This window comes from Streptomyces sp. WG5 (assembly GCF_049974565.1).
GTDB lineage: Bacteria > Actinomycetota > Actinomycetes > Streptomycetales > Streptomycetaceae > Streptomyces.
The window spans coordinates 1-56,790 of the sequence record NZ_JBNGGC010000013.1 but is presented as its reverse complement, the minus strand read 5'-3'; the positions used below and the strand labels follow the sequence as shown (position 1 = coordinate 56,790).

General features: G+C 74.1%; 48 protein-coding genes (1 of these 48 only partly in view). 28 read left to right on the top strand and 20 right to left on the bottom strand.

All coding sequences use genetic code 11. The annotated features are described in order from the left end of the window. Positions 1–630: the end of a radical SAM protein gene (locus ACP4IX_RS15950; protein ID WP_426555894.1), read on the top strand. Its footprint begins 690 nt before the window's first position; the window shows 630 of its 1,320 coding nt (coding positions 691–1,320); its start codon lies beyond the left edge, outside the window; the stop codon is at positions 628–630. A 128-nt stretch (positions 631–758) separates the two neighbouring features. Here ACP4IX_RS15950 and ACP4IX_RS15945 read toward each other — a convergent pair whose 3' ends face one another. The 4 genes from ACP4IX_RS15945 to ACP4IX_RS15930 are packed head-to-tail and all read right to left on the bottom strand — an operon-like array spanning position 759 to position 7,308. Continuing rightward, entirely contained in the window at positions 759–1,355 is a 597-nt protein-coding gene (locus tag ACP4IX_RS15945; RefSeq protein WP_426555893.1) for an FHA domain-containing protein, read from the bottom strand. Then, the gene (locus ACP4IX_RS15940; protein ID WP_426555892.1) at positions 1,352–3,355 is read right to left on the bottom strand and encodes an AAA family ATPase; all 2,004 of its coding nucleotides are present in this window, start codon (positions 3,353–3,355) and stop codon (positions 1,352–1,354) included. Before ACP4IX_RS15940 ends, ACP4IX_RS15945 begins: the two co-directional genes overlap by 4 nt. A 32-nt stretch (positions 3,356–3,387) precedes the next feature. Then, complete coding sequence (locus ACP4IX_RS15935) at positions 3,388–5,034, bottom strand: hypothetical protein (RefSeq protein ID WP_426555891.1); 1,647 nt, start codon at positions 5,032–5,034, stop codon at positions 3,388–3,390. Positions 5,035–5,091: 57 nt separating this feature from the next. Next, positions 5,092–7,308, bottom strand: a complete 2,217-nt coding sequence (locus tag ACP4IX_RS15930) for a serine/threonine protein kinase (protein WP_426555890.1) — start codon at positions 7,306–7,308, stop codon at positions 5,092–5,094. A 254-nt stretch (positions 7,309–7,562) separates the two neighbouring features. Here ACP4IX_RS15930 and ACP4IX_RS15925 point away from each other — a divergent pair, with 254 nt between their 5' ends. Further along, the gene (locus tag ACP4IX_RS15925) at positions 7,563–8,720 is read left to right on the top strand and encodes a macro domain-containing protein (protein WP_426555889.1); all 1,158 of its coding nucleotides are present in this window, start codon (positions 7,563–7,565) and stop codon (positions 8,718–8,720) included. Here ACP4IX_RS15925 and ACP4IX_RS15920 read toward each other — a convergent pair. Then, positions 8,695–9,396, bottom strand: a complete 702-nt coding sequence (locus ACP4IX_RS15920; protein ID WP_426555888.1) for a 4Fe-4S single cluster domain-containing protein — start codon at positions 9,394–9,396, stop codon at positions 8,695–8,697. The genes ACP4IX_RS15925 and ACP4IX_RS15920 overlap by 26 nt on opposite strands. A 238-nt stretch (positions 9,397–9,634) precedes the next feature. On the opposite strand from ACP4IX_RS15920, the gene ACP4IX_RS15915 reads away from it, so the two are divergent. From ACP4IX_RS15915 to ACP4IX_RS15905, 3 genes are read left to right on the top strand one after another with little or no spacing between them, the layout of a single operon-like run. Beyond that, a complete protein-coding gene (locus ACP4IX_RS15915) occupies positions 9,635–10,318 on the top strand; it encodes a hypothetical protein (RefSeq protein WP_426523407.1) in 684 nt (227 codons plus the stop codon). A 26-nt stretch (positions 10,319–10,344) separates the two neighbouring features. After that, positions 10,345–11,103: a hypothetical protein gene (locus ACP4IX_RS15910; protein ID WP_426555887.1), complete on the top strand. Its 759-nt coding sequence runs from the start codon at positions 10,345–10,347 to the stop codon at positions 11,101–11,103. Continuing rightward, entirely contained in the window at positions 11,081–12,715 is a 1,635-nt protein-coding gene (locus ACP4IX_RS15905; RefSeq protein ID WP_426555886.1) for a hypothetical protein, read from the top strand. Before ACP4IX_RS15910 ends, ACP4IX_RS15905 begins: the two co-directional genes overlap by 23 nt. Before the next feature lie 181 nt (positions 12,716–12,896). Here the strand turns inward: ACP4IX_RS15905 and ACP4IX_RS15900 are convergent, their stop codons facing one another. Genes ACP4IX_RS15900 through ACP4IX_RS15890 form a run of 3 tightly spaced genes read right to left on the bottom strand, consistent with a single transcriptional unit; the run spans position 12,897 to position 18,006 of the window. Continuing rightward, positions 12,897–13,550: an RES family NAD+ phosphorylase gene (locus ACP4IX_RS15900; RefSeq protein WP_426555885.1), complete on the bottom strand. Its 654-nt coding sequence runs from the start codon at positions 13,548–13,550 to the stop codon at positions 12,897–12,899. Further along, on the bottom strand, positions 13,550–14,227 hold the full coding sequence (locus ACP4IX_RS15895; RefSeq protein WP_426523411.1) for a hypothetical protein: 678 nt from the start codon (positions 14,225–14,227) through the stop codon (positions 13,550–13,552). The genes ACP4IX_RS15900 and ACP4IX_RS15895 overlap by 1 nt, the downstream gene beginning before the upstream one ends. After that, on the bottom strand, positions 14,224–18,006 hold the full coding sequence (locus tag ACP4IX_RS15890) for a CHAT domain-containing protein (RefSeq protein ID WP_426555884.1): 3,783 nt from the start codon (positions 18,004–18,006) through the stop codon (positions 14,224–14,226). The genes ACP4IX_RS15895 and ACP4IX_RS15890 overlap by 4 nt, the downstream gene beginning before the upstream one ends. Positions 18,007–18,243: 237 nt before the next feature. Between ACP4IX_RS15890 and ACP4IX_RS15885 the strand changes: the two genes are divergently transcribed. Further along, positions 18,244–18,648: a hypothetical protein gene (locus ACP4IX_RS15885; protein ID WP_426555883.1), complete on the top strand. Its 405-nt coding sequence runs from the start codon at positions 18,244–18,246 to the stop codon at positions 18,646–18,648. After that, entirely contained in the window at positions 18,645–19,301 is a 657-nt protein-coding gene (locus tag ACP4IX_RS15880; protein WP_426555882.1) for a hypothetical protein, read from the top strand. The genes ACP4IX_RS15885 and ACP4IX_RS15880 overlap by 4 nt, the downstream gene beginning before the upstream one ends. A 94-nt stretch (positions 19,302–19,395) precedes the next feature. On the opposite strand, the gene ACP4IX_RS15875 is transcribed toward ACP4IX_RS15880, so the two are convergent. Continuing rightward, positions 19,396–20,436 (bottom strand): GlxA family transcriptional regulator, encoded by a 1,041-nt coding sequence (locus ACP4IX_RS15875; protein ID WP_426555965.1) that lies wholly within the window; start codon positions 20,434–20,436, stop codon positions 19,396–19,398. A 186-nt stretch (positions 20,437–20,622) separates the two neighbouring features. On the opposite strand from ACP4IX_RS15875, the gene ACP4IX_RS15870 reads away from it, so the two are divergent. From ACP4IX_RS15870 to ACP4IX_RS15855, 4 genes are all read left to right on the top strand, one after another. Continuing rightward, positions 20,623–21,513, top strand: a complete 891-nt coding sequence (locus ACP4IX_RS15870; protein WP_426555881.1) for an NAD(P)-dependent oxidoreductase — start codon at positions 20,623–20,625, stop codon at positions 21,511–21,513. A gap of 457 nt (positions 21,514–21,970) precedes the next feature. Then, complete coding sequence (gene rsgA, locus ACP4IX_RS15865; RefSeq protein ID WP_426523416.1) at positions 21,971–23,086, top strand: ribosome small subunit-dependent GTPase A; 1,116 nt, start codon at positions 21,971–21,973, stop codon at positions 23,084–23,086. A gap of 77 nt (positions 23,087–23,163) precedes the next feature. Then, positions 23,164–24,687 carry a DNA-3-methyladenine glycosylase 2 family protein gene (locus ACP4IX_RS15860; protein WP_426555964.1) on the top strand — a complete coding sequence of 508 codons (1,524 nt, stop codon included), beginning with the start codon at positions 23,164–23,166 and terminating at the stop codon, positions 24,685–24,687. After that, positions 24,684–25,196 carry a methylated-DNA--[protein]-cysteine S-methyltransferase gene (locus ACP4IX_RS15855; RefSeq protein WP_426555880.1) on the top strand — a complete coding sequence of 171 codons (513 nt, stop codon included), beginning with the start codon at positions 24,684–24,686 and terminating at the stop codon, positions 25,194–25,196. The genes ACP4IX_RS15860 and ACP4IX_RS15855 overlap by 4 nt, the downstream gene beginning before the upstream one ends. Here ACP4IX_RS15855 and ACP4IX_RS15850 read toward each other — a convergent pair. Both ACP4IX_RS15850 and ACP4IX_RS15845 read right to left on the bottom strand, forming a co-directional pair. Beyond that, complete coding sequence (locus tag ACP4IX_RS15850; protein ID WP_426523418.1) at positions 25,185–25,667, bottom strand: DUF456 domain-containing protein; 483 nt, start codon at positions 25,665–25,667, stop codon at positions 25,185–25,187. The two genes, ACP4IX_RS15855 and ACP4IX_RS15850, sit on opposite strands and share 12 nt — an antisense overlap. Positions 25,668–25,757: 90 nt before the next feature. Beyond that, entirely contained in the window at positions 25,758–26,741 is a 984-nt protein-coding gene (locus ACP4IX_RS15845; protein ID WP_426523419.1) for a helix-turn-helix domain-containing protein, read from the bottom strand. A 1,067-nt stretch (positions 26,742–27,808) separates the two neighbouring features. Between ACP4IX_RS15845 and ACP4IX_RS15840 the strand changes: the two genes are divergently transcribed. From ACP4IX_RS15840 to ACP4IX_RS15830, 3 genes are all read left to right on the top strand, one after another. Then, positions 27,809–28,936: a protein phosphatase 2C domain-containing protein gene (locus ACP4IX_RS15840; RefSeq protein ID WP_426555879.1), complete on the top strand. Its 1,128-nt coding sequence runs from the start codon at positions 27,809–27,811 to the stop codon at positions 28,934–28,936. A gap of 28 nt (positions 28,937–28,964) precedes the next feature. Further along, positions 28,965–30,707 carry a pyruvate dehydrogenase gene (locus tag ACP4IX_RS15835; protein ID WP_426523421.1) on the top strand — a complete coding sequence of 581 codons (1,743 nt, stop codon included), beginning with the start codon at positions 28,965–28,967 and terminating at the stop codon, positions 30,705–30,707. A 225-nt stretch (positions 30,708–30,932) separates the two neighbouring features. Then, positions 30,933–31,316, top strand: a complete 384-nt coding sequence (locus tag ACP4IX_RS15830) for an ATP-binding protein (RefSeq protein WP_426523422.1) — start codon at positions 30,933–30,935, stop codon at positions 31,314–31,316. 146 nt (positions 31,317–31,462) lie between these two features. Here ACP4IX_RS15830 and ACP4IX_RS15825 read toward each other — a convergent pair whose 3' ends face one another. Together ACP4IX_RS15825 and ACP4IX_RS15820 are read right to left on the bottom strand one after the other, a co-directional pair. Beyond that, positions 31,463–32,506 (bottom strand): DUF2637 domain-containing protein, encoded by a 1,044-nt coding sequence (locus tag ACP4IX_RS15825; protein WP_426522772.1) that lies wholly within the window; start codon positions 32,504–32,506, stop codon positions 31,463–31,465. Positions 32,507–32,796: 290 nt separating this feature from the next. Beyond that, entirely contained in the window at positions 32,797–33,642 is an 846-nt protein-coding gene (locus ACP4IX_RS15820) for a (2Fe-2S)-binding protein (RefSeq protein WP_426555878.1), read from the bottom strand. A gap of 167 nt (positions 33,643–33,809) precedes the next feature. Between ACP4IX_RS15820 and ACP4IX_RS15815 the strand changes: the two genes are divergently transcribed. Further along, positions 33,810–34,637, top strand: a complete 828-nt coding sequence (locus ACP4IX_RS15815) for a GntR family transcriptional regulator (RefSeq protein WP_426522774.1) — start codon at positions 33,810–33,812, stop codon at positions 34,635–34,637. 154 nt (positions 34,638–34,791) lie between these two features. Here the strand turns inward: ACP4IX_RS15815 and secD are convergent, their stop codons facing one another. The 4 genes from secD to ACP4IX_RS15795 form a co-directional block, all read right to left on the bottom strand. Further along, positions 34,792–37,251, bottom strand: a complete 2,460-nt coding sequence (gene secD / locus ACP4IX_RS15810; protein WP_426555877.1) for a protein translocase subunit SecD — start codon at positions 37,249–37,251, stop codon at positions 34,792–34,794. Between the two features lie 95 nt (positions 37,252–37,346). Further along, complete coding sequence (locus ACP4IX_RS15805; protein WP_426522776.1) at positions 37,347–37,796, bottom strand: hypothetical protein; 450 nt, start codon at positions 37,794–37,796, stop codon at positions 37,347–37,349. Positions 37,797–37,992: 196 nt separating this feature from the next. Beyond that, a complete protein-coding gene (locus ACP4IX_RS15800) occupies positions 37,993–38,721 on the bottom strand; it encodes a response regulator (RefSeq protein WP_426522777.1) in 729 nt (242 codons plus the stop codon). A gap of 2 nt (positions 38,722–38,723) precedes the next feature. Beyond that, positions 38,724–39,677, bottom strand: coding sequence for a HAMP domain-containing sensor histidine kinase (locus ACP4IX_RS15795; protein ID WP_426522865.1), 954 nt, complete (start codon positions 39,675–39,677; stop codon positions 38,724–38,726). A 357-nt stretch (positions 39,678–40,034) separates the two neighbouring features. Between ACP4IX_RS15795 and ACP4IX_RS15790 the strand changes: the two genes are divergently transcribed. The 4 genes from ACP4IX_RS15790 (at position 40,035) to ACP4IX_RS15775 (ending at position 42,827) form a co-directional block, all read left to right on the top strand. Continuing rightward, positions 40,035–40,361, top strand: a complete 327-nt coding sequence (locus tag ACP4IX_RS15790; protein WP_426522778.1) for a TraR/DksA C4-type zinc finger protein — start codon at positions 40,035–40,037, stop codon at positions 40,359–40,361. Positions 40,362–40,416: 55 nt separating this feature from the next. Next, entirely contained in the window at positions 40,417–40,797 is a 381-nt protein-coding gene (locus ACP4IX_RS15785) for a TraR/DksA family transcriptional regulator (protein WP_426555963.1), read from the top strand. Next, positions 40,794–41,618, top strand: coding sequence for a rod shape-determining protein (locus tag ACP4IX_RS15780; protein ID WP_426555876.1), 825 nt, complete (start codon positions 40,794–40,796; stop codon positions 41,616–41,618). The genes ACP4IX_RS15785 and ACP4IX_RS15780 overlap by 4 nt, the downstream gene beginning before the upstream one ends. Positions 41,619–42,188: 570 nt before the next feature. Beyond that, positions 42,189–42,827 (top strand): Rv1733c family protein, encoded by a 639-nt coding sequence (locus tag ACP4IX_RS15775; protein WP_426555875.1) that lies wholly within the window; start codon positions 42,189–42,191, stop codon positions 42,825–42,827. Positions 42,828–42,965: 138 nt separating this feature from the next. Here ACP4IX_RS15775 and ACP4IX_RS15770 read toward each other — a convergent pair whose 3' ends face one another. After that, positions 42,966–43,754, bottom strand: a complete 789-nt coding sequence (locus ACP4IX_RS15770; protein WP_426522781.1) for a hypothetical protein — start codon at positions 43,752–43,754, stop codon at positions 42,966–42,968. 162 nt (positions 43,755–43,916) lie between these two features. Continuing rightward, positions 43,917–45,626, bottom strand: coding sequence for a PucR family transcriptional regulator (locus ACP4IX_RS15765; RefSeq protein WP_426522782.1), 1,710 nt, complete (start codon positions 45,624–45,626; stop codon positions 43,917–43,919). A 284-nt stretch (positions 45,627–45,910) separates the two neighbouring features. On the opposite strand from ACP4IX_RS15765, the gene ACP4IX_RS15760 reads away from it, so the two are divergent. From ACP4IX_RS15760 to ACP4IX_RS15740, 5 genes are all read left to right on the top strand, one after another. Next, entirely contained in the window at positions 45,911–46,801 is an 891-nt protein-coding gene (locus tag ACP4IX_RS15760; RefSeq protein ID WP_426522783.1) for an FAD binding domain-containing protein, read from the top strand. After that, positions 46,801–47,415, top strand: coding sequence for a (2Fe-2S)-binding protein (locus tag ACP4IX_RS15755; RefSeq protein ID WP_426522784.1), 615 nt, complete (start codon positions 46,801–46,803; stop codon positions 47,413–47,415). The genes ACP4IX_RS15760 and ACP4IX_RS15755 overlap by 1 nt, the downstream gene beginning before the upstream one ends. 2 nt (positions 47,416–47,417) lie before the next feature. Beyond that, positions 47,418–49,802 carry a xanthine dehydrogenase family protein molybdopterin-binding subunit gene (locus ACP4IX_RS15750; RefSeq protein ID WP_426555874.1) on the top strand — a complete coding sequence of 795 codons (2,385 nt, stop codon included), beginning with the start codon at positions 47,418–47,420 and terminating at the stop codon, positions 49,800–49,802. A gap of 313 nt (positions 49,803–50,115) precedes the next feature. Next, on the top strand, positions 50,116–51,573 hold the full coding sequence (locus tag ACP4IX_RS15745; RefSeq protein ID WP_426555873.1) for an NCS2 family permease: 1,458 nt from the start codon (positions 50,116–50,118) through the stop codon (positions 51,571–51,573). Positions 51,574–51,622: 49 nt separating this feature from the next. Then, positions 51,623–52,774: an XdhC family protein gene (locus ACP4IX_RS15740; RefSeq protein ID WP_426555872.1), complete on the top strand. Its 1,152-nt coding sequence runs from the start codon at positions 51,623–51,625 to the stop codon at positions 52,772–52,774. A gap of 62 nt (positions 52,775–52,836) precedes the next feature. Here the strand turns inward: ACP4IX_RS15740 and ACP4IX_RS15735 are convergent, their stop codons facing one another. Continuing rightward, complete coding sequence (locus tag ACP4IX_RS15735; protein WP_426522788.1) at positions 52,837–53,751, bottom strand: MBL fold metallo-hydrolase; 915 nt, start codon at positions 53,749–53,751, stop codon at positions 52,837–52,839. A gap of 209 nt (positions 53,752–53,960) precedes the next feature. Between ACP4IX_RS15735 and ACP4IX_RS15730 the strand changes: the two genes are divergently transcribed. The 4 genes from ACP4IX_RS15730 to ACP4IX_RS15715 all read left to right on the top strand — a co-directional run bounded on the left by ACP4IX_RS15730 (position 53,961) and on the right by ACP4IX_RS15715 (position 56,674). Then, a complete protein-coding gene (locus ACP4IX_RS15730; protein ID WP_426522789.1) occupies positions 53,961–54,170 on the top strand; it encodes a hypothetical protein in 210 nt (69 codons plus the stop codon). Then, a complete protein-coding gene (locus ACP4IX_RS15725) occupies positions 54,157–55,548 on the top strand; it encodes an amidase (RefSeq protein ID WP_426555871.1) in 1,392 nt (463 codons plus the stop codon). Before ACP4IX_RS15730 ends, ACP4IX_RS15725 begins: the two co-directional genes overlap by 14 nt. Before the next feature lie 156 nt (positions 55,549–55,704). Continuing rightward, complete coding sequence (locus ACP4IX_RS15720) at positions 55,705–56,268, top strand: TetR/AcrR family transcriptional regulator (RefSeq protein ID WP_426522791.1); 564 nt, start codon at positions 55,705–55,707, stop codon at positions 56,266–56,268. Between the two features lie 4 nt (positions 56,269–56,272). After that, positions 56,273–56,674: a hypothetical protein gene (locus tag ACP4IX_RS15715; protein ID WP_426555870.1), complete on the top strand. Its 402-nt coding sequence runs from the start codon at positions 56,273–56,275 to the stop codon at positions 56,672–56,674. Positions 56,675–56,790 lie beyond the last annotated feature (116 nt).

Below are 56,790 nucleotides of genomic sequence, written 5' to 3'. Positions count from 1 at the left end.
GTCCAGGGCCTGGACGAGGCGGACTTCTACGGGCGCTACGCCAAGGCCATCGAGGAGCACTTCCCCGGCCGCTGGATCGGCAAGGTCGTCGCCCAGGCGCTGCCCAAGGACGACGTGCAGCGCTTCAAGGACTACGGCGTCCAGATCTACCACCCCAACTTCGAGGTGTGGGACGAGTACCTGTTCAAGATGTACTGCCCCGGCAAGGAGCGCTACGTCGGCCGCGACGAGTGGCACAAGCGCATCCTGGACTCGGCGGAGATCTTCGGCGCCCGCAACGTCATCCCGAACTTCGTCGCGGGCGTGGAGATGGCGGAGCCCTTCGGCTTCAAGACGGTCGACGAGGCCATCGACTCCACCACCGAGGGCCTGCGCTTCTTCATGTCGCACGGCATCACGCCCCGCTTCACCACCTGGTGCCCCGAGCCCACCACCCCCCTGGGCAAGGCCAACCCGCAGGGCGCGCCGCTGGAGTACCACATCCGTCTGCTCCAGGCCTACCGGCAGACCATGGAGGACTTCGGTCTCTCCTCGCCCCCCGGCTACGGCCCGCCCGGCGCCGGCAACGCGGTCTTCTCCGTCAGCTCCTTCATGGACAGCCTGCCGGAGGACGAACCCGTCGAGGTGTGAGCCGCCGTACGCGCGGACCTGGAGGAACGGGCACCGCCCCGGGGCTCCACGCCGGACGGCGGTGACCCGGCGAAGGCCCGGCCCGGGGAGGGGGAGGCCGACCGCCCGCCCCGGGCCCGCGGGAGGGGTCAGCAGGACGGCTGCCCCGGGATCCGCACCGTGAAGCTGACCACCGGTCCGAGCCACACCCGGTCGCCGTCCGCGAGGCGCTCCGGCCGGCCGGGGGCCAGGACCCGGTCGTTGACCCGCACCCCGTTGGTGGAGCCCTGCGGCACCTCCGTCAGCGAGACCGTGCCGTCCGCGCCGTGGGTGACGTCGGCGTGCTGGTCCGAAACCGTCGATTCCCCGGCGAGGAGGACGGCCGCCTCCGGGGCCCAGGCAGGGTCCCGTCCGAGGCGCAGTTTCCCGCCGGGCGGCACTTCGAGGTGGTTCCCGGCGCCGCGGAACACCAGCCGCAGCGCCGTGGTCCGGGACGGCCCCCGCGCGGTGCCCGCCGGCGCCGGGCCGCTCCGGAGCGGCGACAGACACGCCGGGCAGGAGGCCGTGCCGGCCGGGAGCCGGGCACCGCAGTGCGGACACGGGGCGAGGCGTGGTGCGGCGGCGGGCGGAGCCACGGGTGACGCGGCGCCGCGCCCGAGCGGACGCTCACCGGACAGCGGGACCAGGTCCAGGCCGTCGTCCTCGGGCCCGCGCGCGTCGTCGCCCCCGTGGCCGGGCACCGTCATCGCGCCCCGCCCTCCGCGCCGCTCCGGAAGTCCACCGCGATCTCCACCCGTCCGGCCTCGTCCTGCCTGACGTCCGAGACCAGCGCCACCGCCCCCGGGGCCAGATGGGGCTTGGCGAACAGGGCGCGGGCCAGCGGGTTGATCAGGTGGGTCTCCAGGACCATGCCGATGCCCCGCCCGCCCTTCCACGGGTCCTTGGTGCAGTGGCCGAGCAGCACCTCGCGCGCCTCGTCGGTCAGTTCCAGCACGATGCCGTGCCCGGCGGCCAGCTGCCGCCGGACGTTGCCGACCTGGAGATCGAAGATCTGCTCGGCCACCTGGGGGGAGATGAAGTCGAACACCACGACGTTCCCGCCCAGCCGGTTCATCAGCTCCGGCCGTCCGATGACCCGTTCGAAGTGCTCCTTGATGTTCCTGCGGACCAGGGCTTCCAGCTCGGGGTACGGAGTGCCCGGCTCCACCAGCGGCTGCCACTCCTGGGTCTGTGGATCGGTGCGCTGTACACCCAGGTTGGAGGTGAAGATCAGCACGCACTCGCTGAAGTACGTGGTGACGCCCTGCCCGTCGGTGAGCCGGCCGTCCTCCAGGACCTGCAGGAACTTGTCGAGGACGCCCTTGTCGGCCTTCTCGATCTCGTCGAAGAGGATCACCCGGAACGGGTTCTCCCGTACCGCGGTGGTGAGTTCACCGCCCGCCTCGAAACCGACGTACCCGGGCGGCGCCCCGACCAGGCGGTCGGCGGAGTGCGCCGCGGAGAACTCGCTCATGTCGAACCGGAGGTACGCCTGGTCGCTGTCGAACAGCACCGAGGCGACCGCCTTCGCCAGCTCGGTCTTGCCGGTGCCGGTGGGCCCGGCGAAGAACAGCACGCCGCGCGGCCGGTGCCCGGGGCTGGTGGCCTGCGCGCCGGAGAGCCCCAGCGCGGCCCGCTTCAGGATGTCGAGGGTCATCGCCACGGCGGCCTCCTGGCCCAGGACCCGTCGCGGAATGGCCCGCTCGTCCGTGGGGTCCTCGCCCTTGAGGATGCGCCGGCGGATCTCGTCGCGGCTCCACGGGTTGCGCTCCACGCCGAGCCGGTAGATCCGGACCGCGTCCGGCATCCGGTCGAACGGGAGGCGCCGGGCGAGGGCGAGGCGCAGGCTCTCCTGCATGGCGGTGAGGTTCATGCCGGAAGCGGCCCGCGCGAACGCCCCGACGGCCTCCTCCGCCTCCTCCTCCGTCGCGCGGCCGGCCGCCCGCGCGGTCGTCGTCCGCTCCCCGGCCGGCTGCCAGGACGGCGCGGCGCGCAGGTATTCCCGCCGCAGCTGCCGCGCCATCCGCCGCCGCTCGTCCGCGTCCGGCTCCGGCACCGCGACGGTGCGGATCCGCTCGCTGCCCGTGAGCAGCCAGTTCGGCAGGTCCCGTTCGCCGTCGGCCAGCCAGATCAGCGGGTTGAACAGCGATCCGGCCGCGTCACCGGTGGCTCCCGGCGGGCCCGGTACGGGCTTGGCCTCGACCGCGAGCTGGAGGCAGGCGAGGAAGAAGTCACGCTCCTCGGGGGTCAGCCGGTTCACGTCGCCCACCAGCCGTGAGGCGTGGTCGATCACCAGGGCCACGCGCAGCGGCGGCAGTACGCGGTCGCCCCGCACCTTGGCCCGTTCCGGCCCCCAGCCCTCGCCGATCGCCCTCAGCTGCGCCACCGTGCGCTGGGTCTGTGCCGGACCGGTGCCCGGGAAGTCCAGCGGTTCCAGGAGCGTCAGCACCGCCTCCCGGACGGTCTCGTCCGCCTGCATCACCTGGATGCCCGATACCTGGTCGCACAGCAGCAGCGCCTGGTAGCCCAGCGGGCGCAACCGGTTCCACAACACCCCCAGCAGCGGCAGCGGATGATCGCGGTCGCGGATCCGCACCAGGTGCAGGTCGCGGAAGTTGCCGTACAGGACGTACTGCGCGTGCACGCTCAGGGTGCCCGCCAGCTCCTCCGCGAAGAGCGGGAACCGGGCTTCCTTCTGCAGGTCCATGTGTCCTTCCCGATGGGGGTGCCCCCGCCGTGTCAGCGGGTCCGGTCACCGACGGTCCGGTGTTTGCGGGCGGGGGCCCCGTGGTCCGGTGCGCGGTTCCGCGCGCCCGCCGCGAGCACCTCGTCCAGTGCGACGGCGCCGTCCTCGCCGCGCAGGCCCGGCAGCGCGCCCCCGGTCTGTTCGACGCGCATGTCCAGGTCCAGCCCCAGCTCGCGCGCCACGACGGCGAACTCGTCGATCCGGTGGCGGGCCTCCGCGCAGCGTGCGTCGTCCACCGCCAGGTCCTCGGGCCGCCGCTCGCCCGGGCCGCCGCCGCGGTACATCGTGGCGATGCGCAGCGTGCCGTGGACCAGGGTCGCCCGGAGCCAGTGGTCGGGCCCCCAGCCGTCCGGGGTCCAGTCCAGTCGCAGTTCCTGCCCCTCGGGGCGCGTCGCGTCCGCCGGGCCGCCGTAGCGCTCCGCCAGTTCGGCCATCACCCCGGTCAGCTGCGTGCGCACGTACAGGGCTTCCAGATACGTCAGCCGTTCGGTGACCCGGAGTTCCACCAGCCGCCGCTCCTCGGCAGTGAGCGGGATTCCGTCCGTCAGGAGCCGGCGCAGGGGCTGCTCCGCGTCCGGCGCCTCGGGCAGAGGCTCCGTGTCCTCGGGGGCGCGGCGGGTGAGGAAGTCCAGCTGGGCGGCGGCCCACTCCTCCTCGGCCCGGCGGACGCGTGCCTTCCGGTTGGCGTCCTGCACGAACCTGCGGGCCTCGCCCAGGTGGCGGCGGGCCCGTGCCGGGTTCTCGCCGGCGTGCCGTGCGGCCCGCCCCACCGACGCGACGGCCAGTTCGACGGTGGCCGGCGCCGCCTGCGGATCCAGCGCGGCCAGGATGTCCGCGCCGAGCCGGCGGACGGCCTCGGCGTCCCGTTCCGTGTCCGCCGTCGCCCGGGGCGGTTCCGCGAAGGGCTGACCGGTCCGCTCCGCATCCGGCTCACGGTGCGTCATGTGGCGGGCCAGCATGGCGTCCCGACGTTCCCGTATCAGGCGCCGCCAGGTGTCGTCGGTCTCCTCCGCGTCGTCCATCACGTCCGCGAGCCGGCCGACCTCCCAGGCCGTCTGCGTCTCCTCGGCCCGGCGTACGGCCTCCTCGAAACGGGCCAGGTCGGCGCGGAGCGCGCCGAGCGGACGGCCCACCGGGTCCAGTGGCGGAGGCAGGTCGGGGCGCGGGGGCCCCTGGTCGCCGCCGGACGGGACGCCGGCGCGCGCGTGCCGGGCCAGCAGCGCGGTCCTGCGGGCGTTCGCCCGTACCACCGCGTACGCGGCCGCCTCCCACTGTTCGGCGCAGGTGGCCGACAGGGCCTCCTGCCGCTCCAGGCAGCGCTGTTCCTCGGCCGCCCGGACGGCGGCCGAGGCGAGGGCCCGGGTGGTGAGCATCGCGGCGCGGCCCGCGAGCAGGACGCCGCTGAGCGTGCCGAGGACCTCCACGGCCGCCTGGGCCGCCTCCTGCAGCCCGTGGCTCACCGCGTCCGACACCTGCGTGGCGGCGTCGCCCGCGTGGGTGGACGCCCGGGCGGCGGCGTCGCCCAGCTGTGCCGCACCGGCATCGGGTACCGCGTACAGGTCGACCGGTGGTGCCGGGGCCGGGAAGGCCACGGCCGGTGCCACCAGGTCGAGGGTGGGAAAGGCGGCTCCTGCGCTCATCCCCTGCCTCCCGTTCTCTGATCACATGTGTCGGAATGCCGGTGCCGGACGGGCCCGTCAGGCACGGCGCGCGGCGATCCGGCCGCGCCGCACGCCCACGCGGCGGGCCAGCCGGGCGCGCCGTTCCCGGCGCCAGGCGTGGCAGCGGCGCACGCTCCACCCGGCGAGGAGCACGACACTGGCCAGGGGCCAGACCCACGGAGCGACGGCGAGCGCGTAGAAGCCGAGCAGCACCGCACCGGCCAGGACGGCCGCGCCGAGCAGCACCGTCACGAACCGGCGCGACCGCACGAACCCCGCGGGCCGGTCGGCGGTGCGGATCAGCAGCCCGGCCAGCGACCGGTGCGGGTGGTAGGCGGGCGGCCCGATGTACGCGGCGGTCAGCAGCTCCGCCGCGAAGACCGCGGCCGCCGCCGGGACCGTCTGCACCCACGCGGTGACGACCGCCTCCTGGGAGGCGCGGCCGAACGCGTCGGCCAGCGCGATCACGAAGCACCAGGGCGCCGTCAGCACGGTGGCGCCGAACAGCGCCCAGGCCAGCGTCGGTGGCCGGTCCATGCGCCGCATGACGGCCACCACACCGTCCGTGTCCTCGTCCATCAGCCGCTGGACCTCCTCGTCGACCCGGCGCGAGTGCCGCTCGGCGGCCTCGCGGACGGCGTGCTCGGCGAGCAGCGCCGCCACCAGCAGCCGCAGCGGCTCGCCGTCCTCGCCGGACTCCGCGAGCCGGTCGAACCAGGGCACGGGCGCGGCGAGCCGGCCCCGTACCGTGGCGGCCTCCCGTGCGAGCTGCGCCGCCGCGCGGTCGGGTTCACGGGCCAGTTCGAGGAGCCGGGCGTCCACGGCGGGGGTCCGCCTGAGGGTCCGGCGGACGCGGTCGAGTCCGCCGATGTCCGGGGCGCGGCGCAGTTCCCGGACCAGGTGCGGCCAGCGGTCCCGCAGCGCGCCCCAGCGCTCGCGCACCTCGTCCAGGTCCTCCCCGCGGGGGCGCCGGGACAGGACGGTCAGGATTCCCGGCGCCGCCGTCAGGTGCCGGACCAGGGCGAGCGCCTCGGAGTCGTCCCGGCGGGCACCCCGGCTCAGCGCGCGGATGCCTTCGACGGTCAGCGGCACGCCCCACAGGGACACCTCGCGGTACGGGCCGAGCCAGGTGATCAGCCGGGCGCCGGTCAACGGGCCGGGGGGCTCGCGCAGCTCGCCGCGGAGCACGGCGAGCCGCCGCAGTTCCTCGGGGCTGCGCCCGCCGGCGGTCTCGAACTGGCCGAGCCACTCCACCAGGGCGGCGCGGTCCTCGGCGTCGGCCAGCATCGCGTCCGTGGCGGACGGATGGCACTCCAGGGCCCGGGCCAGGTGCTCCGGTTCCGTGTGCCGTTCGCCGAGGAAGTGGAAGGGCCGCAGGCCGGACGGTGGCGGGGTGCCCGGCGCCTGCCCCCGGGTACGGCCGGGGACCGGCGGGGACTCCCCGGCGAGCCACGCCGCGACCTCGTCCGCGCCCCAGCGGTCCTCCGGGGCGCGCGTCAGCAGCCCCTCGCACAGCCGGCGGGTCCGCCCGTCGCGTACGCCGCTGACGTCGGGATCGTGCGTGGCGATCTCCCTGAGCACCGCTTCGTCGCTGAAGAAGTCCACGGGGTGGGTCCCCAGGGCGAGTTCGGCGAGGATCATGCCGACCGCCCACCAGTCTCCGGCCTCGGAGACGGTCTGGTGGAGGGCGCCGGCCTCGGGCGCGAGGTACTTGGGCTTGCCCCGCCAGGCGCGCCGCGGTCCCGGGTCCTCGTCGGGCCGGTACGCGGCGACCCCGAAGTCGACGAGCACCAGCTCCAGCGCGTTCCCGCGGCGGCTCTCGACCATGATGTTGTCCGGGGTGACGTCGCGGTGGACGATCTCCCGCTCGTGCAGCGCGGACACCGCGGCGTGCAGCTGCCGGGCCACGGCCTCGACCCTCGCGGGCGGCATGGGGCCGGGACTCCCGTCGAGGTAGGCCCGCAGGTCGGTCTCCCCGTGCGACCGGAACAGCTGGTAGGGGTGGCCGTCGGCGAGGCCCGCCTCGACCAGCCGTTCCAGGTGGGGGCCGGGCTCCTCGCCGAGCAGCCGTCCCACCGCGGGGTCCGGGGCGTGCATACGGTGGTACCACTTCAGCACCAGCGGTGCGTCGCCTGCCTGAGCGTCGGCCTCCCGGACGCGCAGCACGACGGCCTGGCTGGGGCGTTCGGCGGCCCTCAGGAGCTTCACCAGGGCGAATCTCCGGGCCAGCGCCGGTGGCACGTCGTCGCGCACGGGGCGGGTTTCGGTCCGGCGGGCATCGGTGAATCCGCCGTCCGTGGGAGAAACGAAATCAGTCACCATCCGGCCTTCCGGGAAGTCGACTTCGGGGACGACCGCAAATGATGGGTGCGGGAGTGGCACGACAATACCCAAGGGAATTCCGGTACGAACGTGTTCCACGGAATTACCCGGGCGCGCACCGGCGCACACAGGGAGCGCACTCCGGACCGCTCTCCTCGCGCGCCCCGAGGATTACCATGCACCGCATGCGCTCCCTTCCCCCGCACCAGGCCCTCGTCGACGAACTGAGGGCCCTCAGGCGGCCCGGCCTGCCCAGGCTCCGGCACTGCGCCCGGGAAGCGCTGCGGGACACCGCCGTCGCGGCCGGGCTGTGCGGCGGGGAGGACGACGAACTGGAGGGCATCGAGCGGCTGCTGGCGGCGGCCGTACGCCGTCTGACGGGCGGCGGCCCGCTGCACGACGGACCGGGGTGCGATCCGCTGGCCCGGGCCGCCGCGCACACCTTCGGGCTCTTCGCCGACCGGCGCGGAGTGCCCGCGGCCGACCGGAGGAAGGCCGCGGCGGCCGTCTACGGGGTGAGCACCGAGCGGTTCCGGCGCAGCCACGAGTTCGAGGTGCTCGCCGAACTGGCGACCGGCGCCCTGGCGTTGGCCCGGGAGGCCACGGCCCGGCCGGGCCCGGACGGCACGGGCGGCACGGTGCAGGACACCGCGTCGCGGACCGCGCCGGAACCGGCCGCGTCCCCCCTGCTCGCAGATCCGCCGCCCGCCGCCCCGGTGCCCGCGCACGTGGCGGCCCGGATCGAGATACGGGTCTGCCCGATGGAACTCGTACGGGACGCGGACATCCTGGTCTCCTCGGAGAACGTCTACCTCGAGATGTCCAAGATCTTCCGTCCGACCGTCTCCGCGGCGCTGCGCAGGGCCGCCGCCACCCGCAACGCCGCCGGGGAGATCGTCGACGACGTCCTGCCGCGCGAGCTGAGCACCTGGCTCCGCAGCCACGGCCGGGCCGGCCTGCCGGTGCGGCCCGGCACCGTGGTCGCCACCTCTCCCGGCGCGCTCGCCGCGCACGGCGTACGACGCATCCACCACGCCGCCGTCTCCACCCCCGTGGAAGACGGTGACCGCTACCACGTCGCACCCGCCGCACTGGCCGAGGCCGTGCAGGCCTCGTTCGCGCTCGCCCGGGAGGAGCGCGCGACCCTCTCCCTGCCCCTGTCCACCATCTGCTTCCCCCTGATCGGCGCGGGACGTGGCGGCCTGCCCGCCCCGACCGCCGCCCGCTGGCTGCTGTGGGCCGTCCGGCGCGAACTGCGCGAGGACACCACCTGGTCGGTGCGTCTCGTGACGCGCCGACCGGACCACGCCGACGTGCTCAGGGCCGCCAGCTCGGATCGCTGAGCGACACTCCCGCGCTCTTCGACTGCCGTTCCAGTTCCGCCAGTTCGCCGCGCAGCGGCACCCCGTAGAGCCGCAGGCCCACGGCGGTCCCGGTGTCGACCACCGCCTGGAGGCGGGCGCCGGTGCTCTCCCGCTCCTGGTGCGGCGCGTAGCGGACGACGCCCAGGGGCGTACACGGCCGGATGCGCTGGTTGGCGGAGCCCCGCCACACCAGGCCCGTCGGCTCGGCCACCCGGAACCGCCCGGTGACCACGGCGTCGGCGTGCCGGAGCGCCGAAACCTGATCCGGCGTCAACTCGTCGAGCTCGTACCCCGTGTACACCAGCAGGTCGGCCGCGGCGATCCCCCCGGCCCCGGCCCCGGCCCCGGTCGCCGAGCCGCTCGCCGCCGCGTCCCGCAGACCGGCCGCGCCGGCCAGCAACCCGGCCAGCGCGTCCGGCTGCTGGAGGGGCTCACCGCCACTGACCGTGAGCCCCTCCGCACCCCTTTCCAACGCCTCCCCCCACAACTCCAGCAGCGCGGAAACGGATACGTGCGTCCCCCCTCGGGCATCCCATGTGTGCCGGGACATGCAGCCCGCGCACGCCAGGGAGCAGCCCTGGAACCAGACCCCGAGACGCCTGCCCGGCCCCAGTGCCTCCAGGGGGAAGTGGGTCCCGCTGATCCGGACGTCCATGACCGCTCCTCCTCGGGTGCTGACCGCGAGTATGTCGGGCTCCGGAACCGGCCCGCAATCGTGTTCCCGCCTGTACCCGGCCGGATACCGGACGGAATCCGGTTGTTTTTCGGAGGCCCGCCGGAATGGTCGATTCCCCCTCTGTTTTCGCCTCTCCGGAGGCGATCGTTTCCGCTACTCTCTCCGTCACCGCGCCACGATCTCCACGGAGATCACGTGGGGAATGGGGGTAGCTCCAATGATCAATTCCGGCCGCACGGGCGGAACCGCCCGAAGACTGAGAATCGGAATCGTCTCGACGGCCGTCGCCCGCGGCCACGGCCGGCGCGACGCACCGGGACTGCTGGACGCGCTGACGGACGTCGTGGAGGGGCGGCACCCCTCCACGGACGGCCTGCCGCCCTATGTGCTGGGTGTGCGGGCGCAGGTCGTCCGCAGCACCACCCGGTTGCGTTCGCGCATGCTGCTCGGCAACCGCGCACTGAGCGAACGGATCCAGGCGGAGTCCGTACGGGTCGTCACCCAGTACACGGTGCGCGGCGCGCCGGCGCCGGCCGCCCTCGCCCGCTACGGCGAGATGGTCGGCGCCTGGCGCAACTCCGCGACCGTCTGCCGGTCCCGCGCCCAGGGCCTCGTCGACGAGGCCAACCACCTGCTGACCTGCTACTGGGACGCCGCCTGGACACGTGCCCGCCGCTCGCGCGAGATCCCGGAGCGACGCCCCACCGGATGGCTGCCGGGCCGGACCGAACTGGACGCCACCTGGCACCGGGTCGACGACGGCCTGCTGTCCGACCGCTGGTACGGGCCCGGTGCGCCCGCGACGGCCGCCGATCCCGCGGCCGTCGCGCAGGCCCTGGCCATCCTCGACAGCCAGACAACCCGGGGCGGCGCGCCGCGCGGAACGGGCAACAGGGGATGAGCTCCCCCTCCACAAGGAAGGTCACCGTGCACTTCTCAGCACATGTGCGGACCCGGCCGCCCCGCGGCGGCCGGCTGCTCGCGCTCATACCGGCGGCCGCCCTGGTCGCCGCCCTGGCGTCCTGCACCTCCCAGTCCGAGGCGCTCACCACACCCTGCGGAGTGGTCGTCGACGGTTCGGGCTCGGCGGGCGCGACGAAGAACGGGTTCGACGCCGAGGCGAAGCTGAAGGGCGAACTGCTGCCGTTCCTCCAGGAACAGAAGTGCGGCACCGTCGACTTCGCCCCCATCACCTACACCTCCCAGATCTCGTCCTGCAAGGTGGACCGGGTCGACCTCGACCCGCCGCACGACGAGACGACGGATCAGGACAGCCAGCGGCGCCAGGCCCGCGCCCGCGCCGCCGCAGAGGCGCTCAAGGAACTGAAGTGCGCCAAAGAGGAGCGTCCGGGCTCCGACGTGTGGGGCGCGCTGGACCGCATCGCCTCGGTGATGCCCTCCGACGGCCCGAAGGCCAAGCTGCTCGTGGTGAGCGACTTCGAGCAGTCCGACCCCGAGTTCTCGATCGGCGACGCCGACCTCACGACGCAGGCGGGGCGGGACAAGGCCATCGCCTCCCTGGTCGAGGGACGCGGCCTGCCGGCCATCGGCGGAATGAGCGTCTACCCCGTCGGCTTCGGCATGAAGTACGGGGACCGGGCCAGCGAGTACGAGGGGTTCGAGAAGTTCTGGATGGAGGTCCTGGAAGAGAGGGCGAAGGCCGATGTCCACAACGAATACCAGTGAACCGCGCCGCCAGCGGCGCGGTCGGCTGAGCCTGCCGGCACCCCGCGGAGCGGACCGGCCGAGCGGTGTCCGCGGCCGCAGCGGTGTGCCCGTACCGCGGTCCGACGGTTCCGCCGTCCTCGACGACCGGGCCGAGCGGCGACTGCTGCGGACCGCGAGCGCCATGGGCGGCAAGGCCGCCAAGCGGGGCGTGCTCGACCCCTGGGTGCTGCAGAGCGGAGACCGCGTCCCCTACTTCGCCGAACTCGCCTCCGTGCGGGACCGGGTGATCGGAAGGATCGGGGAACAGGCCGGGCTCACCGAGGAGCAGGAGAAGCTCCACGACGCCCGCGCGGAGTCCGAGGTCACCAAGTGCACGGCGGACACGACGCTGCTCGACCACCGCCTGCGCGAGGCGGAGGAGCAGATCGCCACCGCCAAGGAACAACTGGACATCCTCGCCCGGCGCACCACCCGCTGGAACCGCTTCCGCGACGCCATCCGCGCCCGGCTGGAAGCCCGGTGGATGGAGCAGACCTTCCCCGCCGTGCCGTCACCCCGCCGCGGCGCCGCCGCCGATGGCGACGGCGACGACGGCGACGGCGACGACGGTGCCGGCCGGCGGGTGCCCACGCCCGCGGCCGTCCCCGCCCAGGCCCGGCAGACCCGTTCCGAGGAGGAGCCGGACATCCTCCAGCCGGTGCCCCGCACCGGCGAGGCGCCCCGTCCCGCCGACGGTGACGGCGACGACGGCACGGCACCGGGCCGCACGCCGTTCACCGGGGCGCGGGCCGCCGTCGGGAACGTCTCCGCCGACGCCTGGGAGGGACTGGCCAAACGGCCCGGGCTGCCCGGCTGGCTGACGTGGGTGACGCTCCTGGCGATCGTGCTGGTGGAGGCGCCCATCTACTGGGCGGCCTTCCAGCCGTTCCACGGGGTGGGCAGCGTCGACGCCGACACCCAGACCATCACGCTGGCGGCGGCCGCCGCGTTCGTCATGGTCCTGCTGCCCCACCTCGCCGGACGCATGCTGCGCTGGCGGGCCACGACCGGCGCCGTCCGCGCCTCGTGGCTGCCGTCCCTCACCCTGCTCGGGGTGTGGGTGGCGCTGACCGTCCTCTTCGGCATCCTGCGCGCCGAGTTCGTGACGCAGAGCGAGGGCGAGACCGAACTACCCCCGGAGGCCGAGGGATTCGCCGGCGCGGACACCGGATCGACCGCCACCCTGCTCGACCGTCTCGACCTGGCGCCCCAGACGGTCACCGCGATCTTCTGCGCCCTCCTGCTGCTGTCCGGCGGGATCAGCTTCCTCCTGGGACTGTTCCGTGAACACCCCTTCCTCGACGCCTACCGGACGGCGCTGGAACGCCGCGACGCACTCCTGCGGCGCCGCGAGGAGAGCGTCGCGGCGACGGAACGGGCACGGGCCACGCGGAACACGGCCGAGGCGCGGCGGGAGGACCGCCGGCAGGCGACGGAGCAGCGGATCCGTGCCGTGCACGCGCTGTACGACGCGGCGGCGGCGGCCTACCTGAACGGCCTGGTCACCGGATCCGGCGACCCGGCGGTGACGGAGGCGGCCATGAAGCTCGCCGACACCTGGCCGCTGCTGCCGGCCGCCGGACGGCGCTGACCGCCGACCGCCCGGACGGCCGTCGCCCGGACCCCCGCCCGACCGGGCGGGGGTCCGGGCGACGGCCTTGGACCGACTGCCACCGACCGGGGGACCGGTGCCGCGGCCGACCCGCCGGTGCCGCGGCGGGGCGGTCGGCCGGAGCCCCGTCGGCGGAGCCCGTGGGTTCGCATTCCACCGGTCAGAACTCGGGCTCCGAAATCACCGCCCGCAGCGGGCCCAGCAGCCGGTTGACCTCTGCCAGGCCGGTGGCGGAGTCCAGCCGGTAGCACTCCTCCGGCCGGGACGCGAAGAGCGGTTCGGGGCACCGGTCCCCGAAGAACTGCAGGGCCTTCCGCGGCATGCAGCGCTTGGACGTCCAGCACAACCCCTGCGTTTCCCGGCTGTTCGCACGGATCAGCCGGACCCAGTACCGGGTCTGCGCGTACTCCATGCTCGTCACCAGCCAGTCGTCCTGCCACACGGCCGCCAGGCCCTCCGCGCTGGTGAGGTCGACCAGCGTCACGTCCGAGACCGTACGGACCGCCGAGAGCAGGTACCGGGACGCCTGCGCCCACGGAACCTGCCGGACGGCCGCCCGCTCGTCGAACTCCACCGACCTCAGCAGCACCTCCGCGAGCGCGGTCACCGGATCGAGCGCGGCGTACAGGTACGGGTACGGGTCCTTCTCGGTGGAGTCGAAGCGGCTTCCCTTGAAGTGCTCGTGTGCCGTACGGGGGTTGTACTGCCCCACGCCGTACCGGGCCTCGTGGCAGCGCCAGAGCAGGGACCCCGCCGGCAGCTCGGTGCACAGCGGTTCCATGGTCACGCCCTCGGGCGGAATCTGACCGACCATCAGCCACCCTCCACCAGTTCGGCGGCGGCCTCGACCAGGTCCTCGTCCGGCAGGGTGCCGAGCAGCTCCGCCGGAACCCCGCGCAGCCACGCGTTGCCGCCCAGCCACCAGTCGGCGGCGCCCCAGGGGTCCCGGTCGGCGCGCAGCAGCTCGTTGATGCGCCGCACGACGGGCAGCGGCTCGGCCGTGCCCGGCCTGAACTGGAACCGCGGGTAACGCGGACCGTTTCCCGGGTCGTTGAGCCGGATCACACCGGGCGGCTCCGGCCCGCCGTCGGGCACGCGGGCCAGCAGGCCCGCGTGTTCCTGCGGCGACAGGGCCGGGGCGGCGAGCAGGCGAGCGCGGGCGGAGCGCCGCAGCTCCTCCGGCCCGGCCGGTGCTTCGTCCAGGACGCCGATCAGATCCGCCACGAGCGCGGCGGACGGAACGCTCGGGGCCCCGGTGGCGTACCGCGGGCCGTCGAGGTGTTTCGCGACGGGATGGCCGGGCGGGAGCACCGCCAGCGCGCGCACCAGCCGGCGCAGCGCGCGGGCCGTGCCCGGCACCCGGCCGGCGACGGTCTCGTCGTACAGCAGGCGCAGCGCGGCGACGACCTTGCGCCGGGATTCCTCGTCGAGTTCGCCCGGCAGGAGGCGGGCGTTCTCCTTCAGGGACACGAGCAGGTCGGTCGGATTCACCGGATTCCCCCCTGGGCGGTCTCGGTCGGTGCGGCCGGGGCGGGATTGCCCTGGTGGACGAAGGCGGCCCAGGTCTCGGGCCGTTCGCGAAAGTCCTGGCGGAGCCGGTAGCCGGAGACGTCCGTCAGCCCGGCGACCGCGGGACGCAGGTCCGGCGGGGTGATCATCCAGCGCTGTGCGGCCCGCAGGGCGTCCGGCGGTGCGAGCCCCGCGGCGAGCCGGTCGTGCAGGACCAGCATGAGGATCTCGGAGCTGCCGTCGGGGACCCGCCACCGGGAACCGATGGCGTCGGCCGCGACCCGGTGGACCAGGACCGAGGTCACCGTCAGGGCCTCGTCGTGGTCGCGGGTGGTGAGGTCCGTCTCGCACGCGCTGCACACCACCAGCGGGCCCGGTGCCTGGGGCGAGGCGCCGCCGGACGGGGTGTCCAGCAGGGTGCTGAGGGTGAGATCGGCGCTGACGGCGCCGTCCGCCGCGGCCGCCGGGGGCGGGGCCAGCCGCAGGGCGGAGGTGGTCGGGTCGGGCCCGGCCAGCCCGTGGCAGGCGAGGTGCACCAGCGAGGCGGGAGCGTCGTCCCGCGCGCCGAGCAGTCCCAGGACCGCCTCCGGGGTGGGGGTGGTGCCGTACGACTCGGTGAGGTGCTCGGCATCCGGGTAGTACCGCTCCTGGAGGACCTCGACCTCCTCCTCCCCCCACATCAGGTCGTGCCCGTGGAAGACCAGGGCGGGCCGCTCGGCCGGGCGCATGCGCCGCCGTGCCGACGCGCGGAGGAACTCCCGCCCCGAGGCCGCGTGGGAGACGACCGCGACCTCGCACAGCCGCACGGTGTCCGGGCCGCCGGCCCCGGCGGGCGGCCGCACCACGGCCGCCTGCCACGGCACCACCCCCAGCTCACCGCAGGGCACCAGCACCAGCCGTACGGCGGCCCCGCGCGCACCCTCGGCACCGGGGGAGCCCGAGTCCTCCGGGCCGGGGGAGGGGGAGCCTGAGTCCTCCGGGTCCGGGGAGCGTGCGTCCTCCGGGCCGGGGGAGCGTGTGCCTTGCCCGTCGGCGGAGCGCCTGCCGTCCGGGGCGGCCCCGCGCGCACCCTCCGCGTCCGCCGGGTGACGGGTGAGCCCGGATTCGTGCAGGGCCCGTTCCCAGAGGCCGAGGTGGTCCAGGACCGGGCCCACCACGCCACCGGCCCAGTCGCACAGCGCGGTGAGCGCCGTCGACCAGGCCCGGTCCGCCCGGTCGCGTTCCTGGTGCGACACCTCCACGTCGGCCGACTCCAGCCGCTGCCGGGCCGCCCCGGCCGCCAGGAAGTCCCTCACCGGGGCCCGGCCGTCACCGGACAGCTCCGGAGACCGGACCACGCCGACCGGCCCGTGAGGGGTGACGAGGAGCAGCGCGCCGTCCTCGGCACCGGAGCCCGGCAGCAGATGGACCAGGGCGTCCGCCCCGGAGCGCGCCAGCCCGGCGCGCAGTGCGGTCACCGTCTCGGCCGACGGTTCGTCGGCCGGCCGCTCCCGGCCGCGCAGCAGGGCCAGCGACTCGCGCCGCAGGTCGCCGGGGAGCGAGGGCCCGCCGGGCGATCCGGACAGCAGCTCGTCGAGCGGGGAGCGGGACACCCCGTCGGCGGCCGGGGCCTCGCCCGCCGGCGCGGTGGTGCGCCAGCGTTCCGCGAGGTCCCGCGCGCCGAGCGCGGCCAGCCGGTCGGCGACGCCCAAGGACACCGCGGCGGCCCGGAGCACCAGCGAGCGGCCGGCCTCCAGACAGCCGACCGCTTCCTCCGGGTCCCCGATCCGCAGGGCCCACAGGGCAGCCGCGCGTCCCCGGTCGGCACCCTGCCGGGCCATCCGCAGTCCGTGGTGCACCCCGGCCTGCAGCAGCACGTCGTCCGCCGTGGCCCGCAGCGCGTCCCGGGCCGCACCCACGGCGGCACGCAGGTCCTCGGTGGCCTCGGGAGTGCCGGGCCGCGTGCCCGCCCGGCCGGCCAGGGCCTTCGCCAGCGATCCGTGGACGGCGGCGTTGCCCGGAGCGTCCGGCGGCAGCGCCGACCGGGCCTGCCGCAGCTCCGCCACGGCCTCGTCCAGGGCGGCCGGGTCGCCCGTGAGGTCGTACAGCGTCTCCAGGGCGATGGCGAGCGCGCTCCGTACCCGGGACTCGAAGTCGAAGGTGACTCCGGGGCCCTCGAGCGTGGACCGGGTGCGCTCGATGCCCGCGGCGAGGCGGCTCGGGTCCTTCTCCACCACCGCGGTGAGCGCCAGCAGCGGGGCCCAGGAGGCGTCCAGCAGGGTCCGGAGCGCGGGGATGTCCACCGACTGCTCCATGACCTGCTCGAAGTGGTGCACGGCCGTGCGGACGTCCTCCGTCGCCCGGCTGAGCAGCGCCATCGCCAGGGATGCCGAGCCCAGCAGGAACGAGTGCATCACCGTCACCCACTCCTCGGCCCCGGCGAGCACGTCGTCCAGTTCCTGGAGCTCGAGCAGCACTGACTCGACGGCGTCGGGGTCGCCGCTGTCCGACGCCCGGGACAGGGCGATCTGCAGCCGCAGGAAATGGCCGCACGCGCGGAGCGTGATCGCCAGTTGGCCGCCCGGCGGACCGCCGGTCCGGTCGAGATCGCGCAGAATGGCGTCGGCCAGCTCCTCGTCCTGCAGACTGCCTCCGGTCATCGAGGCTCCGGCGAGCATGCCGGCCGTGACGCCCGGCAGCCAGTCGGTGAGCTGGTCCGCGTCGAACTCGCCGGCCGTGAACGCCTCGTGCACGAGTTTCAGCCCGGCGTTCATGCCCGTCATGTCGCCGGTGCGGGTGGCCTGCGCCAAGTGGAGCATGGCCGCGATCATCCGGGCGGACAGCGAGGAGTCGTCCGGCCCGGCGTCCTCGCGGCCCGTCAGGGCGCCGAGGAGCTTGGGCAGCTCGGCGGGGGCCAGTGTTCCGGGGTCCTGCGCCTCGGTCAGGGCCAGGATCTCCCACAGGGCGCTCATGCCGCCCTCCGGGTCCGGAGTCTGCTCCTTCGCGTCCGCCGCGCGGTCGTGCGGCAGCAGCGACAGCAGGGTGGGCAGTACGGAGTTCAGCAGACGGGGCAGGAAGGAACCCTCGTGCCGGCCGGACCGCACCAGCCGCTCGGCCGAGGCGAACACGCCGTGCATGTCGTCGCGTTGCATCGCCTCCAGCGCGGTACCGAGCAGGAGGAAGTGTTCCCGCTGCTCAGGGCTCAGGTTCCCCGAGTCGTTCGCCAGCAGCAGGTGGAGCAGCAGCTGGGAGTCCTCCGGAAGGCCGGAGCCGCCGTACCGCTCGGGCCTGCCGGCCTCCATGGCCATGCGCACGTCGTCCAGCCGCAGACCGTCCGAGGCGTCGACCCCCGCCTCCCGCACCTCCGTCTCCAACCGCACCAGCCGCGACCCCAGCAGGGCGACGAGATCGCGGCGCGCGGTGCCGCGGCACTCCGCGTCGAGCAGCGCCGACTCGCGGGCCTCCTGCAGCAGCTCGCGGGCCTGGAGCCGGTCCTGCGGACGCTGTCCGAGGACGTACCGTGTGGCGACCAGCGTCCCGAGCCGTGCCCTGAGCCGGGCCCGGAGCACGTCCTGGCCGGGCGTCCGCCCCGACTCGTCGGCGAGGAGGGACAGTTCGTCGATCCGGGCGTCCAACTCCGGGCCGCTGGGGCCGCTGTGCTCCCCGGCACGGAAGGGGACGGTGCAGCCCGCAGTCCCGGCCAGGGCGGCCTCGGCGCGTGCGCCGGCCGGTGAGTCGTCCGAGTGGTGCGGGGCGTGTGCGTCGTGCGCGGCGTCGTCCATCCGGTGTTCCCTCCCGTACTCATCATGCCCGTCCGTGCGGTCCGGCACGGCCGGTTGGCGAGGGCCGCCGCCGCCCGACCGGAGATCGACCGATTGCCGCCCGGCAGCCGACCACTCTCCGTCCGAACCGGACGTTTCCCGGTCGCGGCCCGTCGACGCGGGGCGTCCCGTGATGTCCTGGCGGGGATCCGGGCCGACGAGTGCCCGGCAGGCACGCGGTGGTGCGAGGAGGCACACATGGCGGACGCGGACGCGGACACGGGCACCGACACGGCCGGTCAGGCTCAGGCCGGTCCGGATCCGGCCGGTCAGGCTCCGGCGGTTCCGGATCCGGCCGGCTCGGCGCCGGGAGACCGGGAGCCCGTCGCCTACCGGGAGACGACGCGGGCCGACTACGCGGCGACGTACACGGACGCCTTGGACGTCGTGCCCGTCAACCAGGAGACGCTGGTGCTCAGCGGACGGTGCCCGCGGTGCGGCTGCGCGTGCACCTACCTCCACGTCCGGCGCGCGTTCCGCGGACCGTCGCGCCGCGCGGACGGCATCCCGGTCATCTGCACGTGCGAGACCGCGCATCCCGGCCGCCCCGAGGGCGAGACCGGCTGCGGCGCCTACTGGAACGTACGGCTGGAGCGCGTGTGACGGCCGGCCGGCGCGTTGTTCCCGGACCCCCGGCGACGCCCTCCGACCGCGACGCGGCCCGCCGGACCGTGGACCTGCTGGCCGCCGAACTGCCCCGCGTCCGGGAGGCCGCGTACGCCTGGCGGCACGGACTGGCCGGCCTCTTCGTCGGCCTGCTCGGCTTCGGCCTGATCAAGGGACGGACCGACGTCAGCAAACTCGCCGCGCCCTACGGTGTGTTGGTCGGCGGTGCGCTCCTGGCCTCCCTGGTGTGCGGCACGGCCGGCGCCCTCCTGCTGCTGCGCGCGGCCCACGGCGCGCCCGGCATGGTCTCCCTCGCGCCGGACACCGCACCGGCCGCCGCCCGGCTCCGGGCCGACGCGCACGTGGAGACGCTGCGCGCCGTACGCGCGCTGCGGCTGGGCGTGCTCCTCACCCTGGTCTGCGGTGCGGCGCTGGTGGGAGCGGTCGCGCTCACCTGGTACGGCCCGGTCCAGGAGGGGCCGCGGCTGCTCGTGCGGACCTCCTCGGCCGCCCATTGCGGGCAGTCCCTGCGAGTCACCGACGGCGGACTGGTGCTCAAGACGGAGACGGGCGAGGTGACGGTGCGTCTGGCGGACATCGTCTCCCTGGGCCCCGTCGACGCCTGTCCGGCGGCCGGGGCGAGCCCGTGAGAGGGCCCTCGGGGCGGCACGGAGCGCACCGCGCGCCGTCCGTCCCGTCCGTGCCCGCCTGCCGGGCGCTGCCACGAGCTTGCCGACCGCCGGACTAAGGCGCACGGCCTCGTTCGGACGGGGAGGGGGAGCCGGGTGTCACGCCGCTTCGTCGTGCGCGTGGTGGCGGGAACGCTCGTCGGTAGTCGTTGGGGGAGACGCCCACGTGCTTGCGGAAGTGGTGGCGGAAGTTGTTGGCGGTGCCGAGGCCGGTGACGGTGCCGATCTGCTCGATGGGCAGGGTCGTGGACTCGAGGAGGCTGCGGGCGAGGGTGAGCCGTTCGTTGAGGAGCCACTGCAGGGGTGTGGTCCCGCCGGCGGCCTGGAGGCGGCGGTAGAACGTGCGCGGGCTCAGGGCCGCGCGCCGGGCCAGGTCCTCGACGGTCAGTGGTTCGTTCAGGTGGGCCCGAGCCCATGCGAGTACCGGGGCGAGGCCGGCGTCGTCGGTCGCGGGCATCGGCATGTCGATGAACTGCGCCTGCCCGCCGGGGCGGTGGGCGGGGACGACCATGCGGCGGGCCAGCTGGTTGGAGATGTGCGCGCCGAGGTCACGGCGTACGAGATGCAGGCACAGGTCGAGGCCCGCGGTGAGCCCGGCGCTCGTCAGGACGTTGCCCTCGTCCACGTACAGGACCGAGTCGTCCACCTCTACCTTCGGGTACCGCTCGGCGAGTTGGGCCGCGTGCATCCAGTGCGCGGTGGCACGGCGGCCGTCGAGAAGCCCCGCCTCGGCCAGCGCGAAGGCGCCGTTGCACAGGGAGACCACGCGGGCCCCCGCGTCGTACGCCCGGCGCAGCGCGGTGACGAGCCCTTGCGGCAGGGGCCGGCCCTCGTCGACGCAGGCGTCGGGCACGGACGGGACGATGACGGTGTCGGCGCCCACGATGTCGTCGATGCCGTACGGAGTGCGGACCGAGAACCCGGACGGGCCCGGCCCCCCGTCCTCCGGCCCGGCGCCCCCGTCGCCGAGGCTGCACAGGCGGAAGTCGTACCAGGGATCCGCCAGGTCGGGCTGCGGCTTGCCGAAGACCGTGCACGGAATGCTCAACTCGTAGAGGTCCCAGGCGGGGACGTCGATCTCCTCGGTCACGACCACGGCGACTGAACCAACGCTCACCCCGCCAGCGTAACGGCACGATTTTGGTGGTCGCTGTCACTGCTGTCACTGTCCCGGACCGGCCCGCCCTGCGAGCGTGGTGGGACCGATGGGCGGCACTCCCGGGTGCACGGCGAACCGGGCCACGCCCACCTCGGACATCACGGAACCAGCAGGAGTTGAAGCATGTCCAGCACCAACGAACAGCAGGCCGTCACCGTCATCGGACTCGGGTCCATGGGCTCCGCACTCGCCACCGCACTGCTCGACCGGGGGCACTCCGTCACCGTGTGGAACCGCACGCCCGACAAGGCCCGCGCCCTGGTCGACCGAGGCGCTCGGCCGGCGGCCACTCCCCAAGAGGCCATTGCCGCGAGCCGGCTGACGATCCCCTGTCTCTTCGACTACGACGTGCTGCGCGGCGTGTTGGACCCCGCTGCCGGTGCCCTCGTCGGCCGCGCGGTGGTCAACGTCACCTCCGGGAGCGCCGAGCAGGCCCGCGAGCTGGACGGGTGGCTGCGCTCGCACGGGGCCGACCACCTGGACGGCGGGATCATGACGACCCCGCCGGGCGTCGGCGACCCGAACATGATGTTCCTCTACAGTGGCTCGCCGGCCGTCCTCGACAGGCACCGCGGGGTTCTGGAGGCGCTGGGTGACCCCGTGTACCTCGGCACCGATCCCGGCCTCGCGTCCCTCTACGACGCGGCCCTGCTCGGTCTCATGTGGTCGACGCTGACCGGCTGGCTGCACGGGACGGCCCTGGCCGGAGCCGACGGCGTCGACGCCGCCGCGTTCACCCCCGTCGCCATCCGCTGGCTCACCGCGGTCACCGGCTTCATGACCACATACGCGCCCCAGGTGGATGCCGGCCGCTACCCGGGCGACGACGCCACCATCGACGTACAGATCGCGACCATCGACCACCTGGTCCACGCCGCGCAGGCCCGGGGCGTCGACACCTCGCTGCCGGCGCTCCTCAAGTCGACGATGGAACGCGCCAAGGCAGCCGGCCACGGCTCCGACAGCTACGCCGGTGTGATCGAAGTCCTGCGCAAGCCGGGCGAGAGGGGCTGAGCACAGGGCCGGGCGGCCGACGCACGGCCCGTCACGCCAGGCGGCTCCCGCCGGGCGTGACGGGCCCCGGGCAGAGAGGTGCGCGTCGAGTCGCTCCCGACCTGTTCCGGTTCGTCGCCCGTCCGAGCAGCGCCGGCGAGTGCGGTCTCGTGCCCGGCCCCGTGCCGCGCGCCGACCGCGGGCCGTGTGACCCCGCGGCACCGGAGCGAGGCGCCGGTAAATCGCTGGTGCGTCCCCGGGAGGGTGGCTAGGGTTGTGTCCGTTCCCGTGGCCGCTCTGCCGCCACTGTTCGAGTGTGTGACTGATCTGGGAGGTGTCGACCGATGGCTGTCGTCGCGATGGGCGTTGCCCGCATCCGGAAGTTCGTCAAGTCCACCTCCGTGGCCGCCGGCTGACCTCAACTCCTTCCCGCGCTCGTGAGCGCGGTGCCGGGGCCACCCCTGTGAAGGGTCACCCCTTGTCTTTCTCGTCTCTCCCGAGCTCGTTCCCGTCCTCCTCCTCGCATCCACTCGTGCCGTACGGCTGGGACGAGGACTGGGCCGACGCGTTCGCCCCGTACGCCGCCGAAGGGCTGCTGCCCGGCCGGGTCGTCCGGGTCGACCGCGGTCAGTGCGACGTCGTCACCGCCGACGGAGTCCTGCGGGCCGACACCGCGTTCGTCACTCCGCACGACCCCCTGCGCGTCGTCTGCACCGGCGACTGGGCCGTCGTCGAACCGGACGGCAGCCCGCGCTACGTACGGACGTACCTGCCGCGCCGTACGGCCTTCGTGCGCTCCACCTCCTCCAAGCGGTCCGAGGGGCAGATCCTCGCGGCCAACGTCGACCACGCGATCGTCGCCGTGTCGCTCGCCGCCGAACTCGACCTCGCCCGGATCGAACGCTTCCTCGCGCTCGCCTGGGAGTCCGGGGCGCAGCCCCTGGTCGTGCTCACCAAGGCCGACCTCGTCCCCGACCCGGTGACCCTGGCGCACCTCGTCCAGGACGTGGAGACCGCCGCGCCCGGCGTGCCGGTGCTGTCCGTCAGCGCCGCGCACGGGGAGGGTCTCGACGTCCTCGGCGCCGTCGTCTCCGGCGGTACGGCGGTGCTGCTCGGGCAGTCCGGCGCGGGCAAGTCCACCCTCGCCAACGCGCTGCTCGGCGAGGACGCCATGGAGGTGCAGGCCATCCGGGACGTCGACGGCAAGGGCCGGCACACCACCACCACCCGCAACCTCCTCGTGATGCCCGGCGGGGGAGTGCTGATCGACACCCCCGGGCTGCGGGGCGTCGGGCTCTGGGACGCGAGCACCGGGGTCGGGCAGGTCTTCGCCGAGATCGAGGAACTGGCCGGTGACTGCCGGTTCCACGACTGCGCCCACGAGAGCGAGCCGGGCTGCGCCGTCGCCGCCGCCATCGACACCGGTGAGCTGTCCGTGCGGCGCCTGGAGAGCTACCGCAAGCTCATGCGGGAGAACCAGCGCATCGTCGCCAAGACCGATGCCCGGCTGCGGGCCGAGATCCGCAAGGAGTGGAAGCGCCGGGGCGCCATCGGCAAGGCGGCGATGGAGGCCAAGCGGGGCCGCGTGCGGTAGCTGTAGCCGCCCCGCTGAACGCCATGTCCGATTTCCGCCAGCCCGGGCCTCCGGCCTGGCGGAGACTGGACGGTGTGATGAAGACCGCGGAGCAGCGGGCGCCCGAGGACAGCAAGGTGCACGGAGACAGCAAGGTGCACGGGAACACCAGGGCACCCGAGCACACCAGGGCACCTGGGAACACCAGGGCGCCCGAGAGCAGCAGGGCGCACGAGGACAGCAAATACGCGGCCGTCCGCAGCCGGGACGCCCGGTTCGACGGCGCGTTCTTCTTCGCCGTCGAGACGACCGGCATCTACTGCCGGCCCAGCTGCCCGGCGGTCACGCCGAAGCGGCACAACGTGCGGTTCTACGCGACGGCCGCCGCCGCGCAGGTCTCGGGGTTCCGGGCCTGCCGGCGGTGCCGTCCGGACGCCGTGCCGGGCTCGGCGGACTGGAACGTCCGCGCCGACGTCGTCGGCCGGGCCATGCGGCTGATCGGCGACGGCGTCGTCGACCGCGAGGGCGTCGCCGGACTCGCCGGCCGGCTCGGCTACAGCGCCCGCCACGTCCAGCGGCAGCTCACCGCCGAGCTCGGCGCCGGGCCCGTGGCCCTGGCCCGCGCCCAGCGGGCGCACACCGCGCGGGTCCTGCTGCAGACCACCGGCCTGCCGGTCACCGAGATCGCGTTCGCGTCGGGGTTCGCCAGCGTGCGGCAGTTCAACGACACGGTCCGGGCCGTCTACGCGGCCACCCCGAGCGCGCTGCGCGCCGCCGCACCGGCACGCGACCGGGCCTCCCGGCGGTCGGCCACGCCCTCCGCCGGCATCCCGCTGCGGCTCGCCCACCGGGGCCCCTACCGGTCCGGGCCCGTTTTCGACCTGCTCCAGCAGGAGGCCGTCGCCGGAGTCGAGGAGATGAGCGGCCCGCCGGGCCACCGCGTCTACCGGCGCACCCTGCGCCTGCCGTACGGCACCGGGATCGTCGCCGTCGACGAACGGCCGGGCGGACCACGCACCGGAAGCGGCGGCTGGCTCGCCGCACGCCTCCACCTCACCGACCTCCGCGACCTGACCACCGCCGTGCAACGGCTGCGGCGGCTGTTCGACCTCGACGCCGACCCGTACGCCGTCGACGAGCGGCTCGGCGCCGACCCCCGGCTGGGCCCGCTGGTCGCCGCCCGCCCCGGGCTGCGCTCACCGGGCACCGCCGACCCCGACGAACTCGCCGTCCGGGCCGTGGCCGGGCGGGCGGAGGCCGAGCGGCTGGTGCGGCGGTACGGCAAGACGCTGGACGCGCCGTGCGGCACCCTCACCCACCTCTTCCCCGAACCGGCCGTCCTGGCCGGCGCCGAGCCGCACGGCACCCCGGGCGCGCTCGCCGCCGCCCTCGCCGACGGCACCGTACGCCTGGACCCGGGCGCCGACCGGGACGACGCCGAGCGCGCGCTGCTCGCCGTACCCGGCCTGGACGCCCGTACGGCCGCCGTCGTCCGCACCCGCGCCCTCGGCGACCCGGACGTCGCCCCGCCCGGCCCGGCCGTCCCCGACACCTGGCGCCCCTGGCGCTCGTACGCCCTGAACCACCTGCGCGCAGCAGGAGAGTGGGAGCAGCACCGATGACGACGACCACCACGACCACCACGACGTACTGGACGGAGACCGACAGCCCCGTCGGCCGGCTGCTCCTCACCGCCGGACCGGACGGGACGCTCACCTCCCTGTCCGTACCCGGGCAGAAGGGCGGCCGGAGCGTCCAGGACGGCTGGCGGCACGACGCCGGTCCCTTCCGGGCGGCCGAGGAGCAGCTCGCCGCCTACTTCGCAGGGGAGCTGACGGAGTTCCGGCTGCCGCTGCGCGCCGAGGGAACCGCCTTCCGGGAACGCGTGTGGGACGCCCTGGACGACGTGCCCTACGGGGCGACCACCACCTACGGCGAGATCGCCGCACGCATCGGGGCCTCCCGGCCCGCGGTACGTGCCGTGGGCGGCGCGATCGGCGCCAACCCGCTGCTGATCCTGCGCCCCTGCCACCGGGTGATCGGCGCCGACGGCTCCCTGACGGGGTACGCGGGCGGTCTGGAGCGCAAGACGCGGCTGCTCGCCCTGGAGGGCGCCGCGCTAACCCGCTAGCACCGCGCCCAGCCACGCCCCGGTGATCAACAGGCAGGCGAACAGTTCCGTCAGCAGGCTGGAGCCTCCCGAGCGCATCGCCGTGCGCAGTGCCGCCACCGCCTCGCCGTGCCGGCCGAGCCGCAGCCGTTCGGCGAGGTAGACGCCGCCCATGAAGCCGGGGATCGCGCCGAGCACGGGGACCAGGACGAAGCCGAGGAGGGCGCCCGCACCCGCGTACGCCGTGACCCGGCGGGTGGCGTCGTCCCCGCCCGGCCGCCGGGGCGGCAGCGTCCGGCGCACCGCCCGGGACAGGAGCAGGACGACCGTGGCGCCGACGAGCACGGCCCACGCGACGGGCCGCGGGTCCTTCAACGCCCACCACAGGACCCCGGCCCACACCAGCCACGCCCCGGGCACGCCCGGGAGCAGCACGCCGTACAGCCCGAGCAGAATGACCAGGCCGGACAGCAGGAGGTCCCACGCTCCCATCTGTCCAGGGTGCCGGAGACGGGTGCGCGGCGCAGACGCCCGGCGGAACGGGCGGAACGGGCGGGGCGGGCGGGACCGGTGGGGGCCGGTTCAGCGTTTCCGGGCCACCCAGTCCCGCTCGTACGCGTGCCAGCCCAGCTGGAGCCGGGTCGTCACCCCGGTCAGCTCCATCAGGCGCTTCACCCGCCGCTGTACGGTCCGCAGGCCCAGGTCGAGCTGTTTGGCGACGCTCGCGTCGGTCAGGCCGGCCAGCAGCAGGGAGAGGATCTCCAGGTCGGTCTCGTCGGGCCCGTCCGGTCCGTGCTCGCTGACGCCGGACGCGCCGAGCCGCAGCGGCAGCGCGTCCCGCCACACCGACTCGAACAGGCCCGACAGCAGCTCCAGCAGGCCACTGGCGTGCACGACCAGCGCGGCCGGCTCCGAGGAGCGCGCGGTGAGCGGCACCAGGGCGAGGGACCGGTCGGCGACGACCAGCTTGGTGGGCACCCGGTCCACCACCCGCACCTGCTCGTCGCGGCCCAGCGCGGCGGTCAGCTCTGTGATGCCGGTCGGCTTGTCCAGTACCGACCGCTCGACCACGACCCGGTAGCGCACCCCGCGAACGGTGGCCTGTTCCTCCGCGTCGTTCTCCATGCCGGTGACGGCGACCGGGGTGCCGGTCACCAGCGCGCACACCTCCTCGCTCGCCGCCAGCTGGAGCTGGAAGAAGCGCTGGGCGACCGCCGCGGCGCCGGTCACCACCTCCACCAGGTCGTGCACGGCGGGTTCGGCCGCCGCCGCCCGGTACTCCTCGGCCAGCAGCGCCGCCGCCAGCTCCGCCTTCTCCAGCTCGTGGCGCTGCTGGGTGAGCAGCGCGCCCAGCGCCACTCCCGGCGGCGCGGCGACCCAGCGGCCGGGCCGGGCCGAGGACTGGGCCGCGAGCCCGTGCTGTTCCAGCCGGCGCAGTGCCCGCTCGGTGTCCTGCTCGCCGAGCGCCAGCCGACGGGCGAGATCCGGCACGTCGGCGGCGCCCACGGACACCAGCGCCCGGTACGCCGACTCGTGCGCGTCCTCCAGCCCCAGCACTCCCAGCACCAGCGTCGCCCCTCCCCGAGAACGAACTCACCCTCACCCGCGCGCAGCCGCCCGTGGCGGAAAGCGGCCACGGCGGGAACCCGCCTGGGGACATCATCGCCGTACCGCCGGTCACTCTGCCAATGTGGCGTCGCCGGGCGGTTCTCCCGTGGGGGGTGGGACCGCTCGGCCACCCCACCTCGCAACCTCGTTCGAGGTGTCCCCCGACACGCCGTCCGGCGCGCGCCGGTGCGCCCGGATTTTCCGGATGCCCCGTTTTCACACGGCTCCGGCGGTGGACAATCAGGAGCATGAGTCAGCAGGGGGGAAGGCCCACCGGTCATGACGACGACTGGTGGGCGCAGCTGTACGACGACTCCACCGACGACACCGGCCCCACGGCCGCACCCGATTCCCTGGACGACCGCTTCGCCTCGGCGGCGGGGACGGTGTCCGGCCGGCCGGACCAGGTCACCGGGGAGGAGCCGGAACCGCCGCAACCGCCTCCGGCCGGGGACCGGCCCCCTCGGCGGGCGGCGCCGCCCGCCGGCATCCCCGGTCCCCGTACCGCGGGTCCGGACGTTCCAGCGGCTTCACCGGACGTCGGCGAAAGCCTCCGCACCGCCGCTGCGCCGGGCTCTCCCGGCCCGCCCCCGCCGCAGGCCCCCTGGCAACCGCCGCCCGCCGCAGCCGCCGGCCCGGTGAGCCTCCCGCCGGACGACTCCCCGCCGGAACCCGGACCGCCGTCCGGGCCGAGGACATCCCGCAGGGAACAGCGCGGCGCCCCACAGCCGTCAGCCGAGCGGCAGCCCGGTCCCGTACGGCCCGCAGCCGAGCGGCAGTCCGGCCCTCCACGGTCTTCAGCCGAGGGGCAGCCCGACGCCCCACAGCCGTCAGCCGAGGGGCAGCCCGGCATCCCGCAACCGTCAGCCGAGCGGCAACCCGGCCCTGTGCGGCCCGCCCCGCCGCCTCCGCGACCGACCGGCCACCGAACGGGACCGCACGGCCGCACCACCTCGGGGACCGGCCCCGCCGATCTCACGGAACCCCCCGCCACCCCCCTCCCCTCCGCCCGGTCGGCCCCCGGCGTGCCACCGCCCCCGCCCAGGATCAGCCCCGGTCTGCCCCCGCTTCCGCCACCGTTCCTCCCGTCCCAGCCTCCCGAGCCGCTGCCCGCGCAGGCCCGGTACGGCACCGGCGCGGGCTCGTTCTCCCCGTGTGACTACGTCGGTTCCGGGCCGCCCACCTACGACGCCGAACCCACCGCGCTGCCGCCCGCCGACCCGGACGGGCTCGACGGGCTGGTGGCGGACACCGTGCTGGACGGCGCCCGGTACGGGACCTGCACACTGCGGGCCGTGTCCGTACGGGGGGACTCCGCGCGGTACCGGGGCGACCCGCGGCGCGACGCGCTGCTCGTGGCCCGCTTCGGCGCGGGGGAGCAGGCGCTGATCCTGGTGGCGATGGCGACCGGTGCCCGCGCGACCGCCGGGGCGCACCTCGCCGCCGCCGAGGTGTGCCGGTGGATCGGGCGGGCCGTGGGCCGCAGCCGGGACCGGCTCGCCGAGGACCTGCGGGCCGCCCGGCGCGGCGACCTCAAGTCCGGCCTGCACCGCCTCACCGACCGCAGCCTCGGCAGGCTCCGGGCCGGCGCCGCCGAACAGGGCCTGGACCCGGAGGAGTACGCGGCCACCCTGCGCTGTCTGCTGCTGCCCGCCGACCCCGAGTGCCGTACGCGGGTGTTCTTCGGCGTCGGCGCGGGCGGACTGCTCCGGCTGCGGGACGGCGCCTGGCGGGACATGGAGCCGAGCGCCGGCGACGTCGCGGGCGAACCCGTCGTCGGGTTCGGCTCGACACCGGGTGGAAGGCCCGACGGAAAGCGGGGCGACGCGCCGAGCGGGACGCGCGGCGGCGACCGGCTCACCATGGACCTCGGCATCCCCCCACCACCCGGCCCGTACGGCGAACCGCTCGCCGGACCACCACGCGAGCCGTTCCGCTTCCGCGCCTCCGTAGCCCGCCCGGGTGATGTGCTCCTGATGTGCACCGCTGGCCTCGCCGAGCCGCTGCTGAGCGAGCCCGAGCTGGGCGAACTCCTCGCACGGCGATGGGCCGGACGCACCCCGCCCGGCCTCGCGGAGTTCCTCGCCGACAGCCGCGCCCGGGTCAAGGGCTACGCCGACGACCGTACGGCCGCCGCCGTCTGGGAGGCGTGACGCCGCTCGCTGTGCCATAGCTGGAGCCATGGCCAAACAGAACGTCGCGGAACAGTTCGTCGACATCCTCACCCGTGCCGGGGTCGAACGCCTCTACGGAGTCGTCGGCGACAGCCTCAACCCGGTCGTGGACGCGGTGCGCCGCCACTCCGGCATCGAGTGGGTGCACGTCCGGCACGAGGAGACCGCAGCCTTCGCCGCCGGGGCGGAGGCCCAGATCACCGGGAAGCTCACCGCGTGCGCCGGCTCCTGCGGCCCCGGCAACCTCCACCTCATCAACGGCCTCTACGACGCCCACCGCTCCGCGGCCCCCGTCCTCGCCCTCGCCTCGCAGATCCCGTCCAGCGAGATCGGCCTGGGCTTCTTCCAGGAGACCCACCCCGACCAGCTGTTCCGCGAGTGCAGCCACTACAGCGAGCTGATCTCCAGCCCGAAGCAGATGCCGCGGCTGCTCCAGACCGCCATCCAGCACGCCGTCGGCCAGGGCGGCGTCAGCGTCGTCTCCCTGCCCGGCGACATCGCCGACGAGCCCGCGCCGGAGAAGGCCGCCGAGACGGCACTCGTCACCTCCCGGCCGACCGTCCGGCCCGGCGACGAGGAGATCGACCGGCTGGTGCGGCTGATCGACGACGCCGACAAGGTCACCTTGTTCTGCGGCAGTGGCACGGCGGGCGCGCACGCCGAGGTCATGGAGTTCGCCGGGAAGATCAAGTCGCCGGTGGGGCACGCCCTGCGCGGCAAGGAGTGGATCCAGTACGACAATCCGTACGACGTGGGGATGAGCGGGCTGCTCGGCTACGGCGCGGCCTACGAGGCCACCCACGAGTGCGACCTGCTGATCCTGCTCGGCACGGACTTCCCGTACAACGCCTTCCTGCCCGACGACGTGAAGATCGCGCAGATCGACGTCCGGCCCGAGCACCTGGGCCGGCGTTCCAAGCTGGACCTCGCGGTGTGGGGCGACGCGAAGGAGACCCTGCGCTGCCTGATCCCGCGGGTGAAGGAGAAGAAGAGCCGCCGCTTCCTCGACCGGATGCTGAAGAAGCACGCGGACGCGCTGGAGGGCGTCGTCAAGGCGTACACCCGCAAGGTCGACAAGCACGTGCCGATCCATCCCGAGTACGTCGCCGCCGTGCTCGACGAGATGGCCGACGACGACGCCGTGTTCACCGTCGACACCGGCATGTGCAACGTCTGGGCCGCCCGCTACATCTCGCCCAACGGGCGGCGCCGCATCATCGGGTCGTTCTCGCACGGCTCGATGGCGAACGCGCTGCCGATGGCGATCGGCGCCCAGTTCACCGACCGGCGCCGGCAGGTGGTCTCCATGTCCGGTGACGGCGGGTTCACCATGCTGATGGGCGACTTCCTCACCCTCGTCCAGCACGACCTGCCGGTGAAGGTCGTCCTCTTCAACAACTCCTCGCTCAGCATGGTCGAGCTGGAAATGCTGGTCGCGGGCCTGCCTTCGCACGGCGTGGCCAACGTCAACCCCGACTTCGCCGCCGTCGCCGAGGCCTGCGGAGCCTTCGGGGTGCGGGTGGAGAAGCCCAAGGAGCTCGCCGGGGCGCTGAAGGCCGCGTTCAAGCACAAGGGGCCGGCCCTCGTCGACGTCGTCACCGACCCCAACGCCCTGTCCATCCCGCCGAGGATCAGCGCCGACATGGTCACCGGCTTCGCACTGTCCGCCTCGAAGATCGTCCTGGACGGCGGCGTCGGACGCATGGTCCAGATGGCCCGGTCGAACCTGCGCAACGTGCCGCGGCCGTAGGGCGTGACGGGACGTTCCTGTCGCGTTCCTGTCGCATTCCCGTCGCCCGCCCGGCGGGATCCGGCCAGTTCGGCCGCTCCGTGGCCGAACAACCGGTCGTTGAGCATGCGACATGACTGCCCGGGACCCAGCCGGGCAAGGATTCCCCCGTGAACGTGTTCGAGGGACTTCGAGTGGAAGGAAACGGACATCGGCACGCGGACGGGGGACAGGAAGAGGCGGGCGGTGCCTCAGCTCAGGTGCAGACTCGGGCAGGCGGACCTGAGGGCGGTGCCCGAGGCACGCCGGGCGCTGCGCGACCTGCTGCGGCACTGGGGCAAGCCCGGACGGTCGGAGATCGCCGAGCTGCTCACCAGCGAACTGGTCACCAACGCGCTCGTCCACACGGACGACGACGCGGTCCTGACGGCGACGGTGGAACCGGACGGACTACGGGTCGAGGTACGGGACTTCGTCGGCGGGCTGCCCCGGCCGCGGGCTCCCGAGCCGGAGGAGAGCACGAACGGCAGGGGACTGGTCCTGGTGCAGTCCCTCGCGGACGCGTGGGGCGTACGGGCGCACGGGGTCGGCAAGTCGGTCTGGTTCCGGCTGGACGCCGAGGCCGCGTGAACGACCACGGGGCGTGAACGACGAACAGGCGGGACGACGAGCGAACCGAATGCCGCAAGGGCGTGACGCGTGGTCACGCCCTTGGCCCGGGCGACGGTACACGCTTGCCGATGACCGATGGCCGATGACCGATGAGCGGGTCGCCTCTAGCCGAACTGCTGCTCCAGGTCCTTGAGTTTGCGCTCCAGGGAGTCGAGGCGCGGCAGGGCCTGGGTGTCGTCCTCCGCGGTGAGGTCGACGGTGATCTGGTCAGCTCCGCGACGTACGGGCTGCAGGGAGGGACGCCCGCCGACGGGCAGTGGCTCCGGCGTGGATATGGCAGGCTCCGCGGTGGCGCGTTCGGTGCCCCGTTCCACCTGCTGCACCTCGACCTCGACTCCACGGCCGGGGAGGCCCCGGGGACCGTGGCCCCGGCTGATCGCCTTCAGCTGTGCCCGCTCCAGGCGCTCCTGCTCGCGCCGGCGCTGCTTCTTCTCCTCCTTCTGACGCCTGTCGTCGCGTACCTCCTCGACCGCCTCGTCGAGGCTGCGCACGCCTTCCAGGAGCATCAGCGACCAGGCACGGTACGTCTCCCTGGGAGCCCGCAGCCAGCGGACCATGCGGATCTGCGGCAGCGGACGCGGCACCAGGCCCTGCTCGCGCAGGGCGGCCCGGCGGGTCTGCTTCAGAGCCCGGTCGAACAGCACCGCCGCCGACAGGGACATGCCCGCGAAGAAGTGGGGGGCACCCGCGTGACCGATGCCGCGGGGCGCGTGCACCCAGTTGAACCAGGCCGCCGCGAACGCGAAGGTCCACACGAGTATGCGGGAGCCGAGCGCCGCGTCACCGTGGCTGGCCTCGCGTACCGCGAGGACGGAGCAGAACATCGCCGCCCCGTCGAGTCCGAACGGAACCAGGTACTGCCAGCCGCCGCTCAGACCGAGGTTCTGCTCGCCGAAGCCGACCAGACCGTGGAAGGAGAGCGCCGCGGCGACCGCGGCGCAGCAGAAGAGCAGGACATAGGAGACGCTGCCGTAGAGGGCTTCCTTGCGCCTGCGGCGCTCCTCCATGCGCTCCCACGAGTCGTCCGCGCCCGCGTCCTTCCCCGAGGAACGCTTGCCACGCGCGAGCACCGCCACCGCCGCCAGCATGCCCAGGAGCAGCACGGCGCCCGGAAGCAGCCAGTTCAGCGATATGTCGGTCAATCTCATCTAGGGGTCCCTTGCATTGGGATAGGGCGTAACGCCCGCCATGGTGGCCCAAACCCAGCGGCCCTCAGGGGGTTTCGGGGCAAGAGGCCGCCAAGAGGGTGCGAGGGGATGCCCAAGGCGGCGTTCTGCTCGAACTGCCGCGTGAGGGGCGGGAGTTGAGTTCGAATAAGACTACCCGTACGGGTGGTTCCGCGGAAAGTTCCCGCTACGCGTGTGGGGGTTGTGAACGACGTCGGTGATCCTAGTCGACGATCCCGGGGACGGTCGCGCGAGAGCGTGCCCGGTGAGGGTCAACTCGCCGTGGCGAGGAGCTTGTTGACGCGGTCCGCGTCGCAGGTGCGCGGGCAGGTGGCGCAGGTGTCCTCGGGGCGCAGCGTGTAGAACATGCAGCAGCTCGCCCGGTCCCGGGTGTGCAGCGGCTCGCCGTCCGGGCCCTTCAGCTCCCGGAACGCGGCGTCGCCGACGTACGGCTTGGTCGCGCCCGGCAGCAGCAGCTCCAGCTCGTGCCGTGCCCGCTCCTGCTCGCCGAGCAGATGGGCGACGTACCACAGGCCCTCGACGACCTCGTCGGTCGCCATGCCCCACAGGGCGCGTCCGCGCCGTCGCATGCGTGGTCCGAACCCGGCCAGCACCGGCTCCAGGTGCTCGGCGACGGCGGCCCGCACCTCGGTCCGCAGCGCCTCCTCGTCGGCGACCACCCGGGCGCCGGGCAGTGCGGCGGCCGGATCCCCCGGCAGGCAGGCGAAGCCGGTGGGCCGCACGGCCAAGCGGCCGAGGGGGAGGCCGGCGGCGGAGCGGTCGTACGCGACGTGGGTCACGGGGAAGCGGGGCACCCGGCGGTGCAGGAACCACGGCACGGTGATGAGCAGGCAGGCCGGCCACGCGTACCGGTGCAGTCCGAAGCTCGCGACCACGTCCGGCCGGGCCCGCTGCCCGTAGTCCCGCAGCACCTGCGCGTCGTCCCAGGCGAGGAAGGCCTCCAGCTCCGCCCCGCCCGCCGCGAGCGAGGCGGCGCCGACCCATCCGCCGCCGCCCGGGACCTCGTGGGCCGCGTCCAGCTCGGTGACGCCCAGCCCGGGGAGGACCTCGGACAGACGCGCGTAGGCGTCCGTGAAGGCCGAGCGGGTGACAGGCATGCGGGACCACCGATCCACGTCGGAGCAACGGACAGTTTCAGGTAAGCCTTACCTTACCGAAGATCCTCGGGATTTGAACTGACGGCCCGTGCCCTTAGGGTGCTTGACGGACAAGCGACAACCCGCCGTAATGGCCCCAAGTACCGACACGTCCCTCAGGAGGACCCGTGAAGCCGAGCGCGCAGGATGCGGCCGGGACGGGCACCGGGCGGACCGGTACATCCGCCGGCGCCGCCCGGCCGGCGCGGGTGCCGGCGCAGCCCGGCGCCGGGGACATGGACCGGGCCCGGGCACGGGGGGCCGGGGGTCCGGTCGGGGCCGCGCGCGGCGAACACACGCACAGCGAACCTCCCCCGCCCCGCCCGCGCGCCCTCGTCCAGCGCTCCTCCGTGCGCGGGCAGGTCCTCGACGCCCTGCGCACGGCGCTGGTCTCCGGTGAGCTGCGCCCCGGCGAGGTCTACTCGGCGCCCGCGCTCGGCGAGCGGTTCGGCGTCTCCGCCACGCCCGTACGGGAGGCCATGCAGCAGCTCGCCCTGGAGGGCGCCGTCGAGGTCGTTCCCAACCGCGGCTTCCGGGTCGTCGAGCGCGGCGACCGGGAACTGGCCGAGCTCGCCGAGGTCCGGGCCCTGATCGAGGTCCCGGTGCTGCTGCGCCTGGCCCGTACGGTGCCCGCCGAACGCTGGGCGGAGCTGCGCCCCTTCGCCGAGGCCACCGTCCGGGCAGCGTCGTCCGGCTGCCCGGCGACGTACGCCGAGGCCGACCGTGCCTTCCATCGCGCGGTGCTGGCGCTGGCCGGCAACGACCAGCTCCTCCGGATCGCCGGTGACCTGCACCGCCGCGCCCAGTGGCCGCCGGCCGGCGCCCCCGCGGTACGGGGGCGGGCCGACCTGATCGCCGACGCCCACGAGCACACGGCGCTGCTCGACGCACTGATCGCCGGCGACCTGGACGTGGTGCGGGCCCGGGTGGGGGAGCACTACACCGGGGCGCCTTGAACGCGGTGCTCCGAACGCGGCGTACCGGGCCCGGTGTGCTGAACGCGGCGTACCTGAGCCCGGTCTGCCGAACGCGGTGTGCTGAGCCCGCTGCTCGGAACGTGGTGTCGGAACGCGGCGCCGCGGGGGTGCCGCGGCGCCGCCGGTGCTGCGTCTACCCGACCTCCTCCCGTTCGGTGCGGCTCGCCGGCACCTTCCTCTCCGTGTCCCCGGCCGCTGCCCCGGCCCGCCCCTTGCGGCGTGCGGGGCGCGACCCGCTGCCGCGGTCGTACATCTCGATGGCCAGCGGAGAGGCGGTGAACACCGAGGAATACGTGCCGACCCCCACGCCGATCAGCAGGGCGAGGGCGAAGTCGGTGAGCGAGTCGTCGGCGAGCAGGGCCAGCGAGGCGAGGATGAGCACCGCGCCCATGCCCGTGTTGACCGTGCGCGGCAGGGTCTGCAGGATCGCCTGGTTCGTGAGCCGGGCGAACGGCCTCTTCCGGTCCCGGCCGGCGAGCAGCTCCCGGATGCGGTCGAAGAGGACGACCGAGTCGTTGACGGAGTAGCCGATCACGGTGAGCAGCGCGGCCAGGAACACCCCGTCGATCGGTTTGCCCAGCCAGGCGAACACGCCGACCAGGATGACCACGTCGTGGGCGAGCGCGCCGACCGCCGCGGTGCCGAACAGCAACCGGAAACGGACGGCGAGGTACAGCAGCTGGGCGGCCAGGGCCAGGGCCAGGGCGATCAGGGCGTCCTTCCGCAGTTCCTCGCCCAGACTGGGGCCGATCAGCTCGTCACGGACCTTCTCCGTCTCGCCGCCCAGCTCGCCGATGGCCTTGGTGACGGTCTCCGCCTCGGCGTCGGTCAGCTTCTCGGTGCGTACCGTGAGGTCGCTGTCACCGGAGGACTGGACGACGGCACGGGGGAAGCCCGCGTCGGCGAGGGCGTCCCGCGCCCGGTCGGCGTCGACCTGGGTCGCCGTGGAGTACTCGATGAGCCGTCCGCCGGTGAACTCGATGCCGAAGTTCAGACCGCGGACCAGGATGCCGGAGCCGGCCACCACGAGGACGACCGCGGAGGCGGCCAGCCAGCGGCGCGGCCGGCGCATCAGGAAGGGGTCGCGGCGCAGCAGGGCGTCGCGGACCGGGCCGGTGCTGGAGATGCCGGTGATGTGCGGGCGGCGGAAGACCGACGGGCGGCTCGCGGCGAACTCGGCGAGCACCCGGGTGATCACCAGGGCGCTGACCATGGAGGCGAGGACACCGATGCCCAGGGTGACGCCGAAGCCCTTCACCGGGCCCGAGGCGAGGAAGAACAGCAGGGCGGCGGCGATCAGCGTGGTGATGTTCGAGTCGGCGATCGCGCTGAAGGCACTGCGGAAACCGGCGGTCAGCGACGCGCGGGTGCTCGGCCGGGTACGGGCGGCCTGTTCCTCGCGGGCGCGTTCGAACACAAGGACGTTGGCGTCCACCGCCATGCCGATGGCCAGGACGAAACCGGCCAGGCCGGGCAGGGTCAGGGTGGCGCCGACCGCGGCCAGGGCGGCGTAGGCGATCAGGCCGTAGCAGAGGAGGGCCACGGTCGCGAGGACGCCCATGAGCCGGTAGACGACGATGATGAACAGCCCGGTCAGCGCGGTGCCGATGACGGCGGCCCAGGCGCCGGCCGAGATGGCCTCGTCGCCCAGGGTCGCGCCGATGGTGCGCTGCTCGATGGTCTCGACCGGTACGGGCAGGGCGCCGCCCTTGATGAGCAGGGCCAGCTCGCGGGCCTCGGCGTCGTCGAAGGAACCGGTGATCTGCGTCGAGCCACCGGCGATGCCGGCCCCGCAGGCCACCGACGGGTCGACCTGCGGCGAGGAGATGATCTTGTTGTCGAGCACGATGGCGACCCGGCGCTGCGGGTCACCGGCCGGATGACAGGCGGCCTCGCCGGTCACCTTGGCCCAGCGGTCGCTGCCCGCGTCCTTGAAGTCGACCGTGACGTGCCACCCGGCGCCGCCCTGCTGGTCGAAGCGGGCGTCGGCGCCCTCGACGTCCTGCCCGGTCAGCGTGGCCTCCTTGAGGCGGAGGGACTGTCCGGACTCGTCCGGCAGGACCCGCTCACCGTCCGTGCCGGAGGACGTCTCGGCGTCGTCGGCCTCGGTGCCGTCGGCCTTGGGGGCATCCGCCTCGGTGCCGTCGGCCTCGGGGGCGTCGGCCTTGCCGTCGTCGGTCTTGACGTCGTTCCCGGCGGCCGCTCCCTCGGGTTCGGCCGGGCCGAGCACCGAGTGGACGGTGAGCTGCGCGGTGCGGCCCAGTACGTCGGCCGCCTTCTTCGGGTCCTGTACGCCGGGCAGTTCGACGACGACGCGGTTGTCACCGGAGCGGACGATGGTCGGCTCGGCGACGCCGAGCGCGTCGATACGGCCGCGCAGCACCTCCACGGTGCGGTCGGTGGCCTCCCGGTCGGCCTTGGTGGTTTCGGTGGACTTGGTCTCCAGCACGATCTGGGTGCCGCCGCGCAGGTCGAGTCCGAGGCGGATCGGCATGGTCAGGGCGATGGCCGCGGCCCCGGCCAGCACGAGGAGGGCGACGAGCGCACGCCCCCTCAGGGAGTGGGGACGGGAGCGGGGACGGGAACGTTTCAACACGGGCCTCCGGCGGGCACGCCACGGCAGCGGCCCAGCGCGGCCGCGGCGAAAGAAGGTGGAAGAAGGTGGAAGAAGGGGGAAGGACGGGTGTCTCAGGTGCCGGAGGAGACAGGAGGAGCCCGCACGCGGTCGTGGCTCGTGCGGCCGGGGGAGACGGGCACGGCACCGGACGGCGCGGTGGTCCGCCCATGAGCGGTGGGGGCGGCGCCGGTGAAGCGCGTGGTGACGGCGAGACGGTCCGGGGGCGCCGGACGTTCAGCGAGGTGGTCGTGCCGGGACCTGGCCTGCGCGGCGCAGGGGGTGGCACAGCCGTCGTCGGCGTGGTAGCCGGTGTCCGGATGCGGGACGGTCGTCGCCGCGGGCACCGGGACCAGCCCGGGGACGGCGCCCCGAGCACCCGCTGCGGGCCCGGCCGGGACCAGGGTCAGCAGGACGGCCAGCAGCGCGGTGAGCGCCGCCGCGAGCCGGTGACCGGTGGCGGGGAGGGGCGCGAGGGCCGTGGCGGGGAGCGACGAGGGGGCGGTGTGGCGTGCGGGGCGCATGCACCGTCCCCTTTCGTGGTGGGCGAGGCGTGGCGGATGAGCTGACAGTCTGACGGCCGGGCGGGCGGAGAGGAAGCCCGGGGCACCGGCCGGGGAGTGGGCGGCCGGCGCCTCCGGGGGTTCGGAGGGGCCGTCAGGGCTGGGCAGGGCCGGGCGGGTCCGGTGTCAGAGATGGTCCGGCCGCACCGGAGTCCCGTCAGGGTTCGATGAGTCCGGCCCGGATGGCGTAGCGGGTCAGTTCCAGGCGGTCGCGCAGGCCGAGTTTCTGCAGCAGGTTCGCCCGGTGCCGCTGAACGGTCTTGATGCTGATGAAGAGGATCTCGGCGATCTCCTTGGAGGAGTGTCCCTCGGCGACGAGTTTGAGGACCTCCTCCTCGCGGGGCGTGAGGATGTGGTCGGCGCTCTCCTCGCCGTGCCGGACCCGGTCGAGGTAGTTGCGGATCAGCGCGGTCACCGCGCCGGGGTACAGGAACGGCTCGTCACGCATCGCGGCCCGGCAGGCGGCGACCAGGTCGCGGTCGGCGACGGACTTCAGCACGTATCCGCAGGCCCCCGACTTCAGTGCCTGGAACAGGTACTGCTCGTTGTCGTGCATCGTCAGCATCAGGATCCGCAGCCCCGGTTTCAGCGCCGCCAGCTCGCGGGCGGCCTGGAGGCCGGTCAGCCGGGGCATCGCGATGTCCAGGACCGCCAGGTCGACGGTGTGGGTCCGTGCCATCTCGATGGCCTCCGCGCCGTCACCGGCTTCGGCGACCACCTCCAGGTCCGGCTCCCGGTCGAGGATGAGCCGTACGCCGCGGCGCACCAGCGCGTGGTCGTCGGCGAGCAGGATGCGGATCCTGGCCGGATCGGGCGCGGGCGCCGCGGGCGCGTCGGACGGGGTCGGGCCGGACACGGTCGGCTCGGGCAGGGACGGGTCGGGCATGGTCAGGGCTGCTTCCTGGGTACGGGTGCGGTGAGCCGGATGCGGGTGCCGGCACCGGGTGCCGAGGTGATGTCGAGGGCGGCCCCGATGAGCAGGGCCCGTTCACGCATGCCGCGGATGCCGGCGCCCTCGCACGCCGCCTCGATGCCGCGGCCGTCGTCGGCGATGGCGAGTGTCACCGCGCCGTCGGACCGGCCGAGGCTCACCTCCAGCCGCTCGGCATCCGCGTGGCGGGCCGCGTTGGTCAGGCTTTCCTGCGCGACACGGTAGAGGACCAGCTCGGTCTCGGGGTCCAGGACGGGCAGATCGGTCTCGAACCGGCGGACCACCCGCAGACCGGTGTGGGTGGCGAAGTCGTGCGTGAGCGAGGACAGCGCGCTGATCAGACCGAGATCGTCCAGTACACCGGGCCGCAGCCGGCGCACCAGGCGGCGGACCTCGTCCAGGCTCTCCCGGGTGATCTCCTGCGCCTGGTGCAGCTCGCCGCGCAGCGGCTCGTCGGCGTCGTCCGCGGCGCGCCCCAGGACCAGCAGGATCGCGGTCATGCTCTGCCCGACCTCGTCGTGCAGCTCCTGCGCGATACGGCGCCGCTCCTCCTCCTGGGCGAGCAGGACGCGGGCGGTGCTCGTGGCCCGTTCGTGCTCCAGCCTCTCGAGCATGGCGTTGAAGGTGCGGATCAGCTCGGGGACCTCACCGCCGCCGGACACCGGCAGCCGCTGGCCGGGGCGCAGCAAATCGACGGTGGTCATCAGCTTCGTGAGCCGGTCCAGCGGCGCGAGGCCCCAGCGCAGCAGGGCGCCGTTGGCGACCAGCATGACGCCCAGGCCCCCCACCAGGATGACCGCCTCGGTCAGCAGGACCGGCACGGAGACGGTCACCGGAGCCCACAGCAGCAGTGCCGTGGCGAAGCCCAGCACCACCGCGTTGAGCCCGAAGATCCGCCAGAACAGGGACACCGGGGGGTACGCCTCCTTCTGCGACGCGTCGACTCGTACGCCTCTACTGTCGGTCATCGCGCACCCTCGGTGGGAGCCGCGTCCTGGATCGCGACAGAGCAAACGATCAGCCTGCCCGCCCGGACCCTGCCGGGTCGATGGGTGCCGACCCCCATTTCTGGATCACGGCACACCCATACGGCCGCCCCGGCACGCCGCCGAGTGGATACTCCGTCCCCGGGCAAATGGGGCCCGCGCCCGATGGGCTTCCTCCGGCGGCACAGCCATGGTTGAGGCTGACCGGGTCCGTTCGGCCCGGCGCTCGCCGTACCCGCAGGCCCTTCTGAGAAGCAGGCCCTGTCGAGAAGAGGACTCGCCGTGTCGCTCGACACCTCCCGCATCGAACCCCGCCCCGAGCGGCTGACCGCCCACGAGGCACGCCAGCGCCTCGAACACGCCCGCAACACCCGGCTGACCCAGCTACAGGCCCTCGGGGAGAGCGGCCAGGCGGACGACCAGCTGATGTCCGCGCAGAAGGCCGCCATCGAGCGGGTCCTCAAGGAGATCGAGGAGGCCTTCGCCCGTATCGAGGACGGCACCTACGGCACCTGCCTGGGCTGCGGCAAGCCCGTCCCGGGGGAGCGCCTGGAAATCCTCCCGTACACGCGGTACTGCGTCGCCTGCCAGCGCCGCGCCGCCGCCTGACCACCGTCCGTCCAGTCTTCGTCTCCCGCCCCGCCCAAGGGGTGAAGTGGGTGAAGTGGTGAACAACCAGATCATCGGCGACCGCGACACGCTTGTGTCGCCTCTGTCGCCCGAGGACCTCGCCGCGCTCCGGGACAGCCTTCACGAGCAGCGGCTGTTCCGCGAGGAGCAGCTGCGGCAGATCGCGACCGTCCCGTCCCGCGCCGACGAGCTGATCCAGCGGCGGTCCGCCGCGCAGACCGAGGTGCGGGTCAAGCTCGCGGCCTCCGCGCGCATGGTCCTCGCCGACGTGGAAGCCGCACTCGAGCGCATGGCCGAGGGCCGTTACGGCATCTGCCATCTGTGCCGGCGTCCCATCGACCGCGAGCGCCTGGTGGTCGTGCCGCAGGCCCGCTACTGCGCTCGCTGCCAGCAGGTGCGGGAGGCCGGACGATGACCGTGGTGCGCCGGCCCGGCGCCGCCCTGGGCCGGCACCGCCCGTGGCCGCTGTGCCGCCAGTGCAGCGGCGTCGCCCTCGACATGGGCAGCGCCCGGACCCGGGCCTGGGTCGCCGGGCGCGGAATGATCCTCGACGTGCCGACGGTGACCTTCCCCGGCACCGGCGCGGTCCACCCCATCCGGCGCGGCTCCATCGTCGACACCCAGGGCACGGCGCGGATGCTCGACCGGCTGCTCGGCCACCGCCTGCCCCGCTTCGCCCGTCCCCTGGTCGTGGTGACCGCGCCGGTGCTGGACGGGTTCGCCTACCGGGCCGAGGCCCGTACGGCCGTGGAGGTGCTGCGCCCGCGCAGCGTGCTGACCGTCCCCAGCGCGCGCGCCGTGGCCCTCGCGGCGGGCGCGGACCTGTTCCGGCCGCTGCTCGTGATCGACATCGGCGCGCATCTGACCGAGGTGGTCCTGCTGGTGGACGGCGCCGTTCACGACGCGCGCCGCACCGCGCTGGGCACGGGGGACATCGACGACGTCACCCCGGCCGCGCGGATCAGCGAGGCGGTGGCCGACATGACGACCTCGATGCTGCGGCAGGACAGTACGTCCCTCACCGTCGACGCCCTGAGCAGGGGGCCGCTGCTCGCGGGCGGGGGCGCCCTGCGTCCCGAGGTCACCTGTCACCTCACCGACAGGCTGCATGTGGCCCTGCGTGCCGTGCCGGCGCCGCACACGGCCGCCGTGCGCGGCGCCGCCAAGCTCCTGGAGGCCGCGCACTCCCACCCGTCGACCACCGGCACGGACCCACCGGACGAGCACCCGCACTGACCCGGCCGCCGCGGTCCGCGGACACTCACCCGGTGTGCGCGGGTCCCGGCCGCTCCGCGGCGGCTCACCCGGCGCGCTCGGGCCCCGGCTCGACCCGGCCCGCCCGCCACCAGGGCCGCCGACCGGCCCGCGGCCCCGAACGCGCGGCCCCGAGCCCGTGGTCCGAGCCGTGACCCCGAGCGCACGGGCGCAGCGCGGAGGCGGCGCCCCGGCCCGGTCCACATCAGCCGGCCGCCACTCCACCGTCGTCCCGAGCGGTCCCGAACAGACGCGGACCGCCTCCGAACAGACGGCGGACCCACCCCCGCCCCGGCCGCGACACCCGAGCCCGCCCGGCCCGGCAGCCGACGGGTGGCGGACGAGCTCCGCTGCGCCGACGCGGGGCCGACCACCCCGTCGGCCCGTCCGGCCGTACTCACCGAGCCCCCGAACCCCCCGGCCCCCCGAACCCCCCGGCCCCCCCCCGAGCCCCCTCCCGAATCCCACCCGACCTCGCCGTCGTCGTCGCACCGGCGGCGGCGCCGCTCCGGCAGCCCGGCCCAGGAACCCGACCCAGGAAGGAGGCGCACCGTGGCTGGTGAGATACCTCCCGCACAGCCACCGCCCGCAGCTCCCGACCCCGGACGACATCCGTACCTCCTGCTGTGGCGGTGGCGGCGCAATCCCCTGCGGCGCCGTACCGACCTGCTGCAGGCCTGGGTCGCCCTCGGGCTCCTGCTCGCCGTGCTGGTGTCGGCCCCGGCGGCGATGTTCGCGGTGGGCGACACCGCCCACCGCCACTACCGGGGGACCGCCGAGCACGAGGCCGACACCCGGGACCACCGCCCCGCGGTCCTCGTTCACGACGCCCCGCGCCACCCGGAGCCCGGCTCGGACGAGGCGAAGAAGACCCGGTATCCGGTCAAGGTGCGGTTCAGCGGTCCGGGCGGCGGGACGCGGACCGGGAAGACCGACGTCGAGCCGGGGCTGCCCGCGGGCAGCACCGTCCTGGTCTGGGTCGACACGGCAGGGAAGATCACCGAGCCGCCGCTGACCGCGGAGCAGATCCGCAGCCGCACGATGGGCTGGGCGATCGTCGCCTTCCTGGGCGTCGTCCTCACCGGTCTCGCCGCCCACGGGATCACCGGGCTCCTGCTGCGACGGCGCAACCTCGCCGGGTGGGACGCCGCCTGGGCCGTCACGGCCCCGCGCTGGAGCAGGTTCCCGTGACGGCCGCCGGGCCGTGTGCGGTCGCGTCGTCCTCTGTGCGTGTCGCCGGGCTGTGTGTCGCGGCGTCGCCCTCTGCACGTGGCTCGGGGCCTCGGGCCGTCCCGGCGTCCCTTGCCCCTGCCGCCGGGCTGCGCGCCGTCACGCCGTCGCCGCGCCCGCGGCCGGCGGTGCCAGCTGCCGGGCCAGCCACGTCGGTACACCGCCCAGCAGCCGGAACAGCCGCCGCGCCTCCTCCCGCAGCCGCGACGCCTCCGGTTCGGCCTCCGCGTCCGCGAGCGACACCAGCGCCGGCGCCGTACCGACGAGGTACCCCAGCTCCTCGCGGATCCGCAGCGACTCGGCGAAACCGTGCCGCGCCTCGGCCAACTCCCCTTCCCGCAGGGCGAGTCCGGCCAGGTGGCGCCAGGTGAAGGACTGGAGCAGTGGGTCGGCGTGCGCGGTCGCCCCCGCGTGCGCCCGCCGGTACGCCGCGCGGGCGGCCTGCGGCGAGCGGGTCAGGTTCTCCGCCAGCAGTCCGCGCCGGAAGTCCAGCAGCGCCCGCCCCCCGGCCCCCGGCGCGATCAGCGCCGCCGCCCGGCCCAGCGCGGCCCGCGCCTCGTCGGCCCGGTCCCGCACCCCGTGCACCGTGGCGGCGTAGGCGAGCTGCCCGCGTTCGCAAGCGGCGGCTCCGCGCTCGTCGTCGCTGTGGGCCAGTGCCTCGGCGGCGCGCAGCGCGTCCTCGGCCTCCGCCCAGCCCTGCTCGGTGTACAGGCACCGCTCCACCAGCAGCGCGGTCCGCTGCAAGGCGGTGGCCGCGGTGACCGGCTCCAGCAGGGCCGCCGCGTCGGCCCAGCAGGCGCGCGAGCGCAACCGCCATACGGCGGTCTGGAGCGGATCGTCACCTTCGGTCGTTCCCCAACCAGAACCGGCCATGGCGGAATGCGCCACGTCGCCCTCCCTTGGCACGCCATCGAGCTCTCGAGTGGTGGGCGCATCTCAGCACGGATCCGGCGGCTCGGCCAAGAGGATGGGTGAAACTTTTCACAAAGTCGTGGGACTTCCCGGTCCCGAGGTTTGGGACCGTTTCGGGGCCGCGGGCGCCCCGCGGTCTCAGCTCATCCGCAGTGCCAGGAAGAAATCGAGCTTGTCCTCGAGGCGTGACAGGTCGCGCCCCGTCAACTGCTCGATCCGTCCGACCCGGTAGCGCAGCGTGTTGACGTGCAGGTGGAGCCGGGTCGCGCAGCGCGTCCAGGAGCCGTCGCAGTCGAGGAACGACTCCAGCGTCGGAATGAGCTCGGCGCGGTGGCGGCGGTCGTAGTCCCGCAGCGGGTCCAGCAGCCGGGCGGTGAAGGCCCGGCGGACGTCGTCGGGGACGAAGGGGAGCAGCAGGACGTGCGAGGCCAGTTCCTGGTGGCCGGCCGCGCACACCCGGCCGGGGCGCGCGGCGGCGACCCGCCGTGCGTGCCGCGCCTCCTCCAGCGCGCCGCGCAGCCCCTCCGCCGAGTGCACGGCGGCGCTGACCCCGAGCGTGACCCGCCCGTCGCCGTCCAGCCCGGCCGACAGCGGTTCCTGGACGGACGCCAGCAGCGCGTCCGCGAGGATGCCGGCCTCGGAGCCGTCGTGCTCGCTGGAGACCGCCGGCAGCGGTACGAGGGCGACGGCCTCCTCGCCGGTGTGCGCCACCGCGATGCGGTCGGACTGCTCGGGGCCGGTGGCTGACGGGTCGACGAGGATTTCCTCCAGCAGGGTCTGGGCGACCGGGCCGGTGACCGCCGGGCCCTCCGTGCCGTCCTCCCACTCGACGCGGGCCACGACGACCTGCCAGTGCGGGGCCGCGCCGAGGCCCGGCAGCAGGACCGGTGCCGCGACCCGCAGCCGGGCCGCGATCTCGGCGGGCGCGGCGCCCGTCTGCACGAGTTCCAGGACTTCCTGCGCGAGCCGCCGCCGCACCGTGCGCGCCGCGTCCCGGCGGTCCCGCTCGACCGCGATCAGCTGCGTGACGCCGTAGAGCAGGTCGAGCCGTTCCCCGGCCCAGTCCCCGGCGTCCGCCTCCACGACCAGCAGCCAGTCGGACAGCACCGTCTCGCGCACGTCCCGGGGGGCCTGCGGCAGGCGACCCGCGCCGGCGCCGGGCGGGCGGTGCCCCGAGCCGTGCACCGGGAAGAGGCTGTACGTCGTCGCGCCCAGGGTCACCCGGTGCGGCGCGCGCCGGCCCGCGCGGGTGGCCGCGAGGTGTTCCGCCGCCAGTTGCGCGCACACCTGCGAGGACAGGGCGGAGCCCGCGTCCTTCGGGCCGGCGACGGGACGCCCGGTCGGGGACAGCACCCACGCCCGCAGGTCGAGGTCGGAGCCGAGCAGGTCCAGGACGACGTCGGGGCCGCCGCCCGCCGGGCCGGAGGTCATCATCCGGCGGTGCCGGTCCACCACGGCCGCGAGGTCGCCGGCCCGCTCGCCGGACACCTGGCGGACGACATGCTCGGTGATGGTCGCGAAGGCGACCGACTCGTTCACCGCGAACAGCGGCAGCCGGTGCCGCGCGCACGCCAGCACCAGGTCCTCGGGCACGCTTCCCAGCTCCGCCTCACCCGCGGCGAGGGCGGCCACCTGGGCCTGCACCAGGAGGCGGACGAACGGCTCGGAGTCGGCGGCGTCCCGGCGCCAGGCCAGGCCGGTGAGGACCAGTTCCCCGCCGGAGAGGTAGCGGCTGGGGTCCCGCAGGTCGGTGGTCATCACGCCCCGCACGGAGCGGTCCAGCTCGTCCTCGCCGCCGAGCAGCTTGAGGCCCAGCGCGTCGGTGTCCAGCAGTGCGCGCAGCCGCATTCTCGTCGCCGCCGTTCTTTGTCTCGAAGTGGTCCAGGTCACGCGGCTGTGTCGCCCGTTTCCGGAGGAAAACGAGGAGGTGACTGAGGACCTCCATTCATACGAATCTACAAGATGCCCGCGCTGGCCAGCCAACTCCTTCATGGTTTCTGCGACTGACCCTGGTGGAGCACCGGCCGGTGTACTGAGCGCACTCCCCGTGAACAGCACTTGAACGAGCCGGGCCCGCCGCACACGGATTGGCTCAATCTGTACGACTCACCAGACGAAGAAGAGAGCCGGTCATGGACTTCCTTCGCCCCGCCAGCTGGGAGGAGGCGCTCGCCGCGAAGGCCGAGCACCCCACCGCTGTGCCGATTGCGGGTGGCACCGACGTGATGGTCGAGATCAACTTCGACCATCGCAGGCCCGAGTACCTGATGGACCTGAACCGCATCGGCGACCTCTCCGAGTGGGAGGTCGGCGAGGACACCGTGCGACTCGGCGCCTCCGTCCCGTACACCCGGATCATGGAACACCTCCGCACCGAACTCCCCGGACTCGCCCTCGCCTCGCACACGGTCGCCTCCCCGCAGATCCGTAACCGCGGCGGCGTGGGCGGGAACCTCGGCACCGCCTCGCCGGCCGGCGACGCCCACCCGGCGCTGCTCGCCGCCGGTGCCGAGGTCGAGGCGGAGTCGGTGCGCGGCAGGCGGCTGATCCCGATCGACGCCTTCTACAAGGGCGTGAAGCGCAACGCGCTGGAGCCCGACGAGCTGATCCGGGCCGTGCACGTGAAGAAGGCCGACGGGCCGCAGCAGTTCTCCAAGGTCGGCACCCGCAACGCCATGGTCATCGCCGTGTGCGCCTTCGGTCTCGCCCTGCACCCCGAGAGCCGCACCGTCCGCACCGGCATCGGCTCGGCCGCGCCCACGCCGGTCCGGGCCGCGGCCGCCGAGGAGTTCCTGAACGCGGCGCTCGACGAGGGCGGATTCTGGGACAACGGAAAGATCATCACCCCGTCGGTCGCCAAGCAGTTCGCGGACCTGTGCTCCGCCGCCTGCAACCCGATCGACGACGTCCGGGGCACCGCGAGCTACCGCCGCCACGCGGTCGGCGTCATGGCCCGCCGGACGCTCACCTGGACCTGGGAGTCGTACCGCGGCGCCCGCCACACCACGGAGGGAGCCGCGTAATGCGCGTCAACTTCACTGTCAACGGACGTCCGCAGGAAGCCGACGACGTGTGGGAGGGCGAGTCCCTGCTGTACGTGCTGCGCGAGCGGATGGGCCTGCCCGGTTCCAAGAACGCCTGTGAGCAGGGCGAGTGCGGCTCCTGCACGGTCCGCCTGGACGGAGTTCCGGTCTGCTCCTGCCTGGTCGCGGCCGGTCAGGCGCAGGGCCGCGAGGTCGTCACCGTCGAGGGCCTGGCCGACTTCGCCAAGGAACGCGCCCAGGGCTGCGCCACCGGCGCCTGCGGCGACGCGAACGGCGGAAGCAGCGGCGCGGGCCAGGGCACCACCCTCGACCAGGCCAAGCGGTGGCAGGCCAAGGGCACCGACTCGCAGACCGGCGAGGGCACCGAACTCGCCCCGGTCCAGCAGGCGTTCATCGACGCCGGCGCCGTCCAGTGCGGCTTCTGCACGCCCGGTCTGCTGGTCGCCGCCGACGAGATGCTGGAGCGCAACCCGAACCCGACCGACGCGGACATCCGCGAGGCGCTGTCGGGCAACCTGTGCCGCTGCACGGGCTACGAGAAGATCATGGACGCGGTCCGCCTGGCCGCGGCCCGTCAGTCCGAGGGGGTCTGAACATGGCTGCCACCGGCGTACCCACGAAAATCACCCAGGGATCCCAGACCAGGGGCGGCATCGGCGAGTCCACGCTCCGCCCGGACGGCACCCTCAAGGTCACCGGCGAGTTCGCGTACTCGTCCGACATGTGGCACGAGGACATGCTCTGGGGCCAGATCCTGCGCTCCACCGTCGCACACGCCGAGATCGTCTCCATCGACACGGGGGAGGCCCTCGCCCTGGCCGGCGTGTACGCCGTCATGACGTACGACGACCTGCCCACCGACGTGCGCGCCTACGGCCTGGAGATCCGGGACACCCCGGTCCTCGCGCACGGCAAGGTACGCCACCACGGCGAACCGGTCGCGATCGTCGCCGCCGACCACCCGGAGACCGCGCGCCGCGCCGCCGCCAAGATCAAGGTGGAGTACCGGGAGCTGCCCGTCATCACCGACGAGGCCTCCGCGACCGCCCCCGACGCGATCCTCGTCCACGAGAACCGCGACGACCACCACGTCGGCCACGTCCCGCACCCCAACATCGTGCACCGCCAGCCGATCGTCCGCGGCGACGCCGACGGGGCCGCCGCCCGCGCCGACGTGATCGTCAAGGGCGAGTACTACTTCGGCATGCAGGACCAGGCCTTCCTCGGCCCCGAGTCCGGCCTCGCGGTGCCGTCCGAGGACGGCGGCGTCGAGCTGTACGTCGCCACCCAGTGGCTCCACTCCGACCTGCGTCAGATCGCGCCCGTGCTCGGCCTGCCCGAGGACAAGGTGCGCATGACCCTGTCCGGCGTCGGCGGCGCGTTCGGCGGGCGCGAGGACCTGTCGATGCAGATCCACGCCTGCCTGCTGGCGATGCGCACCGGCAAGCCGGTCAAGATCGTCTACAACCGCTTCGAATCCTTCTTCGGCCACGTCCACCGCCACCCGGCGACGCTCCACTACGAGCACGGCGCCACCAAGGACGGCAGGCTCACGCACCTGAAGTGCCGCATCGTCCTGGACGGCGGCGCCTACGCCTCCGCCTCCCCGGCGGTCGTCGGCAACGCCGCCTCCCTGGCCGTCGGCCCGTACGTGGTCGACGACGTGGACATCGAGGCCATCGCCCTCTACTCCAACAACCCGCCCTGCGGCGCGATGCGCGGCTTCGGCGCGGTCCAGGCGTGCTTCGCCTACGAGGCGCAGATGGACAAGGTGGCCAAGGAACTCGGCATGGACCCGGTCGAGTTCCGCCGGATCAACGCCATGGAGCAGGGCACCGTCATGCCCACCGGCCAGCCGGTCGACTCCCCGGCGCCGGTCGCCGAACTGCTCCGCCGCGTCAAGGCGATGCCGATGCCGCCGGAGCGGCAGTGGGAGTCCAGCGAGGGGGCCGACGTACGGCAGCTGCCCGGCGGCCTGTCCAACACCACGCACGGCGAGGGCGTCGTCCGCGGCGTCGGCTACGCGGTCGGCATCAAGAACGTCGGTTTCTCCGAGGGCTTCGACGACTACTCCACGGCCAGGGTCCGCGTGGAGGTCGTCGGCGGCGAGCCGGTGGCCACCGTGCACACCGCCATGGCGGAGGTCGGCCAGGGCGGCGTCACCGTCCACGCGCAGATCGCCCGCACCGAACTGGGCGTCACCCAGGTCACCATCCACCCGGCGGACACCCAGGTCGGCTCGGCCGGCTCCACCTCCGCCTCCCGGCAGACGTACGTCACCGGCGGCGCCGTGAAGAACGCCTGCGAGCTGGTCCGCGAGAAGGTCCTGGAGATCGGCCGCCGCAAGTTCGGCTCCTCCCACCCGGCCTGGGCCACCGCCGAACTCCTCCTGGAGAGCGGCAAGGTCGTCACCGACGGCGGAGAGGTCCTCTCCGACCTGGCCGACGTCCTGGAGGGCGAGGCCGTCGAGGTCGAGGAGGAGTGGCGGCACCGGCCGACCGAACCCTTCGACCTGCGCACCGGCCAGGGCAACGGCCACGTCCAGTACTCCTTCGCCGCGCACCGCGCCGTCGTCGAGGTCGACACGGAGCTCGGCCTGGTCAAGGTGATCGAGCTGGCCTGCGCCCAGGACGTCGGCAAGGCGCTCAACCCGCTCTCCGTCATCGGGCAGATCCAGGGCGGCACCATCCAGGGCATGGGCATCGCGGTGATGGAGGAGATCGTCGTCGATCCCAGGACCGCGAAGGTCAGGAACCCGTCCTTCACGGACTACCTGCTCCCCACCATCCTCGACACGCCGACCATCCCGGTCGACGTGCTCGAACTCGCCGACGACCACGCGCCGTACGGGCTGCGCGGCATCGGCGAGGCACCCACCCTGTCGTCGACCCCGGCGGTCCTCGCGGCCATCCGGAACGCGACCGGGCTGGCGCTCGACCGCACGCCGGTACGACCGGAACACCTCACCGGCACGGCGTGAGTGAACCTCCGGGCGGCGCACGGAACGTCACACACTCCGCGCCGCCCGGAGCACAGCCCGAGTACCGCTCCGCTCGCGGTGCTCGAAGCACGATCCACGCGCACCACGGCACGCGCACCACGGCAGGCGCACTACACAAGCACCACTGCACATGCGCCACCGCACATGCACCACCACACAAGCAACACCGCACATGCACCACTGCACACGCGTTCGTCTCGGGCCGTCCCCCGGGTCGTACCCATCCCAAATCCCGCGACCGCCGCCCCGGCGGTCGACCCGGGTGCACCTATGAACCTTGGGAGACGGCCCCATGACCCAGCAGTCAGTGGAGCCCAGGACCACCGCCGAGGACGCGGGCGCGGGTTCCCGCGTCCCCGCCGGCCGGTCTTGGCTCGACCGGTACTTCCACATCACCCACCGAGGATCCACCGTCGCGCGTGAGGTGCGCGGCGGCACCACCACCTTCATGGCGATGGCGTACATCGTCCTGCTCAACCCCGTGATCCTGTCCGGCAAGGACGCCGCGGGGGACACCCTGGGCCAGAAGGCCCTGATCACCGCGACGGCGCTCGCCGCGGCGGTCACCACGCTGCTGATGGGCTTCGTCGGCAAGGTGCCGCTCGCCCTGGCCGCCGGACTCTCGGTGTCCGGGGTGATCGCCGGACAGGTCGTCCCCCAGATGACCTGGCCGCAGGCCATGGGCATGTGTGTGATGTACGGCGTGGTGATCATGCTGCTCGTGGTCACCGGGCTCCGCGAGATGATCATGAACGCGATCCCGCTCGCCCTCAAGCACGGCATCACCATGGGCATCGGCCTGTTCATCGCCATCATCGGCCTGGTCAAGGGCGGTTTCGTCCATGCGGGCGAGGCGACCCCGCTCACCCTCGGCCCCGCCGGCGAACTCGCGGGCTGGCCCGTCCTGCTCTTCGCGGGCACCCTGCTCCTGATCTTCATGCTCCAGGCGCGCGACATGCCCGGCGCGATCCTGATCGGCATCGTCACCGGCACGATCGTCGCCTCCGTGCTGAACGCCACCGGCGTCATCGACCCCGAGCAGTGGGCCAACGGCGCCCCCGAACTGCACGGCAGCGCCGTCTCCATGCCGGACTTCTCGCTCTTCGGCGACCTGGAGTTCGGCGGCTGGGGCGAGGTCGGCGCGATGACGGTCGGCATGATCGTCTTCACGCTGGTGCTGGCCGGGTTCTTCGACGCGATGGCCACGATCATCGGCGTCGGCACCGAGGCGAAGCTCGCCGACGACAAGGGCCGGATGCCGGGCCTGTCGAAGGCGCTGTTCGTCGACGGCGCCGGCGGCGCGATCGGCGGTGTGGCGGGCGGCTCCGGCCAGACCGTCTTCGTCGAGTCCGCGACCGGTGTCGGGGAAGGCGCCCGCACCGGACTCGCCTCGGTCGTCACCGGCCTGTTCTTCGCGGCCTGCCTCTTCTTCACGCCGATCACCGCGATCGTGCCGCAGGAGGTCGCCTCCGCCGCGCTGGTCGTCATCGGCGCGATGATGATGATGAACGCCCGGCACGTGGACTGGGCCGACCGGGCCACCGCGATCCCGGTCTTCCTGACCGTCGTCCTCATGCCGTTCACGTACTCCATCACCGCGGGTGTCGCCGCCGGCGTCATCTCCTACGTCGCCGTCAAGGCCGCCCAGGGCAAGGCCCGGGAGATCGGCGCGTTCATGTGGGCCCTGACGGTGATCTTCATCGTCTACTTCGCCCTCAACCCGATCGAGAGCTGGCTGGGCGTGCACTAGCCGCCGCCCGGGAACCCGTCACGCACCCTTCGTCAAAGGAGACCGACAGATGCTGGACATCGCCGAGGAGCTGGACCGGTGGGTCGAGCAGGGACGCGACTTCGCCGTGGCCACCGTGGTGGCCGTCGGCGGCAGCGCCCCGCGCCAGCCCGGCGCCGCCCTCGCGGTGGGCGCCGACGGCACGGCGATCGGCTCGGTCTCCGGCGGCTGCGTGGAGGGCGCCGTGTACGAGCTGTGCCGGCAGGCCCTCCAGGACGGCGTAACCGTCCTGGAGCGCTTCGGCTACAGCGACGAGGACGCCTTCGCCGTGGGTCTGACCTGCGGCGGGGTCATCGACATCCTCGTCACGCCGGTACGGGCTCACGACCCCGCCCGTCCGGCGCTGGCCGCCGCGCTCGCCGCCGCCGCGCGAGGTGAGGCGGCGGCGGTGGCCCGGATCGTGAGTGGTCCGGCGGAACTGACCGGCCGCGCGCTCGTCGTCCACCCGGACGGCACCCGCACCGGCGGCTTCGGCGCCCACCCCGAACTGGACCGCACGGTGGCCGCCGAGACGGGCGCCTTCCTGGACGCCGGCCGCACCGGCACCCTGGAGATCGGCGAGCGGGGCTCGCGTTGCGGAGCGCCGCTCACGCTGCTGATCGAGTCCTCGGTCCCGGCACCCCGCATGATCGTCTTCGGGGCGATCGACTTCGCCTCGGCCCTGGTCCGCGCCGGCAAGTTCCTCGGCTACCACGTGACGGTGTGCGACGCGCGCCCCGTCTTCGCGACGCAGGCCCGCTTCCCCGACGCGGACGAGATCGTCGTCGAGTGGCCCCACGAGTACCTCGCGCGCACCGAGGTCGACGCGCGCACGGTGCTGTGCGTCCTGACCCACGACGCCAAGTTCGACGTACCGCTGCTCCGGCTGGCGCTGCGCCTGCCGGTGGCCTACGTCGGCGCGATGGGCTCCCGCCGCACCCACCTCGACCGCGACGCCCGCCTGCGCGAGGTCGGCGTGAGCGACCTGGAGCTGACCCGCCTCAGGTCCCCCATCGGCCTCGACCTCGGCGCCCGCACCCCCGAGGAGACGGCCCTGTCCATCGCCGCCGAGATCGTCGCGACCCGCCGCGGCGGCACGGGCGCCTCCCTGACCGGCGCCCACACGCCGATCCACCACGACGGCCCGGCGGCACCGGCGGGGCGCATCGGCTCGGTCGCCTAGCAAGGTGCGTGCGCGCACGGTCGAAGCGCTGCCCGGACCCGTGCGGGGCACGGCACACCGGATCAGTGCGGGTCGGCGGGGACGGGCGAGAGCCGGTAGGCGCCCTCATGGGTGACGACACGGCCGGCGGTGGGCGGCGCGAAGTGGGTGCCCAGGACGAGGGTGTCCGTGCCGGCGAGCGAGCCGAGCAGCGTGCGGCGCGAGGCCTCGGACCGCTCGGGCTCGATGTCGACGCAGGCCCCGATGGCGGGGTGAGCGAGCTGGACGGGGTGGTGGATGCAGTCGCCGGTGATCACAGCCGTCTCTCCGCGGCTGGTCAGTTCGACGGCGAGGTGGCCAGGGGTGTGCCCGGGGGTGGGGATGAGGCGCAGGCCCGGGACGACCTCGACGCCGTCGGCGGGGACGTCGACGAGGTCGAGCAGGCCCGCCTCCTCCACCGGGATCACGGAGTCGCGGAACATCTGCCCGCGCGCCTCCTCCATGTCGTACCCGGCCCAGAACTCCCGCTCGACGCGCGAGGTGAGGTAGCGGGCTCCGGGGAAGGTGGGGACCCACTCGCCGTTCACCTCGTGGGTGTTCCAGCCGACGTGGTCGGCGTGCAGGTGGGTGAGGACCACCAGGTCGACGGAGTCCGGGGGGAATCCGGCGGCGGTGAGGCGCTGAAGGTAGTCGGTGTCCAGGTCGTGCCAGGCGGGGTTGGCCCGCTCCTTGCCGTTGCCGATGCCGGTGTCCACCAGGATGCGCAGCCCGCCGGCGGTGAACGCGAAGCTGTGGCTGTCGATGTGCAGGACGCCCTCGTCGTCGGCGAAGTGGGGGCGCAGCCAGTCCTGCCCGGTGACGACGTCCGGTGTCGCGCCGGGCAGCAGCCACGGCCCGGTGGCGGGCGGCAGGAGGACCTCGTCGACGCGGTGGACGGTCACGTCGCCCACGGTCCAGGAGGGGACGGCGGTCGGGTCGGTGGCCGGTGCGGTGCTCATGATCGGTCGTTTCCCTGTGTCTCGTCACGGATGGTCGTGCTGTGCCGGCCGGATCGCGCAGGTGCGCGGGGGATGACGGCGGACATGGGACTCCTCGCACTAAACGCAATAGGTTTGCTTTAGCCGACCGTAGGCTCTACGGTCGGCTAAAGCAAACCTTTAGCCTTTGTCGCGAGGGTTGCTCCCCCAGCCCTGAGGAGAGAGCCTCCATGTCCTCCGCCGAACTCACCCCGCCGGAAGCGGCCCGCTGGGCCGCCCGCGCCGGGCTCCCGCTGCCGGACGGCCGCCACGCCGCGGTCGCGGCCACCGCCCACCACATCCACTCCGTCGTCGCGGTCCTGCGGGAGCTGGACTTCGGGGACACCCCGCCCGCCCCCGCCTACCGCACGGAACAGGACACCCGCGATGCAGCCGTATGAACTCTCCCTGAGCGCGGCCGCCGACCTGATCCGGGCCCGGCGGCTGTCCCCCGTCGAGCTGGCCGACTCCGTCCTGGAGCGCGTCGAACAGGTGGAGCCGCACCTTCGGGCCTACGTCACCGTCACCGCCGAGCGCACCCGCCGGGCCGCGCGCGAAGCCGGGAACGACATCGCGGCCGGCCGCTACCGTGGTCCGCTGCACGGCATCCCGATGGGCCTCAAGGACCTGATCGACGTCGTCGGCGTGGCTACGTCCGCCAGCTCCCGCGTCCGAGCCGGCCACCGCGCGCAGGCCGACAGCACCGTCGCCGCACGCCTGTCGGCGGCCGGAGCCGTCCTGGTCGGCAAGACCCACACCCACGAGTTCGCCTACGGGCTGACCACCCCGCAGACCAGCAACGCCTGGGACACCGGCCGGGTCGCCGGCGGCTCCAGCGGCGGATCCGCCGTCGCCGTCGCCGCCGGCACGGCGACCTTCACCCTGGGCACCGACACCGGCGGATCGATCCGGGTGCCCGCCGCGCTGAACGGGGTCGTCGGCCTCAAGCCGACCTACGGCCTCGTCCCCCGCCACGGCGTCACGTCCCTGTCCTGGTCACTGGACCACGTCGGCCCGATCACCCGCACCGTCGAGGACGCGTCCCTGGTCCTGACCGCCCTGGCCGGGCACGACCCCCGGGACCCCGCCTCCCTGACCACACCCGCCACGGACTACCGGCCGGCCTCGGACACGGACCTGACGGGGCTGCGCGTGGGTGTGCCGCGCAACTACTACTTCGACCACGTCGACGAGGAGGTGGAAGCCGCCGTACGGCGCGCGATCAGCCGGCTCCAGGCCCTCGGCGCACGCCTCGTCGAGGTCGAGATCCCCATGACCCGCTACATCCAGGCCACCCAGTGGGGTCTGATGGTGCCCGAGGCGACCGCCTACCACGAGAGCACCCTGCGCACGGTCCCCGAGCTCTACCAGACGGACGTCCGCACCCTCCTCGAGGCCGGGGAACTCATGCCCGCCGGGGACTACCTGCGCGCCCAGCGCGCCCGCACCCTCATGCGGCAGGAGTGGGCGCGCGTGTTGCGGGAGGTCGACCTGATCGCCGCCCCCTCCGTACCGGCGACCGCGGTCAAGGCCGGCCAGGAGACCGTCACCTGGGCCGACGGCACCGTCGAGGGCGTCTCCGACGCCTACGTACGCCTCTCGTCCCCCGCCGACATCACCGGGGTGCCGTCCCTGTCCGTCCCCGTCGGCCACGATGCGGCGGGCATGCCGATCGGCATGCAGCTGCTCGGGCGACCGCTCGGCGAGAGCGTGCTCCTGCGGGCCGGCCACGCCTACGAGCAGACGCAGCCCGCCCGCGAGCTCGCGCGCGCGGCGTGACCGAGCGCCTTGGGCCCGGCCCGATCACCCCGGCCGGGCCGAACGCGCCGTCCGGCCGCGACCGGCCGGCTGCCGCGAGGAGAGGACCATCGCACGGAGGCAGGACGGAAGACGGACGCCCGCTAGACGCAATGATTTTGCTTTAAGATGGGTTCTATGAGCAGGCAGATGGCGCGCCCCGGGGGGCGCAGCGCCCGGGTGCAGGCATCGGTCCACGCCGCCGTACGCGAACTCGAGTCGGAAGTGGGCCGGGACGCCCTGACCGTACCGCTGGTCGCCCAGCGTGCGGGCGTGACGCCGTCGACGATCTACCGCCGTTGGGGAGACCTGCAGGAGCTGTTGTCGGACGTGGCGGTCGAGCGTCTGCGGCCCGACACCGCACCCGGCGACCACGGTGCCATGTCGTCCGACCTGACGGCCTGGGCCGAGCAGTTCCTCGACGAGATGGCCTCCCCCACCGGCCGGGCCTACATCCGCGACGCCCTGCTCGGCGATCCGGACGGCAGCAACGCCGGCCAGTGCTCGGCGTACGCCGCCGACCAGATCAGCCTCATCCTCACCCGAGCGGCTGACCGCGGGGAGAAAACGCCCGACGTCGAGGCGGTCGTCGACCGCGTCGTCGCGCCCATGATGTACCGCATCCTCTTCCGCCCGGACGGGCTCGACGCCGCGTACGCGCGCCGACTCGTCGCGGAGGTCCTCGGCCGGACCGGCCCATGACCGGGTGATCGCACCGGCGTGCCCCGCCGGCGGCGCCTGCGACGCCCGGGCCCCGAAGGCCGGCAGGACCCCGCCGGGTCCCGTCGCGGGCGGCGAGGGTGCCGCGGCCGAGGCCGACCGCATCGCCGCCCTCCGCCCCCACCACGGTCGGACGGCCGAGGCCCGCCGCGAGGCAGGCCGTCACCGACCCCGGCGGCAGGACACCTGCCGCCGTCGGCGGCCACCCGTGGAACGGGCTGTCGCCCGGCTCGTCCCCCGGGGCGGCCGGCGCCTGCGATACCGCGGCACCACCGCGAACACCGCCTGGCCCCCCGACCGGGCAGCCGTCCTCGACCTCCGCCGCCTGATCGGCCTCGGTCCCACCCGCACCGACCACACCCCGCACCTCGGCGTGGCCGCCGGATGACCGGAGGGGCGGGCCCGCCCCCCGCCGGGGGGGGGGCCGGGGCGACGGCCTTGGACCGACTGCCACCGACCGGGGGACCGGTGCCGCGGCCGACCCGCCGGTGCCGCGGCGGGGCG

Bases quoted from the DNA above. Each gene is read 5' to 3' on its own strand.
- ACP4IX_RS15935 (WP_426555891.1), bottom strand. From the start codon at position 5,034: ATGAGCGCAGGAGCCGCCTTTCCCACCCTCGACCTGGTGGCACCGGCC.
- ACP4IX_RS15765 (WP_426522782.1), bottom strand. From the start codon at position 45,626: ATGCGGCTGCGCGCACTGCTGGACACCGACGCGCTGGGCCTCAAGCTG.
- ACP4IX_RS15940 (WP_426555892.1), bottom strand. From the start codon at position 3,355: ATGGACCTGCAGAAGGAAGCCCGGTTCCCGCTCTTCGCGGAGGAGCTG.
- ACP4IX_RS15720 (WP_426522791.1), top strand. From the start codon at position 55,705: ATGAGCAGGCAGATGGCGCGCCCCGGGGGGCGCAGCGCCCGGGTGCAG.
- ACP4IX_RS15730 (WP_426522789.1), top strand. From the start codon at position 53,961: ATGTCCTCCGCCGAACTCACCCCGCCGGAAGCGGCCCGCTGGGCCGCC.
- ACP4IX_RS15870 (WP_426555881.1), top strand. From the start codon at position 20,623: ATGTCCAGCACCAACGAACAGCAGGCCGTCACCGTCATCGGACTCGGG.
- ACP4IX_RS15890 (WP_426555884.1), bottom strand. From the start codon at position 18,006: ATGGACGACGCCGCGCACGACGCACACGCCCCGCACCACTCGGACGAC.
- ACP4IX_RS15900 (WP_426555885.1), bottom strand. From the start codon at position 13,550: ATGGTCGGTCAGATTCCGCCCGAGGGCGTGACCATGGAACCGCTGTGC.
- ACP4IX_RS15745 (WP_426555873.1), top strand. From the start codon at position 50,116: ATGACCCAGCAGTCAGTGGAGCCCAGGACCACCGCCGAGGACGCGGGC.
- ACP4IX_RS15915 (WP_426523407.1), top strand. From the start codon at position 9,635: ATGATCAATTCCGGCCGCACGGGCGGAACCGCCCGAAGACTGAGAATC.
- ACP4IX_RS15855 (WP_426555880.1), top strand. From the start codon at position 24,684: ATGACGACGACCACCACGACCACCACGACGTACTGGACGGAGACCGAC.
- ACP4IX_RS15920 (WP_426555888.1), bottom strand. From the start codon at position 9,396: ATGGACGTCCGGATCAGCGGGACCCACTTCCCCCTGGAGGCACTGGGG.
- ACP4IX_RS15755 (WP_426522784.1), top strand. From the start codon at position 46,801: ATGCGCGTCAACTTCACTGTCAACGGACGTCCGCAGGAAGCCGACGAC.
- ACP4IX_RS15945 (WP_426555893.1), bottom strand. From the start codon at position 1,355: ATGACGGTGCCCGGCCACGGGGGCGACGACGCGCGCGGGCCCGAGGAC.
- ACP4IX_RS15725 (WP_426555871.1), top strand. From the start codon at position 54,157: ATGCAGCCGTATGAACTCTCCCTGAGCGCGGCCGCCGACCTGATCCGG.
- ACP4IX_RS15820 (WP_426555878.1), bottom strand. From the start codon at position 33,642: ATGCCTGTCACCCGCTCGGCCTTCACGGACGCCTACGCGCGTCTGTCC.
- ACP4IX_RS15740 (WP_426555872.1), top strand. From the start codon at position 51,623: ATGCTGGACATCGCCGAGGAGCTGGACCGGTGGGTCGAGCAGGGACGC.
- ACP4IX_RS15800 (WP_426522777.1), bottom strand. From the start codon at position 38,721: ATGCCCGACCCGTCCCTGCCCGAGCCGACCGTGTCCGGCCCGACCCCG.
- ACP4IX_RS15825 (WP_426522772.1), bottom strand. From the start codon at position 32,506: ATGAGATTGACCGACATATCGCTGAACTGGCTGCTTCCGGGCGCCGTG.
- ACP4IX_RS15835 (WP_426523421.1), top strand. From the start codon at position 28,965: ATGGCCAAACAGAACGTCGCGGAACAGTTCGTCGACATCCTCACCCGT.
- ACP4IX_RS15805 (WP_426522776.1), bottom strand. From the start codon at position 37,796: ATGCGCCCCGCACGCCACACCGCCCCCTCGTCGCTCCCCGCCACGGCC.
- ACP4IX_RS15850 (WP_426523418.1), bottom strand. From the start codon at position 25,667: ATGGGAGCGTGGGACCTCCTGCTGTCCGGCCTGGTCATTCTGCTCGGG.
- ACP4IX_RS15905 (WP_426555886.1), top strand. From the start codon at position 11,081: ATGTCCACAACGAATACCAGTGAACCGCGCCGCCAGCGGCGCGGTCGG.
- ACP4IX_RS15750 (WP_426555874.1), top strand. From the start codon at position 47,418: ATGGCTGCCACCGGCGTACCCACGAAAATCACCCAGGGATCCCAGACC.
- ACP4IX_RS15735 (WP_426522788.1), bottom strand. From the start codon at position 53,751: ATGAGCACCGCACCGGCCACCGACCCGACCGCCGTCCCCTCCTGGACC.
- ACP4IX_RS15925 (WP_426555889.1), top strand. From the start codon at position 7,563: ATGCGCTCCCTTCCCCCGCACCAGGCCCTCGTCGACGAACTGAGGGCC.
- ACP4IX_RS15760 (WP_426522783.1), top strand. From the start codon at position 45,911: ATGGACTTCCTTCGCCCCGCCAGCTGGGAGGAGGCGCTCGCCGCGAAG.
- ACP4IX_RS15780 (WP_426555876.1), top strand. From the start codon at position 40,794: ATGACCGTGGTGCGCCGGCCCGGCGCCGCCCTGGGCCGGCACCGCCCG.
- ACP4IX_RS15885 (WP_426555883.1), top strand. From the start codon at position 18,244: ATGGCGGACGCGGACGCGGACACGGGCACCGACACGGCCGGTCAGGCT.
- ACP4IX_RS15860 (WP_426555964.1), top strand. From the start codon at position 23,164: ATGAAGACCGCGGAGCAGCGGGCGCCCGAGGACAGCAAGGTGCACGGA.